The 57,385-nt window shown below is 59.7% G+C and carries 47 protein-coding genes, 2 tRNA genes and 1 riboswitch (1 of these 50 cut by a window edge); of the genes, 23 read left to right on the top strand and 26 right to left on the bottom strand.

Annotated elements, in window-relative coordinates; genetic code table 11:
- Positions 1 to 327, bottom strand: the beginning of a protein-coding gene (glk, locus tag BN1118_RS00570) for a glucokinase (RefSeq protein ID WP_043554086.1). Its footprint begins 642 nt before the window's first position; the window shows 327 of its 969 coding nt (coding positions 1–327); the start codon lies at positions 325 to 327; the stop codon falls past the left edge of the window.
- 349 nt (positions 328 to 676) lie between these two features.
- Here glk and BN1118_RS00565 point away from each other — a divergent pair, with 349 nt between their 5' ends.
- Both BN1118_RS00565 and pyk read left to right on the top strand, forming a co-directional pair.
- Positions 677 to 1,531, top strand: a complete 855-nt coding sequence (locus tag BN1118_RS00565) for a MurR/RpiR family transcriptional regulator (RefSeq protein WP_165576240.1) — start codon at positions 677 to 679, stop codon at positions 1,529 to 1,531.
- A gap of 162 nt (positions 1,532 to 1,693) precedes the next feature.
- The gene (gene pyk / locus BN1118_RS00560) at positions 1,694 to 3,133 is read left to right on the top strand and encodes a pyruvate kinase (protein ID WP_043134654.1); all 1,440 of its coding nucleotides are present in this window, start codon (positions 1,694 to 1,696) and stop codon (positions 3,131 to 3,133) included.
- A 65-nt stretch (positions 3,134 to 3,198) separates the two neighbouring features.
- Here the strand turns inward: pyk and BN1118_RS00555 are convergent, their stop codons facing one another.
- The 4 genes from BN1118_RS00555 to psrA form a co-directional block, all read right to left on the bottom strand.
- Entirely contained in the window at positions 3,199 to 4,245 is a 1,047-nt protein-coding gene (locus tag BN1118_RS00555; protein WP_043554085.1) for an efflux RND transporter periplasmic adaptor subunit, read from the bottom strand.
- 15 nt (positions 4,246 to 4,260) lie between these two features.
- Positions 4,261 to 7,323: an efflux RND transporter permease subunit gene (locus BN1118_RS00550; protein ID WP_043554083.1), complete on the bottom strand. Its 3,063-nt coding sequence runs from the start codon at positions 7,321 to 7,323 to the stop codon at positions 4,261 to 4,263.
- Between the two features lie 174 nt (positions 7,324 to 7,497).
- Complete coding sequence (locus BN1118_RS00545; RefSeq protein ID WP_043554080.1) at positions 7,498 to 9,822, bottom strand: acyl-CoA dehydrogenase; 2,325 nt, start codon at positions 9,820 to 9,822, stop codon at positions 7,498 to 7,500.
- Positions 9,823 to 9,870: 48 nt separating this feature from the next.
- Positions 9,871 to 10,524, bottom strand: a complete 654-nt coding sequence (gene psrA, locus BN1118_RS00540) for a TetR family transcriptional repressor PsrA (RefSeq protein ID WP_043134650.1) — start codon at positions 10,522 to 10,524, stop codon at positions 9,871 to 9,873.
- Between the two features lie 474 nt (positions 10,525 to 10,998).
- Between psrA and BN1118_RS00535 the strand changes: the two genes are divergently transcribed.
- Both BN1118_RS00535 and BN1118_RS00530 read left to right on the top strand, forming a co-directional pair.
- The gene (locus tag BN1118_RS00535) at positions 10,999 to 11,739 is read left to right on the top strand and encodes a phosphatase (protein WP_043554079.1); all 741 of its coding nucleotides are present in this window, start codon (positions 10,999 to 11,001) and stop codon (positions 11,737 to 11,739) included.
- Positions 11,740 to 11,824: 85 nt separating this feature from the next.
- Positions 11,825 to 11,900, top strand: a tRNA-Thr gene (locus tag BN1118_RS00530).
- 184 nt (positions 11,901 to 12,084) lie between these two features.
- Here the strand turns inward: BN1118_RS00530 and BN1118_RS00525 are convergent.
- Both BN1118_RS00525 and fdhD read right to left on the bottom strand, forming a co-directional pair.
- A complete protein-coding gene (locus BN1118_RS00525) occupies positions 12,085 to 14,373 on the bottom strand; it encodes an FdhF/YdeP family oxidoreductase (protein WP_043554078.1) in 2,289 nt (762 codons plus the stop codon).
- Positions 14,360 to 15,166, bottom strand: a complete 807-nt coding sequence (fdhD, locus tag BN1118_RS00520; RefSeq protein ID WP_209428849.1) for a formate dehydrogenase accessory sulfurtransferase FdhD — start codon at positions 15,164 to 15,166, stop codon at positions 14,360 to 14,362. The genes BN1118_RS00525 and fdhD overlap by 14 nt, the downstream gene beginning before the upstream one ends.
- Before the next feature lie 162 nt (positions 15,167 to 15,328).
- On the opposite strand from fdhD, the gene BN1118_RS00515 reads away from it, so the two are divergent.
- Positions 15,329 to 16,240, top strand: a complete 912-nt coding sequence (locus BN1118_RS00515) for a LysR family transcriptional regulator (protein WP_043554073.1) — start codon at positions 15,329 to 15,331, stop codon at positions 16,238 to 16,240.
- Between the two features lie 284 nt (positions 16,241 to 16,524).
- On the opposite strand, the gene BN1118_RS00510 is transcribed toward BN1118_RS00515, so the two are convergent.
- Positions 16,525 to 16,614, bottom strand: a tRNA-Ser gene (locus BN1118_RS00510).
- A gap of 425 nt (positions 16,615 to 17,039) precedes the next feature.
- Between BN1118_RS00510 and BN1118_RS00505 the strand changes: the two genes are divergently transcribed.
- Positions 17,040 to 17,957, top strand: a complete 918-nt coding sequence (locus BN1118_RS00505) for a L,D-transpeptidase family protein (RefSeq protein ID WP_043554070.1) — start codon at positions 17,040 to 17,042, stop codon at positions 17,955 to 17,957.
- A 30-nt stretch (positions 17,958 to 17,987) separates the two neighbouring features.
- Positions 17,988 to 18,986, top strand: coding sequence for a DUF481 domain-containing protein (locus tag BN1118_RS00500; protein WP_043554069.1), 999 nt, complete (start codon positions 17,988 to 17,990; stop codon positions 18,984 to 18,986).
- Positions 18,987 to 19,124: 138 nt separating this feature from the next.
- Here the strand turns inward: BN1118_RS00500 and BN1118_RS00495 are convergent, their stop codons facing one another.
- The 3 genes from BN1118_RS00495 to BN1118_RS00485 all read right to left on the bottom strand — a co-directional run bounded on the left by BN1118_RS00495 (position 19,125) and on the right by BN1118_RS00485 (position 21,707).
- Positions 19,125 to 19,844: a MaoC family dehydratase gene (locus tag BN1118_RS00495; protein ID WP_043554068.1), complete on the bottom strand. Its 720-nt coding sequence runs from the start codon at positions 19,842 to 19,844 to the stop codon at positions 19,125 to 19,127.
- A gap of 267 nt (positions 19,845 to 20,111) precedes the next feature.
- Positions 20,112 to 21,068: a 23S rRNA (adenine(1618)-N(6))-methyltransferase RlmF gene (gene rlmF / locus BN1118_RS00490; RefSeq protein ID WP_043554067.1), complete on the bottom strand. Its 957-nt coding sequence runs from the start codon at positions 21,066 to 21,068 to the stop codon at positions 20,112 to 20,114.
- A gap of 150 nt (positions 21,069 to 21,218) precedes the next feature.
- Positions 21,219 to 21,707: a C40 family peptidase gene (locus tag BN1118_RS00485; protein WP_043554066.1), complete on the bottom strand. Its 489-nt coding sequence runs from the start codon at positions 21,705 to 21,707 to the stop codon at positions 21,219 to 21,221.
- A gap of 275 nt (positions 21,708 to 21,982) precedes the next feature.
- Between BN1118_RS00485 and BN1118_RS00480 the strand changes: the two genes are divergently transcribed.
- Both BN1118_RS00480 and BN1118_RS00475 read left to right on the top strand, forming a co-directional pair.
- Complete coding sequence (locus BN1118_RS00480; protein ID WP_043554063.1) at positions 21,983 to 22,705, top strand: 4'-phosphopantetheinyl transferase family protein; 723 nt, start codon at positions 21,983 to 21,985, stop codon at positions 22,703 to 22,705.
- Positions 22,702 to 23,550, top strand: a complete 849-nt coding sequence (locus BN1118_RS00475; RefSeq protein WP_043554062.1) for a tetratricopeptide repeat protein — start codon at positions 22,702 to 22,704, stop codon at positions 23,548 to 23,550. The genes BN1118_RS00480 and BN1118_RS00475 overlap by 4 nt, the downstream gene beginning before the upstream one ends.
- A gap of 141 nt (positions 23,551 to 23,691) precedes the next feature.
- Here the strand turns inward: BN1118_RS00475 and BN1118_RS00470 are convergent, their stop codons facing one another.
- Positions 23,692 to 23,934: an Lpp/OprI family alanine-zipper lipoprotein gene (locus BN1118_RS00470; protein ID WP_005334342.1), complete on the bottom strand. Its 243-nt coding sequence runs from the start codon at positions 23,932 to 23,934 to the stop codon at positions 23,692 to 23,694.
- 225 nt (positions 23,935 to 24,159) lie between these two features.
- The gene (gene ribB / locus BN1118_RS00465; protein ID WP_043134636.1) at positions 24,160 to 24,813 is read right to left on the bottom strand and encodes a 3,4-dihydroxy-2-butanone-4-phosphate synthase; all 654 of its coding nucleotides are present in this window, start codon (positions 24,811 to 24,813) and stop codon (positions 24,160 to 24,162) included.
- 104 nt (positions 24,814 to 24,917) lie between these two features.
- Positions 24,918 to 25,071: riboswitch (FMN riboswitch) on the bottom strand.
- A 209-nt stretch (positions 25,072 to 25,280) separates the two neighbouring features.
- On the opposite strand from ribB, the gene purU reads away from it, so the two are divergent.
- The gene (purU, locus tag BN1118_RS00460; protein WP_043134635.1) at positions 25,281 to 26,117 is read left to right on the top strand and encodes a formyltetrahydrofolate deformylase; all 837 of its coding nucleotides are present in this window, start codon (positions 25,281 to 25,283) and stop codon (positions 26,115 to 26,117) included.
- An 84-nt stretch (positions 26,118 to 26,201) separates the two neighbouring features.
- Here purU and BN1118_RS00455 read toward each other — a convergent pair whose 3' ends face one another.
- Both BN1118_RS00455 and cls read right to left on the bottom strand, forming a co-directional pair.
- Positions 26,202 to 27,464 carry a DUF945 family protein gene (locus BN1118_RS00455; RefSeq protein WP_043554061.1) on the bottom strand — a complete coding sequence of 421 codons (1,263 nt, stop codon included), beginning with the start codon at positions 27,462 to 27,464 and terminating at the stop codon, positions 26,202 to 26,204.
- A gap of 95 nt (positions 27,465 to 27,559) precedes the next feature.
- Positions 27,560 to 29,041, bottom strand: a complete 1,482-nt coding sequence (cls, locus tag BN1118_RS00450) for a cardiolipin synthase (protein WP_043554059.1) — start codon at positions 29,039 to 29,041, stop codon at positions 27,560 to 27,562.
- A 97-nt stretch (positions 29,042 to 29,138) separates the two neighbouring features.
- Between cls and BN1118_RS00445 the strand changes: the two genes are divergently transcribed.
- Positions 29,139 to 29,681 carry a YceB family lipoprotein gene (locus BN1118_RS00445; RefSeq protein ID WP_026080151.1) on the top strand — a complete coding sequence of 181 codons (543 nt, stop codon included), beginning with the start codon at positions 29,139 to 29,141 and terminating at the stop codon, positions 29,679 to 29,681.
- Positions 29,682 to 29,685: 4 nt separating this feature from the next.
- Here BN1118_RS00445 and BN1118_RS00440 read toward each other — a convergent pair whose 3' ends face one another.
- Complete coding sequence (locus BN1118_RS00440; RefSeq protein WP_052449139.1) at positions 29,686 to 30,126, bottom strand: GNAT family N-acetyltransferase; 441 nt, start codon at positions 30,124 to 30,126, stop codon at positions 29,686 to 29,688.
- A gap of 475 nt (positions 30,127 to 30,601) precedes the next feature.
- On the opposite strand from BN1118_RS00440, the gene BN1118_RS00435 reads away from it, so the two are divergent.
- The 3 genes from BN1118_RS00435 to BN1118_RS00425 all read left to right on the top strand — a co-directional run bounded on the left by BN1118_RS00435 (position 30,602) and on the right by BN1118_RS00425 (position 34,269).
- Positions 30,602 to 31,765: a M23 family metallopeptidase gene (locus BN1118_RS00435; protein ID WP_043554055.1), complete on the top strand. Its 1,164-nt coding sequence runs from the start codon at positions 30,602 to 30,604 to the stop codon at positions 31,763 to 31,765.
- 193 nt (positions 31,766 to 31,958) lie between these two features.
- On the top strand, positions 31,959 to 33,356 hold the full coding sequence (locus BN1118_RS00430) for an alpha-amylase family protein (protein ID WP_043554053.1): 1,398 nt from the start codon (positions 31,959 to 31,961) through the stop codon (positions 33,354 to 33,356).
- 157 nt (positions 33,357 to 33,513) lie between these two features.
- Positions 33,514 to 34,269: a lytic transglycosylase domain-containing protein gene (locus BN1118_RS00425; protein WP_043554051.1), complete on the top strand. Its 756-nt coding sequence runs from the start codon at positions 33,514 to 33,516 to the stop codon at positions 34,267 to 34,269.
- 120 nt (positions 34,270 to 34,389) lie between these two features.
- Here the strand turns inward: BN1118_RS00425 and aqpZ are convergent, their stop codons facing one another.
- The 3 genes from aqpZ to BN1118_RS00410 all read right to left on the bottom strand — a co-directional run bounded on the left by aqpZ (position 34,390) and on the right by BN1118_RS00410 (position 37,120).
- Positions 34,390 to 35,076 carry an aquaporin Z gene (gene aqpZ / locus BN1118_RS00420; protein WP_043554050.1) on the bottom strand — a complete coding sequence of 229 codons (687 nt, stop codon included), beginning with the start codon at positions 35,074 to 35,076 and terminating at the stop codon, positions 34,390 to 34,392.
- A 338-nt stretch (positions 35,077 to 35,414) separates the two neighbouring features.
- On the bottom strand, positions 35,415 to 35,936 hold the full coding sequence (ruvC, locus tag BN1118_RS00415) for a crossover junction endodeoxyribonuclease RuvC (protein ID WP_043134627.1): 522 nt from the start codon (positions 35,934 to 35,936) through the stop codon (positions 35,415 to 35,417).
- A gap of 272 nt (positions 35,937 to 36,208) precedes the next feature.
- Positions 36,209 to 37,120, bottom strand: a complete 912-nt coding sequence (locus tag BN1118_RS00410) for a Gfo/Idh/MocA family protein (protein WP_043554049.1) — start codon at positions 37,118 to 37,120, stop codon at positions 36,209 to 36,211.
- 295 nt (positions 37,121 to 37,415) lie between these two features.
- Between BN1118_RS00410 and BN1118_RS00405 the strand changes: the two genes are divergently transcribed.
- A complete protein-coding gene (locus BN1118_RS00405) occupies positions 37,416 to 37,949 on the top strand; it encodes a DinB family protein (RefSeq protein ID WP_043554048.1) in 534 nt (177 codons plus the stop codon).
- Positions 37,946 to 38,380, top strand: coding sequence for a hypothetical protein (locus tag BN1118_RS00400; RefSeq protein ID WP_043554047.1), 435 nt, complete (start codon positions 37,946 to 37,948; stop codon positions 38,378 to 38,380). The genes BN1118_RS00405 and BN1118_RS00400 overlap by 4 nt, the downstream gene beginning before the upstream one ends.
- Positions 38,381 to 38,455: 75 nt before the next feature.
- Here the strand turns inward: BN1118_RS00400 and BN1118_RS00395 are convergent, their stop codons facing one another.
- The gene (locus BN1118_RS00395) at positions 38,456 to 38,671 is read right to left on the bottom strand and encodes a hypothetical protein (protein WP_016349952.1); all 216 of its coding nucleotides are present in this window, start codon (positions 38,669 to 38,671) and stop codon (positions 38,456 to 38,458) included.
- Positions 38,672 to 39,277: 606 nt separating this feature from the next.
- On the opposite strand from BN1118_RS00395, the gene BN1118_RS20880 reads away from it, so the two are divergent.
- Complete coding sequence (locus BN1118_RS20880; protein ID WP_167336098.1) at positions 39,278 to 40,612, top strand: SNIPE associated domain-containing protein; 1,335 nt, start codon at positions 39,278 to 39,280, stop codon at positions 40,610 to 40,612.
- A gap of 10 nt (positions 40,613 to 40,622) precedes the next feature.
- Positions 40,623 to 41,843 carry an SNIPE associated domain-containing protein gene (locus tag BN1118_RS20875; protein WP_084213955.1) on the top strand — a complete coding sequence of 407 codons (1,221 nt, stop codon included), beginning with the start codon at positions 40,623 to 40,625 and terminating at the stop codon, positions 41,841 to 41,843.
- A gap of 83 nt (positions 41,844 to 41,926) precedes the next feature.
- Here BN1118_RS20875 and BN1118_RS00380 read toward each other — a convergent pair whose 3' ends face one another.
- The 4 genes from BN1118_RS00380 to BN1118_RS00365 all read right to left on the bottom strand — a co-directional run bounded on the left by BN1118_RS00380 (position 41,927) and on the right by BN1118_RS00365 (position 49,131).
- The gene (locus BN1118_RS00380) at positions 41,927 to 44,362 is read right to left on the bottom strand and encodes a YgiQ family radical SAM protein (protein ID WP_043554095.1); all 2,436 of its coding nucleotides are present in this window, start codon (positions 44,360 to 44,362) and stop codon (positions 41,927 to 41,929) included.
- A 137-nt stretch (positions 44,363 to 44,499) separates the two neighbouring features.
- Positions 44,500 to 44,868, bottom strand: coding sequence for a hypothetical protein (locus BN1118_RS00375; RefSeq protein ID WP_043134620.1), 369 nt, complete (start codon positions 44,866 to 44,868; stop codon positions 44,500 to 44,502).
- 94 nt (positions 44,869 to 44,962) lie between these two features.
- On the bottom strand, positions 44,963 to 48,082 hold the full coding sequence (locus tag BN1118_RS00370) for an efflux RND transporter permease subunit (RefSeq protein WP_043554045.1): 3,120 nt from the start codon (positions 48,080 to 48,082) through the stop codon (positions 44,963 to 44,965).
- Complete coding sequence (locus tag BN1118_RS00365; protein WP_052449137.1) at positions 48,082 to 49,131, bottom strand: efflux RND transporter periplasmic adaptor subunit; 1,050 nt, start codon at positions 49,129 to 49,131, stop codon at positions 48,082 to 48,084. Before BN1118_RS00365 ends, BN1118_RS00370 begins: the two co-directional genes overlap by 1 nt.
- 208 nt (positions 49,132 to 49,339) lie before the next feature.
- Between BN1118_RS00365 and BN1118_RS00360 the strand changes: the two genes are divergently transcribed.
- Positions 49,340 to 50,896 (top strand): sensor domain-containing diguanylate cyclase, encoded by a 1,557-nt coding sequence (locus BN1118_RS00360; RefSeq protein ID WP_043554041.1) that lies wholly within the window; start codon positions 49,340 to 49,342, stop codon positions 50,894 to 50,896.
- A 33-nt stretch (positions 50,897 to 50,929) separates the two neighbouring features.
- Positions 50,930 to 51,796, top strand: coding sequence for a patatin-like phospholipase RssA (rssA, locus tag BN1118_RS00355; RefSeq protein ID WP_043134615.1), 867 nt, complete (start codon positions 50,930 to 50,932; stop codon positions 51,794 to 51,796).
- Positions 51,797 to 51,875: 79 nt separating this feature from the next.
- Here rssA and BN1118_RS00350 read toward each other — a convergent pair whose 3' ends face one another.
- Positions 51,876 to 53,237 carry a sodium-dependent transporter gene (locus tag BN1118_RS00350; RefSeq protein WP_043134613.1) on the bottom strand — a complete coding sequence of 454 codons (1,362 nt, stop codon included), beginning with the start codon at positions 53,235 to 53,237 and terminating at the stop codon, positions 51,876 to 51,878.
- A 204-nt stretch (positions 53,238 to 53,441) separates the two neighbouring features.
- On the bottom strand, positions 53,442 to 53,708 hold the full coding sequence (locus BN1118_RS00345; RefSeq protein WP_005298604.1) for a helix-turn-helix domain-containing protein: 267 nt from the start codon (positions 53,706 to 53,708) through the stop codon (positions 53,442 to 53,444).
- Between the two features lie 259 nt (positions 53,709 to 53,967).
- On the opposite strand from BN1118_RS00345, the gene BN1118_RS00340 reads away from it, so the two are divergent.
- From BN1118_RS00340 to ompAII, 3 genes are all read left to right on the top strand, one after another.
- The gene (locus tag BN1118_RS00340; RefSeq protein WP_043554039.1) at positions 53,968 to 54,564 is read left to right on the top strand and encodes a hypothetical protein; all 597 of its coding nucleotides are present in this window, start codon (positions 53,968 to 53,970) and stop codon (positions 54,562 to 54,564) included.
- A gap of 309 nt (positions 54,565 to 54,873) precedes the next feature.
- Positions 54,874 to 55,893, top strand: coding sequence for a porin OmpA (gene ompA, locus BN1118_RS00335; protein WP_042873650.1), 1,020 nt, complete (start codon positions 54,874 to 54,876; stop codon positions 55,891 to 55,893).
- A 431-nt stretch (positions 55,894 to 56,324) separates the two neighbouring features.
- On the top strand, positions 56,325 to 57,326 hold the full coding sequence (ompAII, locus tag BN1118_RS00330; protein ID WP_043134609.1) for a porin OmpAII: 1,002 nt from the start codon (positions 56,325 to 56,327) through the stop codon (positions 57,324 to 57,326).
- Positions 57,327 to 57,385 lie beyond the last annotated feature (59 nt).

The following is a 57,385-nucleotide window of genomic DNA, read 5'->3' as shown; positions in this document are numbered from 1 at the left end:
CACCGCCATGGAGACGGCGGTGAAGTCGTTGATCACCTGCAAGCGGGTCAGGCCCAGATTGGCCTGCATCTCGCCGATGGAGAACTCCCAGCTGTGGTTGGTCATGGCGACCCAGTCGCCCTTGATGGGGCAGGCGATGGCGATACAGGCCTGGCTCACCTGCACCTGATGCTCATCCAGATAGAGGCGCACCACGGCCTCGAGACTGGGGTGGGCCAGCCCGGAATAGGTCTTGGCCCGGGAAATGGTGCCGGTCGCCAGCTCGCACAGGGCCAGCCGCGCATTGGTGCCGCCTACGTCGCCGACCAGCGCATGGGTATGCTGCATAAAACAACTCCTTCGTTACTTGGGTCGGGGCGGCCCTTACCGTCCCGCAATTATTATTTGGCAACAATTCTACCCGAGCCCCTCCCCCCGCTGCGCGTTTGATGAATGCAAGTGTGCGCCCGCTCACAGTGTTGTTGCTTTGCAACATTTGTAAGCGCTTTCACGGGATGGGTGGAAGTTTGTAACCAAAAATACGAAATAATTAGACATGAGTCATACTTTGCAGGGCCAAGATTAGTTTCGATAAGAGCTTGTCTTGTATAGTCATCAAGTTGATTGGAAACCTGCTTAGCCGTGAATTTAGTGCAAAGACACTGAAGCTAAATTACAAAAATGCCTGGTGGTGATGATGAATACCCTTGATAAAATTACTAATAATTTGGAAAGTTTCAGTAAATCAGAGCGTAAAGTTGCCGAGGTCATTCTGGCCTCCCCGCAGACGGCCATTCACTCCAGTATCGCCACCCTCGCCAAGATGGCCGACGTCAGTGAACCGACCGTCAACCGTTTCTGCCGCCGTCTCGATACCAAAGGCTTTCCCGACTTCAAACTGCATCTGGCCCAGAGCCTGGCCAACGGCACCCCTTATGTGAACCGCCACGTGGAAGCGGACGACGGGCCCGATACCTATACCGCCAAGATCTTCGAATCCACCATGGCCTGTCTGGATGCCGCCAAGAACAGCCTGGATATCTCCGCCATCAATCGTTGCGTCGATATTCTGACCCAGTCCAAGAAGATCAGCTTCTTTGGTCTGGGCGCCTCCTCCGCCGTCGCCCGCGACGCCCAGAACAAGTTCTTCCGCTTCAACATCCCTGTGGTGAGCTTCGATGACATCGTCATGATGCGCATGAGCTGCATCAACAGCAGCGAAGGGGACGTGGTGGTGCTCATCTCCCACACAGGCCGCACCAAGGCGCTGGTGGAGATCGCCGCGCTGGCCCGCGAGAACGACGCTACCGTCATCGGCATGACCGCCAAGGATTCCCCGCTGGCCCGCGAGTGCAACCTGGTGCTTTCCATGGATGTGCCGGAAGACACTGATGTCTACATGCCGATGGCGTCTCGCATCGCCCAGCTGGCCCTGGTAGACGTGCTGGCGACCGGTTTTACCCTGCGCCGTGGCATGAAATTTCGCGAAAACCTGAAGAAAGTCAAAGAAGGTTTGCGCGAATCCCGCTTTGATACCCCCCACTCTTCCTGACGAGCGGGGGCCCTGGCCCCCGGCTGTCTATGCCACCTTCCTTGGTGTAGTATTGTAATTTAGTAACAAAAGCCACCCAGATGGCTTGCAAGCGGGTGCAATGGGCCATGCGCTTGACGGGGCAGTATTTCAAGTCATATCAACTTCAAACTGGAGTCTTTCATGCCAAGACGTACAAAGATTGTAACCACACTCGGTCCGGCCACCGATCGCGAGGGGATCCTCGAGGGGATCATCCGTGCCGGCGCCGACATGGTGCGGATGAACTTCTCCCACGGCACCGCTGAAGACCACATACTGCGCGCCAACCAGGTGCGCGACATCGCCGCCAAGCTGGGCCGTCACGTCGCCATCATGGGTGACCTGCAGGGCCCCAAGATCCGCGTCTCCACCTTCAAGGATGGCAAGGTCTATCTGGCCATAGGCGACAAGTTCATTCTCGATGCCGCGCTCGGCAAGGGTGAAGGCTGTCAGGAACAGGTCGGCATCGACTACAAGAGCCTGCCCGATGACGTGATCGCCGGCGATATACTGCTGCTGGACGATGGTCGCGTGCAGCTGAAGGTGGAGCAGGTCGAAGGCACCCGTATTCACACCACTGTGACTGTGGCGGGCCCCCTCTCCAACAACAAGGGCATCAACAAGAAAGGCGGCGGTCTCTCCGCCCCGGCCCTGACCGAGAAGGACAAGGAAGACATCAAGACAGCCGCCCTGATGAACGTGGACTACCTGGCCGTCTCCTTCCCCCGTTGTGGCGATGACCTGCGCTACGCCCGCGAACTGGCCCGCGAGGCCGGCTCCAACGCCAAGATAGTGGCCAAGGTCGAGCGCGCCGAAACCGTCGCCACCGACGAGGCGATGGAAGACATCATCCTCGGCTCCGACGCCGTCATGGTGGCCCGTGGCGATCTCGGCGTCGAGATCGGCGATCCCGAGCTGGTCGGCGTACAGAAGAAGCTGATCCGTCACTCCCGCCGTCTGAACCGCGTGGTCATCACAGCAACCCAGATGATGGAGTCCATGATCAACGCCCCGCTGCCGACCCGCGCCGAAGTGATGGACGTGGCCAACGCAGTGCTGGACGGGACCGATGCCGTCATGCTCTCCGCCGAGACCGCCGCCGGCCAGTTCCCCATCGAGACTGTGACCTCCATGGCCAGCGTCTGCGTGGGCGCCGAGAAGCACCCGAGCCTGAACGTCTCCAACCACCGCATGAGCTACACCTTCACCTCGGTGGAAGAGGCGGTCGCCATGTCGACCATGTACGCCGCCAACCACCTGGAAGGGGTCAAGGCAATCGTGGCACTGACCGAATCAGGCACCACACCGCTGCTGATGTCCCGCATCAGCTCCGGCCTGCCGATCTTTGCCATGTCACCCCACAACAAGACCCTGGCCTGGACCAACCTCTACCGTGGTGTCACCCCTGTGCTGTTCGACGGCGACGAGACCAAGCCGGTCTATGAAGTGTGCCGCGAGGCGCTGGACGTGCTCAAGGCCAAGGGGCTGGTGCAAAGTGGCGACATGGTGTTGCTTACCCACGGCGACAAGATGGAAACCGTCGGCAGTACCAACACCTGCAAGGTGATGATGGTCGAGTAATCGCCCACCTGGCTGCAACAGAAACGGCTCCCGCGGGAGCCGTTTTTTATGGTGAAACCGCCGCCTCAACCGCGAAACAGTTCGACCTTGTCACCATGGCGCAAGCTGCCGGCACCGCGCACCACCACCCTGTCACCCAGCTTGAGCGCCCCGCTCACCGCCACCTGCTGGCTGTCGCCAAACAGCACTGTTACCGGCACCCGGTTCACTTTCAGATCCTTGCCGCTCTGCTCCACCTGATAGACAACGCTCCCCTCGGTATTGAGCACCAGCGCATCGCGCGGCAACAGCATGGTCTGCTGCTCACCCAGCGGCAGCGCCACCCGCACCGGCGATCCTATGATGAAGCAGCCCGCTTCGGGCTTGAGGCGCAGCTCGATGAGGCGCGACTTGGGATCGGCGCTCACCGCTCGCTGGTAATAGACACCGTGACCGCTGAGCTGCTCCCCTTCCACCCGCAGCCGGGTCTGGGGTGCCAGCTGACCGGCCCAGATGATGGGAGCCTGCAGGCGTATGTCGGGCTGATCCGGATTGACCAGCTCCAGTGCCTGCTCACCGGCATCCACATGCTCTCCCGGCTGGATGAAGTGGTTGTTCACCACCCCGTCGAACGGCGCGAAGATGTGGCTTCTGCGCAGCTGCTCCTCAATCTGGCGCACCTGTACCCGCGCCAGCCGCTCGGCCAGTTCTGCCTGCTCCACCTCGTAGCGCGCCTTGTCATACTGGCTCTGGGAGGTGCTCTTCTGGCGGTGCAGCGTCGCCAGCCGGTCAAACTCGGCGCGGGCGAAGTGCACGTTGCTGGCCCACTTCGCCTGCTCGGCCTGGGCCTGCTCCAGCGAGAGCCGCAGCGCAGCGCTGTCGAGGCGCAGCAGCTCATCCCCCGCCCTGACCCGGCTGCCGAACTCGGCAATCCACTCCACCCGCCCGCTCACCTCGGCACTCAAGGCCGCCTGCTGACGGCTCGCCACAGTGCCGCTGACCCAGATGCTGGCCGCCGCATCCCCCCGGGTCACATCCGCCAGGGTCACCATCTTGCCCTGCGCCAGCACGGGGAACACGCCCCCCGCCAGCAGCGCTGCGCCCACTACCATCCTTGTAAAACCGTGTGTCATCGATGAGCTCCTTGCTCAGGCCCGCTGGCGCAGGGCAAGCGGCACATCGGCACGCTCCCCCAGGCGCAGGAAGGCGGGTAACAGGATCAGGGTAAACAGGGTGCTGCAACTCATGCCGCCGACGATGACGGTGGCCAGCCCCCGGTAGATTTCGCTGCCCTCGCTCGGGCTCAGCATCAGCGGCAACATGCCGAAGATGCTGGTGAGACTGGTCATGGCGATGGGCCGCATCCGGCTTTGCAGGGCATCGGCCACCGCCAGCTGGCGACTCATGCCGTCCCTTTCGGCCATGCGGGTCTGGTGCACCAGCAGGATGGCGTTGTTGACCACCAGCCCCAGCAGGATGACGAAACCTATGATGGTCAAGAGATCCATCGGCAACGGCACCAGCAGGCCGCTCAGGTGCAGCGCCAGCACACCGCCGACGGTGGCGAGCGGCAGGGTCAGCAGCACCAGCACGGCATCCTTGAGGGAGGCAAACACGCCCCACAGCAAGATCAGCAGGATCATCACGGCAAACAGGAAGATGGCCCCCAGATTGTCCAGCGCCTGCTGCAGGCTGTCGGCATTGCCCGAGACTCTCAGCTCGCCGCCGGCGGGCAGCAGCGGCCGGATGGCGGCAAAGCTCTTGCTCTGCAGGGTATCGAGCACCTGCTCCATGCTCATCCCCTCTGGCGGCGAGATCTGCAGGCTGATGCTGCGCCTGCCGTCGGCCCGAAAGATGCTGGCCGGGCCCATGTCGTGCTCCACCCGCAGCAGTTCACCGAGCGGCACTATGCGACCGGACGGGGTCGCCAGCGGCACCGCCTTTAGCTCATCCGGGTTGGCGGAGGCCTGCCCCATCAGCATGATGTCGAGCCTGTCCTCCCCATCGAAATACTCGCCGACCCGCAGCCCGTCGCCGAAGGTCTGGATGATGGCAGGCATGGGGGTACGATCCCAGCCCACCTCGGCGAGGCGCCTGTCTTGCGGCACCAGTCGCAGCTCGGGGGCGGTGAAGTCGAGATCCGGCTGCGGCCTGACCTGAGCCCCCGGCAAGTCTTGCTTGACGATGGCCATGGCGGCCCGTGCCGCCTGGTAGAGCTCAGGCAAAGAGCCGCCCTGCAACAGCAGGGCTATGCCGTTCTCGCTGTCAAAGCCGCCGAACAGCGAACCCTGGCCGCCGAATATCTGGGTATCGGGGATGCCCACCAGCAGCTGCTTCATCAACAGGCTTTCCAGCGCCTTGATTTGGGTTTCATCCTTGGGTCGCACCCCGATCTGGGCGCCGCCCGGGTAACGCAATATGTAGTAGTTCTTGAGGGCCGGCTCCTTCTCCCCCTTCATGTAGGGGGCGAGGCGGGCGATCAGGGTGTCGATCACCTCCTCACGCTGGGCCTTGAGGTTGAAGCCCGGGGTGAAGTTCATCCACACGTCCACCGCATCGCGTTTCACATCCGGCAGGTAGTCCATCTTGGGCAACAGAGCCCAGGTGGCCAGCGCAGGCAGGCTCATCATCAGGGTGATGACGGTCCAGCGGCGGGGGGCCGTACTGGTCCCGCGGATCACATGGCGGGTGGTACGCCGCCACAGCGAGTCATAGGGATCGACCAGTCGCTCGCGCCCCATCCAGCGCGCCGCCACCGCCGGCAGCACGGTCACCGCCACCAGCATGGAGACGGTCACGGCGCAGGCGATGGTGAGCGCGAGATCGGCAAACAGCTGCCCCTCCACGTCGTTGAGCAGCAACACAGGCAGGAAGATGGCGACCGTGGTCAGGGTGGAGGCCACCAGCGCGGTCCACACCTGTCGGGTCCCCTCCAGCGCTGCCTCCGCCTTGCTCAGATCCCCGCGCTCATGGCGCCGGTAGATACTCTCCAGCACCACTATGGCGGCATCGAGCACCATGCCGACCGCAAAGGCGACCCCCGCCAGCGAGATGACATTGAGGGTTCTGCCCATCACCTTGAGCAGGCAGAAGGTGAGCATGATGCTGATGGGAATGGCGAGCGCTATCATCAGGGTCGCCTTGAGCTGGCGCAGGAAGACCCAGAGGATGGCGCAGGAGAGCAGCACGCCGAGCCCCAGATTGGCGGTCACCATGCCCACCGCCCGATTGATGTAGAGGGAGGCGTCGAACGACTGCTCCATGTGCAGCCCGACCGGCTCCAGCACCTCACGGTTTAGCTCGCCCACCTTGAGCTTGATCGCCTCCAGCGCCGCCAGGGCGTTGGCACCGCTCTCCTTGAAGATCTGCGCCGCGATGGCTGTGTTGCCGTTCTGGATGCGCAGCACAGGGTTCTCCTCCCGGGCCAGCCTGACCTCGGCCACATCCCGCAGGTAGATGGGCAGTCCGTCGCGCCAGTCCACCACCTTGTCCCCCAGCGTCTCCACATCGTAGCGACCGGCGAAGCGCAGCTTGTACTCCCAGCGACCTATGTCGAGGGTGCCGGCGGAGACGTCCCAGCCTGTGCTGGCCCGGCTGGCGAGCACGGGGATCTCCACCCCCAGCTCGGCGGCGCGGTAAGGGTCGAAGCGGATCTGGATCTGGCGCTCGTTGATCCCCTCTATGTCGACCGTCGACACCCCGGGGATCCGCTCCAGATCCGGCTTGACCCGCGCCTCGATCAGCGCCTGATGATCGTCGATCTGCCCCTTGGCGCCGGGCAGTTGCTGGATGAAGAAGAAGGTGAGGGTGTCGTTGCTGCTGTAGTTGTTGACGTAGGGGCCGCCAATCTTGTCCGGCAGGCCGGAGACCCGGTTCAGACGGGAGATGACGTCGAGCTGGGCCCGCTGCATGTCGGTGCCGAGGGCAAACTCCAGATCTATCTCGGTGAAGCCGGGGAAGCTGTTGCTGGTGAGGTTCTTGAGCCCCTGCACCCCCTGCATCTCCTGCTCGATGGGGTCTGTGATTTCCGACTCCATCTCCTGAGGCGAGGCCGAGCGCCAGTCCACCGAGATGTTGAGGTGCGGGCGGTCTATGTCGGGGAACAGCTGGATCGGCAGCCCCCGGATGCTGAGCAGGCCCAGCAGAAAAATCAGCACGATCGAAACCGCCACCCAGATGGGGCGTTCGATCGCCGTTTTGGCGAGGTTCATTCACTCTTCCTGAGTTTGTTGTTGTCGGCCATTCCGCTGGCCTTGCTTCCTGCCCCAAGGGTGGGGGCCATTGCATTAAACTGGAATTAATCGAGGTTGTAAATGCGTGGTTAACAAACAAAAAAACCGGCCAACTCGGCCGGTTTCTCATCAGGTTCAGTGATGGCAATAGACTCAGGCGGCATGCACCACAGGGTTCGGCTGAGACAGACCTTCCAACTCGCCAGGGGCGAAGTTGTCCACCTGGATCGCCTCATAGCGCAGGGCATCGGCGGCCAGCAGCTTGTCGGCCTCGTCCTTGCTCAGGATGGACTGGGACAGGGCAGCCGCGACCAGCTCGGGCAGGGCCATCTTGCGGGGCAACTTGCCCTCTTTCTGGGCCTGCACCAGCTTCTTCTCGTAAGGCTGTACCGCCACCATGGCCAGGAAGGCGCGATCCATCAGACCGACCGGATCCGCATCATCCTTGCCCACGTAGCAGAGCGCCGTCAGACGGTCGCGGAACTCGCCCGGCGTCATCATGGCCAGACAGATGGCGTGGCAGCGATCGTCCGCCGGCATCTGGTAACCCACACCGAACGGGAACACCACCCGCTTGAGCACGGCACCCGCCACCTTGTTCGGGAAGTTCTGGAAGAAGCCCTCGAACGCCTTGCCGATCAGGTAGAGGTTGCGCTCCACCGCATACTGCACGAACGGCAGATCGGAGACCATGCGGCCCTGATCCTCGTAGTGCTTGAGGGTGGAGGACGCGAGGTAGAGGTGGCTCAGCACGTCACCCAGACGAGCGGAGATCATCTCCTTGCGCTTGAGATCGCCACCCAGCATCAGCATGGAGACGTCGGCACAGAGTGCCAGCCCCTTGCTCATCCGTGACAGCTGCTTGTAGTAACGGGCGGTCTCGCCGCTCACCGGGGAGCCGTTGAACTGGCCCAGGGTCAGCCCCTGGAACAGGGAACCGAAGAAGTTGCCGGTACCGAAGGCGATGTGCTTCAGCAGCAGGGCGTCAAACTTCTCGAGGCCGCGCTCCACGTCCGTGTCGGCGGCAGCTTCCAGCTCGGCAAACACATAGGGATGGCAGCGAGTGGCGCCCTGCCCGAAGATCATCAGGTTGCGGGTCAGTATGTTGGCCCCTTCCACCGTGATGGCCACCGGAATGCCCATGTAGGCGTAACCCGTGTAGTTCTTCGGACCCAGCTGGATGGCTCGGCCGGCATGGATGTCCATGGAGTCATCCATGACCTGGCGCGCCATTTCGGTCATGTGGTACTTGGAGATCGCGGTGACGATAGCCGGTGCCTGCCCCAAGTCCAGCGAACCGGCCGTCATGCGACGGGCCCCTTCCAGCTGATAGGTCAGGCCGCCGATGCGGGCCAGCGCCTCTTGCACCCCTTCGAACTTGCCGATGGACATGCCGAACTGCTTGCGCACATAGGAGTAGGCACTCACGGTGCGGCTCGTCATGTGACCACAGGCGGTACCGAGCGCAGGCAGCGAGATGCCGCGACCGGCGGAGAGGCACTCCACCAGCATGCGCCAGCCGCGGCCGGCGTAATCCGGGCCACCTATGATCCAGTCCAGCGGAATGAACACATCCTTGCCGAAGGTCGGACCGTTCAGGAACGCCAGCCCCATGGGGTAGTGGCGATCACCCACGCGCACGCCGGGGTGGCTGGTCGGGATCAGGGCGCAGGTGATGCCCAGCTCTTCCTTGTCACCCAGCAGTTTTTCCGGGTCATACATCTTGAACGCCAGACCCAGCACTGTGGCACGGGGGGCCAGGGTGATGTAACGCTTGTTCCAGTTCAGGCGGATGCCAAGCACCTCTTCACCCTTGTGCATCCCCTTGCAGACGATCCCCTTGTCCGGGATGGCGCCCGCGTCCGAGCCCGCTTCCGGGCCGGTCAGGGCAAAACAGGGCACTTCCTTGCCATTGGCCAGCCCCGGCAGCCAGAAATCCTTCTGGGCCTGGGTGCCGTAGTGCATCAGCAGCTCGCCCGGGCCAAGTGAGTTCGGCACCATGACGGTGACCGCCACGCTCAGGCTCTTGGTGGCGATGCGGGTGACTATGGTGGAGTTGGCAATCGCCGAGAACTCGCGGCCCCCGTAGGATTTCGGGATGATCAGGGCGAAGAAGCCTTCCTTCTTCAGATAGTCCCACACCGGCTCCGGCAGGTCTTTGGTTTCATTGACGATCTTGAAGTCGTCGACCATGGCGAGCAGGGTCTCGACCTGATTGTCGATGAAGGCCTGCTCCTCGGCGGTCAGCTCGGCCTTGCCGTAACCGTGCAGTTTTTTCCAGTCGGGGTTGCCGCGAAACAACTCGCCATCCCACCAGACGGAGCCGGCTTCCATGGCCTCCCGTTCGGTGGCCGACAGGGGCGGCAGTATCTTCTTGAAGATGCCGAACACGGGACGGGTTACCACCTTTTTGCGGATGGAGGGCACGCCGAGCACAACGGCTATCGCCAGCACCAGCAGGATAAGCAATGTGATCATACTCAAGTTCCTTCTATTTCACTGTTTCCGTTGATTTATTGTTGGTTGTTACACGGCCAGGGAGAGCCTGGTCGACTCCACGGGCGCCCCGACACCGGACGCCAGATAAGGAATTACGTTGCGCACCAGCCCTTCCACATCGAGCTGCTGGCCAAAGTCGGCCAGGGCGATGTCGCGTAGCGCATCGGCGGAGGCCATGGTGAACACGACAGTGCCCAGGGTGAAGTGCAGCCGCCAGAACAGATCCGCCGGTGACAGAGACGGATTGGCCTTGGAGATCGCCTGGGTGATCCGCAGCAAAATGGGGCCATAGTGAGCCGTGATGAAGCGGCGCAGGTGGCCCTGGCTGTCGATGTAGCCACGCCCCAGCAGCTGCATGAAGATGGCGGGACCATTGGTGCGCACCGCCACCAGCTTCATCAGGGGATCGACGAAGCTCTCGAACACTTGCAGCAGAGTCAGCTGCTCCTGCTCCATCAGGGTATTCAGGCGCGCATCCAGCTCGGGCATGAACAGGCTCAGGTAGCGATCGAGCACCGCCTGGATCAGCTCCTTCTTGGAACCGAAGTGGTAGTTGACCGACGCCAGGTTGACGTCGGCCTCGCTGGTGATCAGACGCAAAGAGGTATCGGCGAACCCCCGTTCGGCAAACAACACCTCGGCGGCATCGAGAATACGGTTTTTGGTATCGATTTTACTCACAGGACACCTCACTTAAACGAATGTTTAAAAAGTACGTTTCACAACCTTTTATGTCAAGAGAATGTGAACAGGTGTTAGTGGAATGTTTTTGCTAAAAAATGGAGAACAAGGCGGGAACTTAGCTGACAAACAACACTCTATATCTATGCCACTGCAATTAAACATTAAGTCTCGCCCAACCTGCTCCATGCTAGTTGGGCATTTTTTTGCCCTGTTGGTGTTGGTGACGATGCGCGGGCAAAAAAGCAAAAAAAACCGTCGCAGGGAGCGACGGCGGGGAAAAGAGGTTGCACCATCCTGATCCAACCCATCGATGCGAGTTCAGGCTTTCATCGATTCATCCATCATGGCGGCCAAGCGTGTTCAAACTTTGTCAACGCCCCCGCAATTTGTGACAAAGTATGACAAGCCACAACATGGTCTCGACCCGCCGCCTTTGCTATGCTGGCGCCTCACGCCAGAAGGGGAGAGAAGATGAAGTATACGGTCGATACCCACACCCATACCGTCGCCAGCACCCACGCTTACAGCACCATTCACGACTATCTGCCCATCGCCAGGGCGAAGGGGATCAAGCTGTTTGCCACCACGGATCACGGCCCCGACATGGCCGATGCCCCCCACTTCTGGCACTTCGTCAATCTGCATGTGCTGCCACGGGTGGTCGACGGGGTCGGCATACTGCGTGGCATCGAAGCCAACATCAAAAATATCGACGGTGAAATCGACTTCCCCGAGCGCTATGAGTCTCGGCTCGACATGATAATGGCGGGCTTCCACGAACCTGTATTTCCCCCCTGCGATCAGGCAACCCATACCCAGGCCATGATCAACGCCATCAGGAGCGGTCGGGTCGACATGATAAGCCACCCGGGCAACCCAGCCTTCCCCATCGACATCCAGGCCGTGGTCAAGGCCGCCGCCGAATACCGAGTGGCGCTGGAGCTCAACAACTCCTCCTTCAGCCATTCCCGTCCGGGTAGCGAGAGCAACTGCCGCGCCATCGTCGAAGCGGCGCGCGATCTGGGTGCCTATCTCACTTTCGGCTCCGACTCCCACGTGGCCTTCAGCCTGGGGGATTTCGAGCACTGCCACCGGCTGGTAACCGAGGCCGGCTTCCCAGAAGAGCGGATCCTGGCGCGATCTCCCCGCGCCCTGCTCGATTTTCTCGAAAGCCGCGGCCGCGCCCATATTCCGGAGTTTGCCAACCTCTAACATTGCCCGTAACTCCATGAGCTCACTCATAAAATTGATGTCAGCTCATTGACTTGCCCCACTGTTTTCGGGAATCTAGTGCCACGCCGGTATAGCTCAGTTGGTAGAGCAGCGCATTCGTAATGCGAAGGTCGGGGGTTCGACTCCTCTTACCGGCACCAGATCTCGCAAACAACAACGCCGCATATCTTATGCGGCGTTGTTGTTTGTACGACTCTCAGGCTTGCATCGTACTGGTCGGTATGGACATGCCCCGCCGTACGAGCCCCTTCATTTTCCTCTATGGCCAGCAACGCGAACAGGGTTGCCTGACCGAGCAGCTGGTATGTCAAACCAGGGCCTTGTCTATATCAGCAACAGATTGTCCTGCTGACGGGTAGCGGTCACCAGCACCGGGATGGACTTGGAGGTGGGGGTAAACGAACCCTCCCCTATGCTGTCGATGGGCACCAGCGGGTTGGTTTCGGGATAGTAGGCCGCGATATTGCCCTGCGGGATCTCGTAGATCACCACGTTGAATCCGGTCACAATCCGCTCGCGCCCGTCGCTGCAGATGGCCGCCATATCGACCCTGTCCCCTTCGGCAAAGCCCAGACGGCGGGCATCTTCCCCGTTCATAAACACCACGTTGCGCTGGCCCTTGATGCCGCGATAGCGATCGTCCATGCCGTAGATGGTGGTGTTGTACTGATCGTGGGAGCGCAAGCTCTGCAGCAGCAAGACCGGCTGATCGCTCATCTGTTCGGCATGGCGGGTACACTCTGGCAACACAGAGTGCGGCAGGGAGCTGGCACGAAACTCGGCGCTGCCGCTGGCGGTATTCCACGTCAGTTGCGCCGCGGAGTTGTCCAGATGAAAGCCGCACGGCTGCTGGATGCGCGCATTGAAATCGGTAAAACCGGCGATGGTCTGCTCGATGAGATCGCGAATGCGTCCATAGTCATCGCGCAGGGCGAGCCAGTCGACAATTTTGCTACCCACAGTGGTATGGGCCATCCGCGCCACTATGTCGGTCTCTGACAAGCAGAGCGGCGACACTGGCTCGGCTGCACCGGTCGAGGCGTGCACCATGCTGAAGGTGTCCTCCACCGTGATCTTCTGGTTGCCGGTGCGCTGGATATCGAGCTCGGTGCGGCCGAGGCAGGGCAGGATCAACGCCGCCTTGCCCACCTGCAGATGGCTGCGGTTGAGCTTGGTGCTGATCTGCACATTGAGCAGCGCCTTCTTCATGGCCCCGTAGGTGAAATCAGTATCGGGGGCCGCTGCGGCCAGATTGCCGCCCAGGCAGATGAGCACCTTGCTCTTGCCTTCGTGCAGCGCCTTGAGCGCCTCATAGACATTGTGGCCACGAGCCCGCGGCAGGCTCACCCGCAGGTGACGCTCGAGCCGGTCGATAAAGGCGGCTGTGGGCTTTTCGTTGATCCCCATGGTGCGGTTGCCCTGCACGTTGCTGTGGCCTCGTACCGGACAGAGCCCAGCCCCCGGCTTGCCCATCTGGCCACGCATCAGGTGCAGGTTGACGATTTCGCGGATGGTGTCGACCGAGTGCAGATGCTGGGTCAGCCCCATGGCCCAGCAGCTGATGACGCTGCGGCTGGCGGCAAACACGCGGGCCGCCTGCACTATGTCGTCTCGGATCAGCCCGGATTGCAGCTCGATCTCGGCCCAGCCGGTGGCGCGCACCTGCGCCTCATACTCGTCAAAATGGCGGGTGTGGCGGGCGATGAAGTCGCGATCCACCACCTCTGGCGCCTCTTCCAGCATGTATTTGGCCATGCCGCGGATGGCGGCCATGTCGCCGCCCAGCTTTGGCGTCAGATATTGATGGCTGATGGTGGTGGCTGCCGGGGTCAGCAGCTCGAGCGGACTTTGCGGACTGGCAAAGCGCTCGAGAGCCACCTCTTTGAGGTTGTTGAAGCTGACAATCTTGCAGCCATTTCGCGCCGCCTGGCGCAGGGCATTCATCATGCGCGGATGGTTGGTACCCGGATTCTGGCCATAGACGAACACGGCCTCGGCACGGTCAAAATCATCCAGCACCACAGTGCCCTTGCCGATGCCGACCGACTGAGTCAGCGCCACCCCGCTCGCCTCGTGGCACATGTTGGAGCAGTCCGGGAAGTTGTTGGTGCCAAACAGGCGGCCAAACAGCTGATAGAGGTAGGAGGCCTCGTTGCTGGCGCGGCCCGAGGTATAGAACTCCACCTCGTCCGGGCTGTCGAGCCCCCTGAGGGTATCGGCGATAAACGCAAAGGCGTCGTCCCAGCTTATCGGCTCATAGTGATCGGTCGCCGGATTGTAGCGCAGCGGCTCGGTCAGCCGCCCCTGATACTCCAGCCAGTAATCGCTCTGGGTGGCCAGCTGGCGCACCGAGTGTGCCGCAAAAAACGCGGCTCCCACCGTCTTGCCGGTCGACTCCCAGGCCACCGCCTTGGCGCCGTTTTCGCAGAACTGGAAGGCGCCGTGATCGTTGTCACCCCAGGCGCAGCCCGGGCAGTCGAAGCCATCGGTCTGGTTGACCCGCAGCAGATTCTTGATGTTCTGGCGGGTCTTCTGGCTGCGCAACACCTGCTTCATGGTGGACTGCAGGGACGAAAAACCGCCTGCTTTGGCAGGCTTTTCAATATGGCTCATGGCACTCTCCGATGGGATCCGCCGGGCGATAGCTGGAGTAGCTGACCGGGGCATCAAACTTGGGAATATGGATGACGTTGAGGTTGTATTTGAGGGCCAACCTGACCGCCAACTGGCTGGGTGACGCCAGGCAGACGAGGTGACGAGCGCCGAACAGCGCCGCTTTTTGCACCAGCTCACTGCCGCAGCGGCTGGTCACCACCAGGGTGTCGCAGGGGAGTTTCTGGCGCAGCAAGAGGCCGATCAGCTTGTCGAGGGCATTGTGACGCCCTATATCTTCGCGGCAGTGGAGGATCTGCCCCTGCTCATCCAGCGCCAGCGCCGCATGCAGGGCGCCGGAGTGTTGCCCCTTGAGCTGCCACTGGGCGATTTGCGGCCGCAGTTCGGCCAACAGCGTAACATCAAGGGGCAGAGTCATCGACAATGGCCGAAGAGCGGGAAATGCCTGCTCGACCGCCTCCACCCCGCAGATGCCGCAACCGGTCGCACCGGTCAGCCTGCGCCGACGCAGCTGTAGCCGCGCCAGACAGCGGTTGGCGATGGTAACATCCAGCACAAAGCCATGTTCAGCGGGGGATACCCGAATATCGTGCACATCGTGGTTGTGCCCGATGATCGACTCGCAGAACAGAAATCCGATGGCAAAATCGTCGAGATCGTCCGGGGTCGCCATCATCACCGCATGGTTGATGCCATTGATATTGATGGAGACCGCCACCTCCTCCACCAGATGATCGAGCGAAGGCGAGGCAGGTGGATTGGCAGGGGTGCCGACTAAGCAGGGCGCAGGCATGAAGGGTTGGCCTAAAAATGCAAACTGCATTCAAGTTTAGAGAGCCCGGCAGTGCAAAACCAATGAATTAAATCTATCTCCCAATAGAATCCCTCTATTGACGATGAATTTTCAATTGATTAATTTTAACTATCACCCCGCCAGACGCCTCGCAAGATCGCGATGAACATCAAGCAACTGCACTATTTTCACGAACTGGCCAAGCATCGGCATTTTGCCAAGGCCGCCAAAGCCTGCCACATCACCCAGCCGACCCTGTCGGCCAGCATCACGGCGCTGGAGAAAAACCTGGGCACGGATCTGGTGGTGCGCACCAGCCAGTTCGTCGCTCTCACCGAAGCGGGCGAGCTGGTGCGCCAGTACGCCGAGCGGATGCTGCTGGAACAGGAGGCGCTCAAGCAGGAGCTGGCGCTGTTTCACGGCGAGTTGTCTGGCACCTTGCGCATCGGCATAGTGCCCCAATCCAATGTCGACATAATGCCGCTCATCGCCAGGTGCAAGCAGCGCTACCCCGATATCGTCATCCGTCTGTCGGTGCTGAGCAATGAGGCCCTGCTGTCACAGCTGGCGCTGCACCAGTGCGACATAGGTCTGGGGTTTGACGAGCCCCCGGGCGAACCTGGCAGGCGCGCCTTTCACGTTTACCCTCAGGGTCACAACCGGATGGCAGTGTTGATGAACCGCGGCGCGGCAGAGCCCCTCCCCTCCTCCGAGCCCATGACCCTGGCCAGCCTGCAACACAGACCCCTGGTACTGCCAAGCCGCTCCATGCAGTTTCGCAGATACCTGGATCTTGCCGCCGAGCGAGCGGGGATCCCGCTCAAGGTGGTGCTGGAGACAGACTCCCTGTTCCACCTGGTGAGTGCGGTGCGCCATCGGCTGGGCTGGGCCATCGTCAGCGCGGGCCTCGCCCGCTCAGCCAGCCAGCTCTCGGATCTGGTCTGCCAGCCCCTTGAGCCGCTCGAGGCCGGCAGCACCGTCTTTCTTACTCGCCAGCACAGCATCACCCCCGCCATACGCGCCTTCCTTGCACTGGTAACAGAAGCAGCAACCAGTACCAACAGTGCAGATTGACCCGCTCCGGGGCTGGCGCTATCCCCACACTCGCCAAGGTAGCTATTTGTAACAGGGGCTCGTCCATGCTCTCGTTGCCAACGATGGCGGGCCTGCCACAAACGGGCCTGGCCTGCCCCCTGCAGCTTGAGCAAGATGCCGCCTGTGTCTGGGGATCCACTCCATGAAGGCGCGCTGCGGTGGGCCTGCGTGCCATAACCATTGATTTCAGGCAACAAAAAACCCGCAAGGCGGGCGCGTTGCGGGTCTTCTGCAGCTTGTCGACATGAGCCAGACAAGGAATATGGCGGAGAGACAGGGATTCGAACCCTGGGTGGTATTGCTACCACAATTGATTTCGAGTCAATCCCGTTCGGCCACTCCGGCATCTCTCCACAGGGCTTCATTCTTACCGAACCCGGTCAGGTAAATCAACCTGAATCTCTTTAAAGATCAAACGACTGCCTATAAAACAGGCAGGGAACACAGTTTTTACCGTGGGCCTGCACATGGCACGTCGACGACTCTTTGGCGCAGGCCCAAGATCCAGTCCCATAGGCAGCCTGGCGACTGTGATACCCCCCTGCAACAGGCCTGCTCGGGTTGCGGTATATCCCATCATGGGCAGTGTTCATCCAAGGTTATCCGGCACTGTACTAAAAAGGTGTGGGAAGTCGTCAAAAGGGGCTTTTTTCTAAACGAGACTCCTCTGTAGCCCTTGTGGGGCGGGCTGGTAATCAGGAGTGGATTGGTTAACAATTTCACCTCTTTTTTCAGGGCGGGCAGTGACCGGCCCTCACGCCATTTGACAGGAAGTACCATGTTCAATGCACGAATCGTCTCACTGCTGCTGATGACAGCCAGCCTCTGGAGCGCGCCAACCTGGGCCACGACCTATCCCTTGCCACCGGCAGGCAGCCGTTTGATTGGCGAGCTGGAGGACTACATAGTCCAGCCGGACGAACACCTTGAACTGATCGGCAAGCACACCCAGATTGGTTTTTTGGCACTGCTCGAGGCAAATCCCGGGGTTGACCCCTATTTACCCAAACCTGGCACCAGCTTGACCCTGCCGACCCAGATGCTGCTGCCGGATGTGCCAAGAGAAGGCATTGTCATCAACCTGCCCGAACTGCGTCTCTACTACTTCCCCAAGGGAAAAAATGAGGTGATCGTCTTGCCCATCGGCATTGGCGACATAGGGCGGGAAACCCCTGAGATGACCACGACCGTGATCGCCAAGAATCCCAACCCGACCTGGGTACCCGGCCCCATGGTGCGCAAATCCTGGCTGGAGCAGAAGGGGATCACCCTGCCCGCGGTGGTGCCGCCAGGCCCGGACAATCCCCTCGGCAAGTTCGCCATGCGCCTGGGTTACGGCAAGCAGGACTACCTCATTCACGGCACCAACAAGGAGTTTGGCGTCGGCCTGCGGGTCAGCGCGGGCTGTATTCGCCTGCGCCCCGATGATATCGAGGCCCTGTTCAACATAGTTCCCCTCGGCACTCAGGTACGGGTGATCAACCAGCCGGTCAAGACCGCCAGCGAGCCCGATGGCCGCCACTGGCTGGAGGTCCACTCCCCCCTCTCTCGCACCGAACTGGAACTGGAGCAGGGCGCCCCCCTGATCCTCTCACCCGAGGTAGAGGCCTTTATCGCAGCGTCCGAGATCGACGGTGACAAGGTGGCTGCCGTGCTGAACAATAAGAACGGCATTCCACGCCCCGTCAGCGGCTAACGGCAACCCTGTGTGCATGAAGGACTTTCCATGAGATACCGCTTCTGGTGCTTGCTCTCCCTGTTGCTCAGCCCGATGGCGCTGGCCGACATCCTCTGGATGGACAACGGTGACCGGCTGACCGGCACCATAGAGGAGATCACGGATGAACAGGTACGCATAGCGCTGCCCTACAGCTCGCCGGTGACGGTCAAGCGCAAGGCGGTCAAACGCTGGCGTATCGAGAAGCAGGACAAGCCAAGACCGACGGTGAAGACCGGCATTACCCTGCTCGCCCTCACGCCGGATGACAAGAAAGCCTGGCTGTGGACCGGCAGCAGCGACCTGAACGTGAAGCTGAAACACAACGACAAGCAGACCAACAACGTCAATCTGAAGGCCTCTACCGAAGTGGCCAACCTCGACTGGCGCTATACGCTGGATGGGGAGTACATCTACGAGACGGCCAACAACGTCACCAACAGCCATGAGTATCGGCTCAAGCCCATGCTGGACTTCTTCTTCGACCAGCGCTGGTTTCTGCGCTCAGCCGTCGACTTTGAATACCAGATGCTGGACCCCGAATACATGGATATGGGCTATGTGACCGGACCTGGTTACCGGTTCTGGAACGACAAGCGGCGACGGCTGGAGCTGATCAGCCAGGCCGGACTGGAGCGTTCCTACTTCCGGCCGGGTTATTGGGACGACTTCATCATCCCCGATATTTTCAACGACAGGATCATCAACTATCCCATGATGGGCCTTGGTTGGGACTACCGCCAACCCGTTGCGCTCTGGTCAGAGCAACTGGAGCTGTTCAGCAAGGGCACCTACAAGCGCTATCTGGACCAGCCCTCACCCTACATCACCCGGGAGCAGGCCGTAAAAGGTAGCCTGGGGATGCGCTACTACTTCAACGATCACCTGCGCCTCTCCTGGTCGAGCGAGCTCGATTGGGAAGACTCCAGATTGGACTATCAAGGCGTTCAGACACCCTTATCAGACAAAGAGTGGCGTCATCTGATAAGCCTGGGGGCCAGCTTCTAGTCAGCAGGGCAAGCCATTCACGGGCGAATGACTGAGCCACAAACAAGCACCATAACGCCATAAACAAAACAGGCTCACCGAGGTGAGCCTGTTTTGTTTCAATGCGATTTATGCCACAGGGTGACGGCCGTCACGACATCAGAAGTAGATCCGGGTGACTGATTCAATGACGCAGCCGGGACGACGAATGCCTTCGATCTCGACCTTGATCTCCTTGAGCAGCTCAAGACCGCCCTTGATGGGGGTCACCCGCAGCAGCTTGGTGCGCGCGCGAATGTTGCTGTCCACCTTGATAGGATACGGGAAACGCACCTGGTCCAGCCCGAAGTTCACCACCATGCGGGCGTTCGGAAACTCGGGCGTCGCCTCGTTGATGCTGCCCGTCAGCCGTGGCAGCAGCGCCAGGGTCAGAAAACCATGGGCTATGGTGGTCTTGAACGGCGACTCGGCAGCGGCACGCTCAGGGTTGGTGTGGATCCACTGATTGTCACCGGTCACGGCGGCAAACTCATTGATCATCTGCTGGCTCACCAGCAGCCATTCACCCACGTGGGTCTCGGCGCCTATGCTGGGCTGCAGAGTGGCAAACAGGGCCGCAGCCTCACCATTGAGCTCAACCGCCGGCTCATCAGCCTGCAGAGGCTGGCCGTTGGCAACCTGCGCCGAGCCCGCTTGCCGCTGCACGGACTGGCTGTCAGCTTGCAGGTCCAGCACACGACCCAGCAGAGGGTGGAGGTGTGCCTTTTGCTGAAACTCACGCCAGTAGTCGCGGATCGCCGGAGAGAGCCAATCCTTGAGCTCAAAGGGGTGCTGCGCCAGAATTTCGCGCTTGCGCTTCAGAAAATCGACAACTTTCATCTACCGATCCCTATTCGATTCAAAGCCTGTAAAGAGGTCTAACCAGTCCTATTTTATGAAAGTTTCAACTGCAAGTGCAAAAAAATCTCAGCGTACAGCTGTACCACGGGCAGAAGTGGTCACTAACCTGTCGGCTGCAAGCCTGATGGCACAAGGGGAAAAACGATTGCCGTGGCCAGCGTCAGGTGGCCACGGATGCAGCACAGACAGGGACCGAAACGGGGGGAATGCCATCCGAGTGCCTCTGTCTATACCCTGCCTGGCCCGTCAGGCGTCGTCACGCTGCGCCGGTTGCCACCACTGCCCACAGGCGGCCTCATCCAGAAAACACCAGGCCAGGATCCGGCTTGTCTTGTTGCCCTGGGCCATGTCGATCACCCGCACCTGACGGGCCCCGACCTGGGTCAACGCCTTCTTCGCGGCCGGCAGGTTCTCTTTTTTTGAGACCAGCGAACTGAACCAGAGGCACTGGCTGGCGAACTCCTTGCTCTGGACGATCATGGCGGCGAGAAATGCGGCCTCCCCCCCGTCACACCAGAGCTCGGCCTTCTGGCCGCCGAAATTGAGCAGGGGTGTCCCCTTCACGGCTTTGCCGAGATTGCGCAGCTTGCGCTCGCTGCCCTTGCTCGCCTCTTCGAGCGAGCCATGGAACGGGGGGTTGCACAGGGTCAGGGCGAAGCGTTCCTGCGGGCTTATGATGCCGCAAAAGATGTGTTTGGCATTGCCCTGATGGCGGCACTCGACCTGTCCGCCCAGCCCGTTGCTCTTGGCCAGCAGGTTTGCCGCCTTGACCGAGACAGGATCGATATCGGATCCGACGAAGCGCCAGCCATATTCGCGCGCGCCCAGCAGCGGGTAGATGCAGTTAGCCCCCACGCCTATGTCCAGCACTCGTACCCCCTTGCCAGTCGGTACGCGTCCCGCACTCTCGGCCAGCAGATCCGCCACCCTGTGCAGGTAGTCCACCCGTCCCGGGATAGGCGGGCAGAGATAACCCGCCGGCAGATCCCAGTGCGCAATGCCGTAGTGCAGTGCCAGCAAGGCCTTGTTCAGCGCCTTGACGGCGGCAGGATCGGCAAAATCCAGGGTCTGGGTACCGTGCTCGTTGACGAATACCAAGGGCCGCAGCTCGGGGGTGCGCTGGCAGAGCGCATCGAAATCATAGGGAGCCTGATGGCGATTGCGTGGATGCAATCCGGATTTGCGGTCGGAGTGGGTCTTCATGCTGGGCCTGCCGAGGGAAAACGGGCCCACACTATAGTGATTTGGCCCCGGAAAGTCTAAATTGCGGGCACAAAAAACCGGGCTTCAGGAGCCCGGTTCAAGTGAGGTTGGAAAAACAGTCCGTACTGCGAGCCGTTTGTCCAGCCTGACTCAGATGTCGATCCGGCGTGCTTGCCAGAACTTGCTGCGCCAATAGGAGCTATCCAGCTTGGAGCGCGTCACACCGGCACGGGTCGAGGCGTGAATGAATTCACCATTGCCTACATAGATACCGACATGATTGAGACGACGATTGATCTTGAAGAACACCAGGTCACCCTCGACCAGATCTTGCTTGGAAACGCGGGTGCCTTCATGGACTTGGGAGCGGGTGTCACGGGGTAACTCGACACCGACGGCATTGCGGAACACTTCACGGGCAAAGGCGGAACAATCTATGCCTCGCTGGCTGCTGCCTCCCATGCGGTACGGAACGCCACGCCACTCTTTATATACTGTCAGGATTTCATTCACATCGGGTGTTTGCGAAGCTTCCGGTTCAATAATGGGTTCCATCATGGAAACTTCAATCTTGCTCGCGACCTCGGGCTGGGGTGCCGAGGCACAACCCACCATTCCGAGCGCGACCAGCAGTAGCATCAGGTGGCGCAATCCTTTATCCCCGCAAAATAGTAAAACTTGTTAAAATACGGCCCAGAAGGGCAATTTATAAGGCAACAGCACCCGACTATATCCAAGAATTCTATCGAGGCAAGCGAAAATCCCTATCGACATCACATTTTTGCAAGGAAATGCAGTATTTTTCATGATTAATGTGATCATGCCCAAACAATATACAATCTCGAAAGCGACCGTCCTTGCTCGATCAAACTGACTTTTATCGCTGTTTCATCCCTCTTTTAAAGTGAAAAATTATGATCTCCGTGGATCTCTATTTGTTAAAACCGGCAAATGTCAGCGCCGACCAGTTGGCTCTGCTGCCGGACGCACTCTCCCCGACAGAGCGGCAACAGTGGCAGGAGATCCACCATCCGGGACGCCGCCAGGAGTTCCTGATCAGCCGTGTGCTGCTCAGGCGCCTGCTGGCCGATCGCCTGCAATGCCAGGCCAGCGAGCTGCTGTTTTGCACCAATCCCCACGGCAAACCCGAGCTGAGCGACCAGCGCTGGCAGTTCAACCTCAGCCACAGCGGCGACTGGCTGGTGATCGCACTCTGTGCCAAGGGGCCGCTTGGGGTGGATATAGAGCTGGGCCAGCGTCGCCGCCAGACACTGCCGCTGGCGAGACGCTTCTATGCAACCAGCGAGTACGAGTGGCTCGCCGCCCTGCCCGCAGAAGAGCAGGAAAGCGCCTTCTATCGGCTCTGGTCACGCAAGGAGGCGGTGTTGAAAGCCCACGGTGCCGGCATTGCCGCCGGGCTCGACAAGGTATGCTTTGTGCCGCAGCAGGCGTGGCGGCTCGACAACCGGCTCGATGAGCACGATTACCGGGTGCAGGATTGGCCCCTTGGCAGCGGCTGGCTCAGCCTCGCCGCCCCGACCCTGGCCGTCAACGGCTGGCTGCTGGATGACAACTTGAAATCCTCCCCCATCAACCCCATGTTAACTCACACCATTTTCCAAGAGTCAGCCTCATGATCGTCGACATCAATCCCCAGAATTTCCAAACCGCACTGATCGATGCGTCCATGAAAAAGCCGGTCGTCATCTATTTCCACGCCCCCCAGATGCCAGAGTGTCAGGACATGACCCCGCTGGTGGAGTCACTGGTTGGCCCGGCCAACCCCCAGGTGACCCTGGCCAGGGTCGACATGAACGATCCGCAGCTGCAACCGCTGGCCAGCCAGCTCGGCCTGCGTGCCCTGCCCGCCCTGGTACTCTTCCATCAGGGTCGCCCGGACGAGCAGGCCATTCTGGAAGGGCCGCAGGACGAAGCCACCCTGCGCCACTATTTTGCCGCCTTCGCTCCCAAGGAGGAGGAACTGCTGTTCGAGCAGGCGCAGCAGGCGCTGGCAGACGGCCAGGCCGATGTGGCCTATGCCCATCTCACCAAGGCTCACCAGCTGGCTCCGGAGCGCCACGACATCAGCCTGTGGCTCATTCAGGCGGCGCTGGATCTCAATCTGCTGGACGAAGCGCAGGAGCGGCTCGGCAAGATCCCCATGATCGCGCAGGATGACCATTATCAGACCCTGAGCTCCCGGCTGGCGCTGGCACTGCAGGCCGCAGACAGCCCGGAACTGCGGGCGCTGGAGGCGCGTCACGAGCAGGATCCTGACAATTTCACCCTGACCCAGGAGCTGGCGGTGCAATACAACCAGGCGGGTCGACAGGAAGAGGCGCTGACCTTGCTGTTCACCATCCTCAAGCGCGACCTGGCTTTTGGCGATGCCAAGAAGACCTATCTAGACATCCTGACCACAATGGGAAGCAACCCGGCGGCACAGAGCTACCGTCGCAAGCTCTACAGCCTGCTCTACTGATCGATGCGGGAATGAACGACGGGGTGATGCCGAGGGATCGGCATTGCCTTGCTGAGGTGGATTTCAGGGGCGGAAAGCGGGGAATTGACGAATTTCAGGCAAAAAAAAATGGCGCATGAATGCGCCATTTTTTCGCATGGATTACTTCTTGTAGGAAGTAGCCATGTTGTCGATGCGCTGGTTAGCACGCATAGCTTCTTGCTTGGCTTCTGCAACATCAGCAGCGATCTTGGATTGATCAGCACGAACTGCGCTAACATCTTGAGCCAGTTGGTCAACTTTGTTAGACAGATTCTGAACGGAGGTTTCCAGTTCGCTGGTGTTTGCACAACCGCCCAGCAGAGCGGACAGACCAACAACACCTACCAACAACAATTTTTTCATTTTTAAAAGCTCCCTTTAACTCGCCAGACGTTTAGCAAGCGGCGTGATTATGGCACAAAAGAATCATACTTTGGATAGGCCCCATCACAGATAAATGCATTAAAACCCTCATTTTTTTTTAGTTGCACACTTTATGTGCAAACTTTAAGCAAAAATGAGTGCCTCTGGATGAGGTTCGCACAGAGCGTAACCAAATTTTGGGCTTATTACAATTTCGTATGAGGCTCAGGCTGAACGTTCTGACAGCAATTGACGATATTGCACCAGATCTTCGATGGTCAGCACAGGCATCTGATGCAGGCGGCCGAAGGCAATCAGGTCCGGCAGACGAGCCATGGAGCCATCTTCCTTGGTCAGTTCACACAAGACCCCGAACGGTTTGAGGCCAGCCAGCTGCATCAGATCGACCGTGGCTTCGGTATGGCCGCGGCGTGTCAGCACACCGCCGGTACGAGCCCGCAACGGAAAGACATGGCCGGGGCGATGCAGATCGGACGGTTTGGCACCATCGGCGATGGCCGCACGAATGGTGGTGACACGATCGGCCGCCGACACGCCCGTGGTCACCCCTTGCGCCGCCTCTATGGTGACGGTGAAGGCGGTCTGATAGTGGCTGGAGTTCGCCTCCACCATCATGGGCAGCTCCAGCTGGCGAACGCGCTCGTCGGTCAGACAGAGGCAGACGATGCCGGAGCACTCGCGGATCATCATGGCCATCTGTTCATTGGTCATGGATTGGGCGGCGAAGATGAGGTCGCCTTCGTTCTCCCGATCTTCATCGTCGGCCACCAATACGCCACGACCGGCCCGCAGGGCCGCCAACGCCGCTTCGACGCGCGCAAGGGGATCACCGAATTCACTGAGTAGAGACTGATTCATGGTAAGACTCCTAAACAAGACAAGGACCAGAATCAGGGCATGGAAAGGCAGACAGAGATAGGTATGCAGCGGCCAGCCCAAGGGGGCCATGCCTGCAATATCTGTCTTATCCTCTTTCATCCGGACTATGACCGTCGGCTCCGGCATCTCACCGGATCTGCTGACCCCGACCTGGTTGCAAGGTCGGGCGCTCGCGGGCTCCCCGAGTCAGATCGGGATACCGCCGGTGGGGAATTTCACCCCGCCCTGAGAATAAGCGCAGACAGCCTAAAGAAAAAAAACGCAGGATACCAGCCCAAAACCCATCAAAGATGAATATGGAACCGACCTGTGCCCGCCGCCAGCAACTTGACTCACGCACGCACGGGACACTGTCTTTTCTGATTTTGTTTATGGCATAGTGCCTGAAAAAACGCGCAGCCTGCGCAGACTCAGGCGCCAACACCACAAACGGAATCATGACAGAGATGGAAAAGAAAATACTGCTGACGGACTGTCCGGACGCCAAGGGCCTCATCGCCAAGATCACCAACATCTGCTACAAGCACCAGCTCAACATCAACAAGAACGATGAGTTCGTGGATCACGAAAACGGCCGCTTCTTCATGCGCACCGAGCTGGAGGGACGTTTCAACGACGAGACCCTGCTGGCGGATCTGGATGATGCCCTGCCCGCCGGTGCCCAGCGCCGTCTGGTCAAGGCCGGCAAGAAGCGCATCGTCATCCTGGTGACCAAGGAGACTCACTGCCTCGGCGACATCCTGATGAAGAACTACGCCGGCGCGCTGGACATGGACATAGTGGCGGTGATCGGCAACTACGACACGCTCGCAGAATTGACAGGCAAGTTCGACATCCCGTTCCACACCGTCAGTCACGAGGATCTGAGCCGCACCGAGCACGAAGAGCAGGTACGCGCCATCATAGACGGCTATCAGCCCGACTACGTGATCCTGGCCAAGTACATGCGGGTGCTGACGCCGAGCTTCGTCGAGGCCTATCCGCGCAAGATCCTCAACATACATCACTCCTTCCTGCCGGCCTTCATCGGTGCCCGCCCCTACCGCCAGGCGTTCGATCGCGGGGTCAAGCTGATCGGCGCCACCGCCCACTTCGTCACCGACGATCTGGATGAGGGCCCAATCGTCGAGCAGGACGTGATCCATGTCGGCCACGCCTTCAGTGCCGACGACATGGCCAGGGCCGGTCGCGACGTGGAGAAATCCGTGCTGAGCCGCGCGCTGGAGCTGGTGCTCAACGAGCGGGTGTTCGTCTACGGCAACAAGACGGTGGTGTTCAAGTAACCCGCCTGCGGCATCACGCCAGAAACAACAAAGGCTCCCATGGGAGCCTTTGTTGTTTCTGCACTGCCTGTTGTTGCACTCGGCTTACAGCGGCAGACCATTGATGGTCATGGCACCCTTGTCGAGCTTGAACTCGGCGGTCAGCTGGGCCTTGTCCGCCTTGAGGTAGCCCATGGCGGCAAACTGCTCCAGCATGGGGGCCAGTTGCGGCACTGCCTTGCCCAGCTGGCCGCTGAGGTTGGCGTGCAGCAGGCCGGACAGGGCGTGCATCCCCTCTTCACTGTTGAACAGCTGCTCCAGCGAGGTGGCCGCCAGCTTGACGTCCCCCTTCATGGAGACGGGCTCGCCGTTGAGCTGGGCGCTCAAGTCCACCAGCTCCAGGGTCGCGCCGCGCTTGAGCAGCTTGTCCAGCGCCTGCTGGATGGCTTGATCTTCCACCCCTTGGCCGCTGGCGGCCTGCAGCGCCTGATAGCCTTCCAGATCCAGCCCTTTGAGATTCAGGGCCAGCTTGCTCTGGGTCAGCGCCAGGTTGTCGGTCTCGTTCTCCAGATTGAGGGTGTTCACCTTCATCTGATAGCTGCTGGAGAGGGTCTGGGCATCGTCCCCTGCCAGCTGGGTTTCCGTGGTCAGCCCCTGCAGTGACACCTTGACGCTGTCAGGCAGTTGCACCGACAGCGCGGATAGGGTCATGTCGCTGCGAGGCGAGAGCCAGATGCCGCTGATCTCGGCCATGTCGGCGCTGCCCTTGAGTTCGGCCAGCACCATGTCCATCTTGCTCTGCTCTTCGTGCAGCGTCATGCCCTGCCAGTGGAAGGTGACGTGACCATTGCCTTCCAGATCGCCGTGATAGTCCCCCTTCATCGGCAGGAAACTGAACTCGTCGAGCCCCTGCTTGACCTTGAATTCGTTGGCCCAGAAGCGGCTGCTGTTGCTGGCGGTCCACAGGCTGCTGACCGACTCTATGCCAAATTGCCACTGCTCCAGCTTGAGCGCGCTGAACACAGGGGCCAGCGAGCCCTGTTTGGTGTCGAGCAGCATGTTGCTCTTGATATAGAGCGGCAGGATGCGGCTGTTGACGATGAACTGCGCCTCGACCGGCTCGCTCCCTTCCAGCTGACCATCCAGGCTGGCCAGGGTCTGCGGCGTGACCACCACCTTCAGCACGCCATCGCGGGTGAACAGGTTGCTGGCACCCGGCAGCCAGGTCATCTCGACGCCGCTCTCCTGCTTCACCTTGGCAATCTGCTCGGCCATGATGCGATCGAACGTATTGCCCGTGTGCCAGCAGGCACCCAGTCCACCCACTACCAGGGCCGCACCGACGGCCAGCGCTACTCGCTTCTTCATCTTTATATGATTCTCCAAAGGCTCATTGCCGCACTCTACGGGGCCATATCGGGGCTAGGCAAGTCCAATTCGGCGTCGGCCGCAATTAAGTGATGTCACAGCAAGGGACTGAACAGATAGAAGATGTTCTCCATCACCTTCTTGTACCAGGGGCGGGCGCGCCACTTGGTCAGCGACATAGGGGTCGCCTCTATCATGTAGCCCTGCACCAGCTGGGTCATCTCGGCGACAAACACCGGGTTGTCGATGAGCAGGGTCACCTCGAAGTTGAGCCAGAGGCTGCGCCTGTCCAGGTTCACAGTACCCACCAGCGCGAAGTCGTCATCCACCAGCACGCTCTTGGTGTGCAGCAGACCGGCATCGTAGCGGTAGACCTCGACCCCGGCCTCCAGCAGCTCTTCCATAAAGGCGTTGCAGGCATGATTGGCCATCAGGGAGTCGTTGCGCGCCGGCAACACCAGTTGCACCTGCACCCCGCGCGCCGCCGCCGAGGAGAGCGCCGCCGCCAGCGGATCATCCGGCACGAAATAGGGGGTGGTCAGCACCAGATGGTGACGGGCCTGATAGATGGCCAGCAGCAAGCTCTGCTGGATGCAGTCACCGCCGACGAAGGGGCCGGACGGAATGAGCTGGGCCCGGTAGTTGCTCTGGGGCCAGGCCTCAGGCTCGTGCTGCAGGCTGTCGAGCAGCCGCTCGCCGGTCTCCATCTCCCAGTCCCAGACGAAGATGGACCACATCAGCGGCACCATGGGCCCCTGTACCCGGATCATGATGTCGACCCACTGGCCGACCCCGGCGTTCTGCTTGAAGAAGCGGGGATCCACCATGTTCATGGAGCCGGTGTAACCGACCCTGTCGTCGATCACCACCAGCTTGCGGTGCATGCGCAAATCCTGGCGCTGGAACGGGATGCGCCAGGCGCCGACCGGCAACACCTCCACCAGCTTGACCCCCGCCTTGCGCAACTGCTTCGGCCAGGGCGAGCGGAAGAAGGCCTTGCTGCCCATGGAATCGAGCAGCAGACGACAATCCACGCCGCGCGCCGCTACCTCCATCAGCGCTTCGCACACCTCGTCGGCATCGCCACCCGGGTGCCAGATGTAGAACTCCAGATAGCAGGACTGGGAGGATTGGCGGATGTCGCGCACTATCTCGCGCAAGATGGATTCCGGCCTGCTCAGCAGCGTCATACGATTGCCGGAGAGCATGGGCATGGCCAGCCGGCTCTGGATCAGATCGTGCAGCGGCTGGGCCTTCTCCCCCACCTCGCAGCAGTGCTGGGGGAAGAGGCGGGCCAGCTGGCGGATCCAGATGGCGTAAGGGCGGTACATGGCCTGGGCCCGTTCGGCGCGCCGCCGGCCGAGCCGGATCTCGCCAAACAGCACGTAGAAACCGACCCCGGCAAACGGGATGGCATAGATGAGCGCCAGCCAGGCCAGCGAGACACCGATGGGGCGCCGTTTCATCACCACCCGCAGGGAGACCCCCGTCACGATCACGGTGTGAAATAACAGCAGCAGCCAGCCGAGGAACTGGGAAAACAGCAGCTGGATGTCGTGCTCCAAGCCATTGATCAAGAGAACTCCTTGTACACCAGAGTGACATGCGGTGGGCAGATCCCACGGGGCCAGGATGGTATGCTGTAAAACACACCCATTCTATCAGGTCGTTAGCATGATCCTGCAATCTATGCTGCTGAGTCTGGCCATGCTAGGCCAAGGCTCATATGACATCAATGAGCAACAGATAAACCAGTACCTGCAATCCCAGGTACAAGTGAACAAACAGCTGGAGCTGCCCGGCATCATCAAGGCCCATGTGCAGCTCGAGCAGAGCGACGTCCAGATCGGGCGCCAGAGCCCGGATACCGCCCGCGTCTATGGCAAGGGCAAGCTGAAAATCGCCCTGCCGGATCAGACCGAATACGACGCGCGCCTGAACATGACCTACGAGGCCAGGCCGCGCTATGACAAGGCCCAGAGCGCCCTCTTCCTCGACAACATGAAATTGATTGAGTACAAGCTGGAGCCAGAAGCGGCGCAGCAGAAGTTCGGCTTCATGCTCGGCATGCTGCTGCAGAGCATGGAGAAACGGCTGGAGACCCAGCCTGTCTATCGCCTCAACGACAAGGACCCGAACCAGGCCTGGCTGAAAGAGAATCTGCTGGGGCTTGAGCTGTCACCGGGCAAGATCCACCTGCTGACCAAGCCCCAGTGAGCCGTCAGTTGTAGACGGGGGCCTTGGTCTGACGCACCAGCAGCTCGATCTGGTAACCCTGTTCGCGCTGCTGGTCATAGAGGGAGAAGAGCGGGCCATCCAGCTCGTGCAGGGGCAGGTCGGCAAAACCGGCCTTGAGGTAAAACGGCTTCTCGAACGGCAATGCCTGGCACACCACCGGCTTGTCCAGCAGATCGTTGCAGGCGTGCTGCAACAGACGGGAGCCCAGTCCCAGCGACTGGTAATGGGGCAGCAGGCGAAAGCCGCACAGATGGTAGTAATCCTGTTCGTCGCGCAGACGCACGGCGCCCACCAGCCAGTGAGCGTCGCGCACCACGAAGATACGCTCGGCCAGATCCGGCACGTAATGGGAGAAAGTGGTTTCGTAGTAGTCCCTGATCAGGGAAAGATCCGCATCACAGTACTCTTCGAAGGTGAGCTCCATCGCCCGCTTGCTAATCACACCCGTTCCATCCTTGGCCACTCGGCCCAGCCCTCAATATTCAGTTGCAGATCGGCAAGAGATCCGACCAGATTAACCAGCAAGATATCACGCCTTTTAGTAACAAAAAAGCCAATAACAGCCCCTGCTTGTTCACTTTTCAACAGGCAACCGGCCTCAGAAACCAGGGGCAATCCTATCACGCTATCCCCCGCACGGGCACTGCTTGCTCGATCCGCCGGATTTTACGGCAAGGCCTCACTCACTCGTTAACAAGTGGCTGATTTAGCATCAGAAACTATTTTCGTAAACATTTGTTAACAATCACCCCTGATCATCCACCGCAAAGAAAAGCCTCATTCGAATAGCAATTCTGGCCTGTCACCCTATGGTGAAACCTTGGCATAGCATAGCGCTGTCGTTGCCTGAGCGGGATCACTCCCACGCTGACACCTCACCACTTTGCCAAGGAGATACCATGTTCAGACCCATACCTTCACTGCTGATGCTGGCCTTGCTCCCCACCGCCAGCTGGGCCGGCGACATTCACACACCGCTTGCTCCCTACCACTTCAGCCGGCAGCAGCTCATCGCCAGCGACGCCGTCACTGTGCCGCTGGATGAGGCCCACTTCGTGTTTGGCGAGGCGGCCATGGCGTTCGATCTGCACGACTTCCTGCTGCAACAGGCGCCCCACCTGCTGCCCAAGGAGGAGGTGATCCTGCACTGGAGCGGCATCACCAGCCTCAACCCCCAGCTGCTGCTGGCCCTGATGGAGGCGAGCAGCCAGCTCATCTCGGCCCCCTCGGAACAGGCCATGGCGGCGCCGTTCGCCCGGCGGGTCAAGGCCAAGGGCTTTGACAACCAGGTTGAGTCGATGGCGCGCCAGCTCTCCGAGCGCTTCTATCAGGCCCAGGCCCAGTTGCGGCTGAGCCAGCGCAGCGCCCCCGCCCTGCCCCCGCTTGCCGCGCACCAGGCCGCCCTGGCCAGCCTGCTTGGCCCGCACGAGCGGCAGCAGTTGAGCGAGCAGTGGCAAACCCTGTTTGGCAAGGAGGCCATGACGTCGTCCAAGGCCCCTGCTGCAAGGCCGCCAGCCCGGCTGGCCGGCGGTCAGTTCCAGCTGCCCTGGCGCCAGGGCTACAGCTGGAAGGTGAACGGTGCCCACTCCCATAGCGGCTCGGGCTACCCCTACTCCTCCATCGATGTCTCCTACGACTGGCCGGGCTGGGGTGGTGCCACCTACACGGTCACCGCCGCCAACAGCGGCACAGTCACCGTCTTCTCCCGCTGCCAGGTGCGGGTCACGGCCCCCAACGGCTGGGCCACCAACTATTACCACATGAGCGGCATCTCGGTACGCAGCGGCGACTACGTGGCCGCCGACACCCCCATAGGCACCTATGCCAGCAACCGCAACGAGGCGCTGTGCGAGGGCGGTTCCTCCACAGGCCCGCACCTGCACTTCTCCCTGCTCTACAACGGGGTGTTCCAGTCCCTGCAGGGGCAGCGCCTGAGCAGCTATGCCGTCAACGTCGGCGCCAGCAACTACGACGACAACTGCAACCGTTTCTGGCTGCAAAACAGCCGCAACGGCCAGCGTTTCTGTGCCTGGCAGCCGCTCTACAACAACGGCCTCGACTGAGTTGTCGGCCAGCCGTTGAAGTGATGGAAAAGTCAGTAATGACGGGGCCTAGACGGTTTTATGCAAGCCGTCACAGATCCGCATACTCCCCTTTGAAAATGCTCACAAAACAGTCAAAAGGAGATTGCCGGCCCGGCGGGCCGATGTGAGGCTCTGGGTGCCCACATGGGCACCCAAACAAGGACTGACAATAATGAAAAAAATAGCGGGGATCTGGGTGATCGCAGGCATGCTGATCGCCCCTCTGGCGCAAGCCGACGTCATACTGCACGCCTTCAACTGGAAATACAGTGAAGTCACCGCCAAGGCCGATCTCATCAAGGCCGCCGGCTACAAACAGGTGCTCATCTCGCCGCCCCTCAAGTCGTCGGGCAACGAGTGGTGGGCACGCTATCAACCACAGGATCTGCGCCTCATCGACACCCCCCTTGGCAACAAGCAGGATCTCGAGCAGCTGATCGCCGCCATGCAGGCGCGGGGCATAGCCGTCTATGCGGACGTGGTGCTCAACCACATGGCCAACGAGAGCTGGAAGCGCAGCGATCTCAACTACCCCGGCAGCGAGCTGCTCGGCCAGTATGCGGCCAACCCCGCCTACTTCGAGCGCCAGAAGCTGTTCGGCGATCTGGGCCAGAACTTGCTGGCGGGATCGGATTTTCATCCCGAAGGCTGCATCACCGACTGGAGCGATCCGGGCCACGTCCAGTACTGGCGCCTGTGCGGCGGCGCCGGTGACAAGGGGCTGCCGGATCTCGACCCCAACAACTGGGTGGTGAGCCAGCAGCAGGCTTACCTCAAGGCGCTCAAGGGGATGGGGATCAAGGGCTTTCGGGTCGATGCGGTCAAGCACATGAGCGATTACCAGATCAATGCCGTGTTCACCCCCGAGATCAAACAGGGCGTACAGGTGTTTGGCGAGGTGATCACCACGGGGGGCGCCGGCAGCACGGATTACGAACGCTTCCTCAAACCCTATCTCGACAGCAGCGGTCAGGGGGCCTATGACTTCCCGCTGTTTGCCTCCCTGCGCGGGGCGCTGGGCTATGGCGGCAGCATGAACCTGCTGGCGGATCCGGGTGCCTACGGTCAGGCCCTGCCGGGCAGCCGGGCCGTCACCTTCGCCATCACCCACGACATTCCCACCAACGATGGCTTTCGCTACCAGATCCTGAACCAGACCGACGAGAAGCTGGCCTATGCCTATCTGCTCGGCCGCGATGGCGGCTCGCCCCTGGTCTATTCCGATCACGGCGAGACCCAGGCCAAGGATGGGCTGCGCTGGCAGGATTATTACCAGCGCAGCGACCTCAAGGGGATGATCCGCTTCCACAATACGGTGCAGGGCCAGCCGATGCAGCTGGTCGGCAGCGGCGACTGCTTCGTGCTGTTCAAGCGCGGCAAGCTGGGGCTGGTCGGCATCAACAAGTGTGACTACGAGCAGGAGTACTGGCTCGATACCGCCAAGTTCGAGATGAACTGGTATCGCAACTACCGGGACGTGCTCGACAGCAGCGCCCTGATCAATGTGCAGAGCCAGTGGGTACGGGTCGCCATCCCCGCCCGCAGTGCCCGGCTCTGGCTGCAGGAATAAGGAAGAGACACCCAACAGGGGCCGCCACTGCGCGGCCCCTCTTTATTTGCCGGTTTATTTCGGGCGCTGCGCTCATCGGCAGCTTGTTCTGCAACCGCCATGATGCTTTACTCAACAAGGCTAACGAGGCTAAGGGAGCAAGCCGTTGAAAGCATGGATGTTGATGGGATTGATCCCGCTGTTTTCCCCGACCGGCTGGAGCCAGACTCCCCCGCCGGCCGAGGTGGTGATCCTGACCACAGAGGCGCAGGCCCCCCTCTCAGTTCCTCTTGCGGCGCCCAAGCCAATGCCCGCGCCCAGCGCACTGCCCGAACCCACCCGGCTGACCGCCAGCCTGCCGCCCGGCACGCGCCAGATCCAAGTCTACAAATCGGTGCAGAAAAACGGCGTGATCCGCTACTCCGACATGATGCCGGAGCAGGGGCACTATGAGCTGCTGCTGTTCAACGACTGCTACGCCTGCGACCCGGCCTCCAAGGTCAACTGGCGCACCACCGGCCTCTTCCTCTACGACTACGCCAGCACGATACAGGCGGCGGCCAAGGCCTATCAGGTGGAGCCCGCACTCATCCGGGCGCTGATCCACGCCGAATCCGCCTTCAACCCGCTGGCGGTCTCCCGCAAGGGGGCCATGGGGCTGACCCAGCTGATGCCGGCCACGGCGCGCGAGCTGGGGGTCGGCGATGCCCTGATGGCCGAGCAGAATATCTTCGGCGGGGTGAAATACCTGGCAGGCCTGCTCAAGCAATATGGCGGCAACGTGGCGCTGGCGACCGCGGCCTACAACGCGGGAGCCGGCGCGGTGCAAAAACATGGGGGCATCCCCCCTTATGCCGAGACCCGCGCCTATGTGGAGCGGGTGCAGCTGTTGCGCCAGCGCTACAAGGACATGTTGAGCGCCAAGGGGTTGTAAGACCTTCCCTCTTTCACCCAGCAACGCAACCAGCCGGGCCCTAGTGGCCCGTTCTTGCGCCCCCCTGAAACGAAAAAACACGCCCGGGGGCGTGTCGATACCACACTTTTTCGTCACGGATCACGCTTTAGGGGCGATCACGCGATAGGCCAATGCACCCAGAATGGCACCGACGATCGGAGCAACCCAGAACAGCCACAGCTGGCCGAGGGCCCAGTCACCCACGAACAGGGCAACCCCAGTGCTGCGCGCCGGGTTGACCGAGGTATTGGTCACCGGAATGCTGATGAGGTGGATGAGCGTCAGGCACAGACCGATGGCGATGGGGGCAAACCCGGCCGGGGCCCGGCTGTCGGTGGCGCCCATGATGACGAACAGGAAGAAACCGGTCATCACCACTTCGCACACCAGGGCTGCCAGCAGGCTGTAGCCGCCCGGCGAGTGCTCGCCATAGCCGTTGGAGGCAAAACCGGCGCTCACATCAAACCCGGCCTGACCGCTGGCGATCACATAGAGCACGGCCGCTGCCGCAATCCCGCCCAATACCTGAGCGACTATGTAAGGCAGCACACCGGAGGCCGGGAAGCGGCCACCGGCCCAGAGCCCGACGGTCACGGCCGGGTTCAGGTGACAACCTGAAATGTGGCCTATGGCATAGGCCATGGTCAGCACAGTCAGACCGAACGCCAACGCCACGCCCAGCAGGCCTATTCCCACGTTCGGGAAAGCGGCGGCCAGCACTGCGCTGCCACAACCCCCCAGCACCAGCCAGAAGGTGCCCATAAACTCAGCTGCAAAAGGTTTCACTCTCAACTCTCCCAATGATGGATGGAACATGAGCCTGGGCTCACGAGGTCGCCGTTCTTAAACGGCGCCACATTATGGGAGCGTGACATGACGAGGCGAAGTGAGCCTGCCTCGCCAAGAAAGTGTGATCATGATCACAAGTGATTGATTCATCGAGAGGATTGTCGTCAGTCCCGAATGGCGTCCCGCCATCTGGTACGACAACTTGTGACTCTGTTGAGGCTTTTAACAACAGGATGGCAAGCACCTGAGGACCCAGGCGCAACGGATAAACGAGGAGGGCGCCCGGGCGCCCTCCTCTCACATTGCTCCTCAGACGCAGTCAGCGTCGGCAAGGTTCAGCGATAGCGGCCGCGCACCGAGCTGGTGGCCCGCCCCGCCATCTTGATCAGGCTCTGGCGGGTATGGAAGTGGCAGAGTGCCACCCCGAGCGCATCCGCCGCATCCGCCTGGGGCGTGGCCGACAGCTTGAGCAGATGGGTCACCATGTGCTGCACCTGCTCCTTGGCCGCGCCGCCCGTGCCCACCACCGCCTGCTTGATCTGGGTTGCCGAGTATTCGCTGACCGGCAGCAGGGCATTGACCGCCGCGACTATGGCGCTGCCGCGAGCCTGACCCAGCTTCAAGGCAGAATCCGCGTTGCGGGCCATAAAGACCCGCTCTATGGCGAACTCGTCCGGCTTGAACTGGGTGATGATCTCGCTCACCCCGTCATACACCTGCTTCAAGCGCGACGGCAGCTCGCCCAGGTCGGTACGGATGCAGCCCGAGCCCAGGTACTCCGCCTTGCCTGCGACTATGCGGATGACGCCGTAGCCTGTGATGCGCGAACCTGGGTCTATCCCCAGAATAATGCTCATGGCCGCTTAGCCATGCTGGCCTGGGGGCGGCTCACAGCCTCGTCACCCGTGAGCCGGTGGCCCGGCTCCATTCCCAAAACAATGCTCATGACACTCTGTTGCTCTGAAGGCAGTTCATGGCCGCCAAGATAGCAAACAAGCGTCCGCTTGGCTCGCGCGGCGGCGCCCTCGCCGGCTGACTGCGCAGGGATCCGCCATCTTGTACAGTGGTCTGCCTGTTTCCTCACCCGTGCGGGCCCGCCCAGTCAGGCGCCACAGGCGAAGGAGAAGGATCAGGTCGCCAGCGCCACCAGCCGCTCGGCCAGTCGATGGCTCTGCAGATAGCTCTCAATCAGCGCCCCATCGGCCTTGCCCAGCTCGATCTGTCGATACCAGTGATCGAGCATGGCCACGAAGCCCCGCTGGGCCAGCACCGGCTGCCAGTCGTCCGGTGCCAGGGTCTGCAGCGTCTTGTCTCGGGCAATCGTGCCCCGGGTGCAGTTATCAAGGTGCAGGGAGAGGTTGTCGCCATAGGCATCGATACGCTCCTCCGTGATGCCGGCGCTGCGGTTCATGCTGCCGCTCACCTCCACCTGCCCGCTTTGCCAGGCGACACTGACCCCGGCCAGCAATTCGGGCTGCAGGGGGCTTCGCCGCAGCACCGCATACAGATCCCCGGTAGGCGCGCCGCCATAGAAGCAGAGGCTGTCGAGCACATGGATAAAGTCGTCGAACAGGAACGGACGCGGCAGCCCAGGCAGGGCGTGTCTGTGCTTTTGCCAGTTAAGCTCGGTGAGCAACTGATTATCTGTCCGGGCCGCGCTCATGGCGGGCAGATAGCGGCGGTTGAAACCGACAAATAGCGGGCAATCCTGCGCCATGGCCAGATTGGCGAGCGCTTCTACCTCGGCGTAATCAAAGCAGAGCGGCTTGTCGACAAAGGTGGGGATGCCCGCTTGCAGGCATTGCTCGGCCAGCTCAAAGTGTACTGCGGTGGCGGCGTGGATCATCACGGCATCCGGGCTACTCGCGAGTAGCCCATCCACCTCGGTGAAACACTCGGCAATACGGTACTGGCGGGCCAGCTTGCCCAGCACAGCTGGGCTCCGGGTACAGAGCAGCGGGGTGACCCGCTCGTCGCTGGCAATCAGCGGCAGATAGGCTTTCTGGGCGATATCACCGAGGCCAATCAAGGCAATGCGCATGGGAACTCCTTGTCACTCGATCAGTGGATAACCGGCTAAGTGCCCGCACCATCTCAGGATTTCCCCCGCAGATCCAGCCTTGCCGCAACCCGGGCTACCTCGCCCCCTCTCAGCCTCCCCCTTCGCAAGGGCGAGGAACCCTCCCTTGCCAACCGAAGATCAGGCGGGAGTGGCTTTACTCCCCCCTGCCAATAGCCAAGGTGGGCACATATGTATCGCCAGCAAAACGGGTTTCGTATTGCACCCATTTTGGCTAACATGCCCCACTTCAAGGAGACATAGGGGCAAGGAACCGATGAGCAACAAGACGCTGCAATCCCTCTTTCACTACAAGCGTTGGGCCGATGGCGAGCTGCTGGATGCAATCGCCACGCTGGACGCGCAGCAATATGCCGAAGCCCACCACACCTGCCTTAGGATCTTCAACCATATCCATGTGGTCGATGCCATCTTCAAGGCCAATCTGCTGGAGGAACGGCACGGCTTCAGTGCCACCAATACCCCGGACACGCCGACCCTGGCGGCGCTGCGCAGCTTGGTCACGGCACTGGATAACTGGCTGGTGGATTACGTCGCTACCTTGAGCCCGCAAGAAGGTGAAACCTCGCTTTCGTTTCGCTTTGTCGATGGCGACAGGGGGCAGATGAGCCGCGAGGAAATGCTGCTCCATCTGGTGACCCACGGCGGCTATCACAGGGGGGCCATCGGGCGGATTCTGGTGCAGTGCGGCATCACGCCGCCGCGCGATACCCTGACCACCTTCCTGCATCGCAGCGAACCCGGGCGGCGAGGTGATGCTGCCCTTGCAGATGGCGAGGCCCGTCCATGATGCCCGCCTGTCTGCGGTTCACACCGCTGCTGCTGATCGGGCTGCTGAGCGGTTGCGCCGCCGCCATCGATCACTACTCGGGGCGCTTTCGCAACACCCTGGTATCGGGGGAGACACGCGCGACCATTCGCGCCGAGCTGGGCGAGCCCCAGCTCTGCCAGCAGGCCGCCTTTCTGACCGAGGATAAGGTGCAGGGTTGCGATCGCTTTACCGTGCTCGGCAAGATCCACAAGCGCGCTGACGGCAATGGCCAGGCCACGGCGAGCGCCGTGACTATGGGGCTGGGGGAGCTGGTGCTGATCCCCATGACGGTGGCTGGCGTGGCGGCGGATTACACCCAGCGCCACACCCTCACCGTCTATTACGATCGGGATGATCACTATCTCTTTCACACCCTGCTCAATGCCAAGGGGCAGGAAGTGTGGCAATAAGGGGCGTGAAAGCTGAACGCTTTGCTGCCCCATGGCCAGGTGACAGCCGTTTGCCGGGTGACTCGGGAAATCCCGTCAAGATTGCTCTCTGCGATCCAGCCACTTGCCCACTCTCGCACCCAGCTCGGAGCAGAGCAGGGCGCTGACAATGGCCCCTATCATCCGGTTGGTCTCGGAAAGCGCTTTTGTCTCAACAAACTGGTAGGCAATCAGATTGAAAATAAGGATCCCGAGCAGCAGCCCTAGCCCGCTGCCCATCTTCTCTCTTCTGGATTTGGCTTTCACCGCCATTCATTGCTCCTGTGCAAGGGAGCCGGCCATTCAGCCCCCCTTATCCATAGGCCGAACAAGATAGCAAAGCCGCGCCTGCTTGCCCGCCTTTATCGCGCCTGCTTAAGCGCTTTGATGACGCAGTTCAAAAAACGATGATTTTCTGATGGTTACCTCCGTTTTGTGCTCGCTGGTCCTGCTTCGCTTGGCTTACCATAGCCATCCAGAACCTGTTGAGCTGCGATGGGTTACTACCAGCGCGGGTCAAGGGAGCATATTGGAAGCTGTAATCCACGGGCGGTAGCGTGTTTCGTAGGTTGGCTCTGAGCATAACGAAGCCCAACAAATGAATGCTATAGCTCTCACTAGAGAAAATTAAAAATGAATATAATAGTTCGGGCAGCTAACATTTAATATGCTCTATCATTACTAACACTTTTCACAACCCTATTGGAAATAGTTCCATAAATAGCTAAACATTATTAGCCATCAAGATTAACACTACAACATTAATTAATAATCATTAATTGATAAAATTTTAAAGCAACTTGTCAAGACCCCAACAATATTAATGTGTGACTAGGTGCTTTTTATTATCTCATAATAATGAACTTTAAGGGCATAATAATGGTAAGTGAACCATCAGATTTACCCATCATATTTTTTTTAGCTGCACTGGCAGTGTTGATGTTAGGGTTCTATTGGTTGCGACAGAAAAAGAAATATGAATCTCTAATTTCATATCGTCAAAAGCAAATAGATGAAAACCCTATTGAAGTAATCTTTGAGCAACTTTCAGCCCAGTATAAAGAAATTGAAGGTCATATAGAACATGGGCTAAAGGAATTCAATTCTCTTAACGAATGCATAGCACAAATAAAGAGTCTTTCAAAATTCATTGATATTGGCTTGCCACCACCTACATTTAAACTAGGTGACAGCGAGTCCTTAAAAGAGAACATTAAAAAATGTAGGGATGAACAGTATAATTGCATAGCCAGAGGAAATGCTACTGATGCAATATCAAACTGGACTTTCTTTGGTAGTAAATCAGATGGTACAAAAATGACTGGTGATTATCGCTCACTATTACTAAAAGCTTTTAATGCAGAGTTTGAAACAATACGAAAAAAAATGCGTATTAATAGTTATGACGTTGCTTTAAAAAAGCTATATAGATTAAATGAACAACTAACTAAATTAGGCGAGACAGTCGGTGCATATATTACAACTCAGTATCTTGATTTTAAAGTTAAAGAGCTTACCGTTTGGCATCAAGAGCTAGTTAGACTTGAAGAACTTAAGCAGATAAAGAAAAAACAACAGGCCGCACTCAGAGCACAAAAATCATCTGGTGATGATGTAGATGAACTGGATGAGGAGATTGGTGTAACAGAATCACAATTAAGAAAAGCACAAAGAGCGGCAGAAAAACTGGCCGGTGAAGAGCGAGCTAGAATGCAGTTACGCATTGATGAGATTGAGGAGGAAAAAAAGAGGCTGGAAGAGAAATACTGTCGCGCTATTTCACAAGCCCAATTAACCAGAGCCGGCTATGTATATGTGATTTCCAATCACGGTAGCTTTGGTGAGGATGTTGTTAAAATTGGTATGACACGACGCTTAGAACCAATGGATCGAGTCATTGAACTAGGTGATGCCAGTGTCCCATACAAGTTTGATGTTCATACCTTGGCGTTCGTTGAAAATGCACCAAATGTGGAAAAAACTCTGCATGAACTTTTTTCTGAGAACCGAGTTAATAAAGATAATCTCAGAAAAGAATTTTTCATTACCGATCCCAAAACAGTTAAAGAAGCAATGGAAAATATGGGGATTGAATCTGATTGGTACTTTGAGGCTGAAGCAAAAGAGTTTCGTGAGAGTGAGCTAATACGATCTACATTACACGCTCAAACAGGAAATATGAAACTTTCTTCCACATTACCTGCAAGTATCTAGGATAAAAATCATGTTGATTATTAGCATAATCAGTTTCACCCTAGCTGTAATATTTTCTTTTTATCTCTATAAAAATCTAAAAAAATTAAAGCCTACTTATGATGAGCTTGATCGTCATTTTGCTCCTATTGAAAAAGAAAAAGCCAAACTGGGGGAGATTGCAGCTAAATACCGATTACTTCAGCAAGACTATCAACGTGGTAGAACTATACTACAGTCTCAAGAAGACTTAATCAGCCAGTATGACATAGGTATAGGGACTGTAGATCATGTAATGTATAAAACTTCCAAGAACTCAACCAGTTTAGATACACTAAATACTAGACTCACCAAAGTTCAGGATGAAGCCAAAAAAATGGTAAAGGATAAGCAAGCTTGCATCTGTACCTTAGGAGATGACCTAGCTGTAAATAACAGCAAAGCAAAAGCGAGAACTCTGATTAATCGTGAAATAAAATTGCGTCTTAGATGCTTCGATAACGAGGTTGACGCAGCAATTTCATTAGCAGATTGGAATAATATTAATCGCTTAATCAGTCGCGTTCGACGTAGCTTTGACGAAATTAATGACTGTGGAAAAATAATAAAAACTCAGATTCAAAATCCCTACCTTTTACTAAAGCTTGAAGAGTTGATGCTTTCCTATGAGGTAGAGAAATTGACAACAGACATAAAGGAAAGCGAACGGGAAGAAACTAGGATAAGAAATGAAGCCGAGCGTGAGGAAGCAAAGATCCAGTCTGCGGCAGAAAAAGCGATAAAGAACAGGGAGTTGATGGAAAGACTAATTCAAAAAGAATTGAGTAAGCTTGATTCGGCTACTGAGGAACAGCGTGAATTGCTGGCAATGCACCAGCAGGAGCTAGAAATCCTAAAACAACGTGAGAAAAGAGCCGTATCTATGGCACAGCTTACCCGATCTGGATATGTCTATGTTATTTCTAATGAAATGTCTTTTGGCTCTGATGTAGTCAAAATAGGCATGACTAGGCGGGTAGACCCATACGACCGAGTCCGTGAGTTGGGTGATGCTTCCGTACCGGATACTTTCGATGTTCACGCGATGTTTTACTGTGACGATGCACCTGCTTTGGAAGCGTCACTACATCAGAAATTTGCGCATGCTAGGATAAATTTGGTCAATAACAGGAAAGAATTTTTTAGAGTTTCACCAGACGATGTAATTACCGCAGTTGAACAGAATGGTATTGAAGTGCTCCGAGCAGCGTAAAACTATGTAATCCCAATTTCAATCAATAAAAAGGCGATCATCTGGTCGCCTTTTTAATTTCTATCGCTTTCTAATCAGCAAACTCACCGAGCCGATCGCTTGGCACCACTCCCTTTGGCCGCAGGTTTGCCACCCTGAGTGGCGGGTTTGACACTCGGATTGGAAGAGCCGGCGCGGGTCGGGGCCTTACCCTTATGGGCGGGTTTCCCCTGCCCTGCGGGCTTGCCCTGACCTGCGCCCTGCGCGGCAGGTTTGCCGTTGCCAGCCCCTTTGCTGAGCTGGGAGCCTACTGGCTTGCCATTGCCCGCCTTGCCGCCCTTGCTGGCGGCTGGGGTGTCGTTGCGAGCCTTGCCTTGCGAGGCGGCAGCCACTGCGCCCTTACCGCCAGCAGCCTTGTTGCCAGCGCCATTGCCACGCTGATGAACGATATTGCTGTGGCGCGTCAGGGCCGGTTTCAGCCCCTTGTTGATGCTGCGCGAGGCCACCGCCTCGCCGCGACCTTCCGGCGGCACCAGGCAGTTGGGGCCGTTGCCGATCAGGTGACCCTTGCCCATTTCCAGCAGGGCCTCGCGGATCATGGGCCAGCCGGCCGGATCGTGGTAGCGCAACAGCGCCTTGTGCAGGCGACGGCGGCGTTCCCCTTTCACCACGAACACGTCCCCGCCCTGGCGGCTCACCTTGTTGAGCGGGTTTTTCTCGGTGTAATACATGGTGGTGGCGTTGGCGAGCGGCGACGGGTAGAAGTTCTGCACCTGATCCAGCTTGAAGCTGTTGGTCTTGACCCAGAGCGCCATGTTCACCATGTCTTCATCCGTGGTGCCCGGGTGGGCCGAGATGAAGTAGGGGATCAGGTACTGCTGCTTGCCCGCCTCTTTGGAATACTTGTCGAACAGCTCCTTGAAGCTGTAGTAGCTGCCCATGCCCGGCTTCATCATCTTGGAGAGCGGGCCCTCCTCGGTGTGCTCGGGGGCGATCTTGAGATAGCCGCCGACGTGGTACTTGGCCAGCTCCTTGATGTAGCGCGGATCTTCCACCGCTATGTCGTAGCGCACGCCGGAGGCGATCAAGATCTTCTTGATGCCCTTCACATCCCGCGCCTTGCGATAGAGGTCTATGGTCGGGGTATGGTCGGTGTCCATGTGCGGGCATATGGTCGGCCAGACGCAGGAGGCGCGGCGGCAGGTCTGCTCGGCCTTGGGGCTCTTGCAGCGCAGCTTGTACATGTTGGCGGTGGGGCCGCCGAGATCCGAGATGACGCCGGTAAAGCCAGGCACCTTGTCGCGGATCTCTTCGATCTCTTTGATGATCGACTCTTCCGAGCGGCTCTGGATGATGCGCCCCTCGTGCTCTGTGATGGAGCAGAAGGAGCAGCCGCCGAAGCAGCCACGCATGATGTTGACCGAGGTCTTGATCATCTCGTAGGCCGGGATCTTCTCCTTGCCATAAGCCGGGTGCGGCACCCGCTGATAAGGCAGGCCGAACACACCGTCCATCTCGTCGGTTTCCAGCGGGAAGGCAGGCGGGTTGACCCAGACGATGCGATCGCCGTGGGCCTGGGAGAGCGCGCGGGCGCAGCCCGGGTTGGTTTCGTGGTGCAGGATGCGCGACGCGTGGGCGTAGAGCACCTTGTCCTCTTTGACCCGCTCGAACGCCGGCAGCTTGACGTAGGTCTTCTCCCAGGGTTTCTGCTTGGGCGGCTGCACCAATACCGGCTTGGCCTCCTGCGCCACCGGCGCAGTGCCCTCGTCGTCACTGCAGGGCGCCCCTTCCATATAGGGGTTCATGATGGGGTCGATGCGGCCGATCTGATCCAGCTTGCTCGAATCCACCCCGCGCCACTCGGGCAGCGGTTCCTTGCGGATCACGGCGGTGCCGCGAATGTCCTGCATGGTCTCCATGGTCTCGCCGTTGGCGATGCGGTGCGCCACCTCGATCAGCGGCCGCTCGGCGTTGCCATAGATGAGGATGTCGGCCTTGGCATCCAGCAGTATGGAGCGACGTATGGTCTCGGACCAGTAGTCGTAGTGGGCGATGCGGCGCAGCGACGCCTCTATGCCACCTATGACCACCGGCACCTCTTTGAAAGCTTCTTTACAGCGCTGGGTATAGACCAGAGTCGCGCGGTCGGGCCGCTTGCCGCCTATGTCTCCCGGTGTGTAGGCATCGTCGTGGCGCAGCTTCTTGTCGGAGGTGTAGCGGTTGATCATGGAGTCCATGTTGCCCGCCGTCACCCCGTAGAAGAGGTTGGGCTTGCCCAGGCGCATAAAGTCATCCTTAGATGACCAGTCCGGCTGGGCTATGATGCCGACCCGAAAGCCCTGGGATTCGAGCATGCGGCCTATGACCGCCATGCCGAAACTCGGGTGATCCACGTAGGCGTCACCGGTCACCAGGACTATGTCGCAGCTGTCCCAGCCGAGCTTGTCCATCTCCGCTCTGGACATGGGCAGGAAGGGCGCAGTGCCGTAGCACTCGGCCCAGTAGCGGGGATAGGAGAAAAGGTGGGTAACCGGCTGCATTTTGAACACCTGGAACAATTCGGGTCGCGCATTATACCGGCAGAGCGAAGCGGGGGCGATGGCTTTTTGCCCCCACAGAGCACGAGGAAAAGGCGAGCCAGTGACGGGCTCGCCTCAATAACGCGGGTTCAGCGGGATCAGGCCAGGACGCGGGCCAGCACTATGCGGCTGTAGTGGCGCTGCAGCAGCTGATAACCACCGAGCAGGCACCAGACCAGCGCCGGCGCCAGGAAGATGGGGTGGGTCGCGAGGCGCAGCATCAGCAAACCCAGCAGGATCAGCGCGAACGGGCGGCTCTCGTAGAGCCACAGCGGCCAGCCCTGCTTTCGCACCACTGGCTTGTCGGGGCGACGGTAGGCACTGCGTCTGAACCAGGCCAGGGATCCGGCCAGATAGAATGCCAGTCCGGCCAACAGCAGGCCCGGATGATCGGCAACCCCCAACAACAGCAAACCGCTGCCCATATAAGCGAAGGGCAGCGGTTCATAGATAGCAGATGGCAACATAGCTCACCTCAGCGTTAAAACTGGCTACATATTAACCGCACGCTGGGGTGATGCCATCTGCTTTCTGCGTCTTTCACCTATATGGGTGTAGGTATCAGGCCGCCGGTTTGTCCTGACTCTTGACCGCCGACTGGGCCGCCAGCGCCTGGTCCACCAGCAGATCCCGCGCCCCCGTCATGCCCGCCCGTTTGGCCAGCAGATGATAGATGGCAGGCACCATCACCAGGGTCACCAGGGTCGCCAAGGATAGCCCGAAGAAGACCACGGTCCCCACAGCCATCCGGCTCTCATAACCCGCCCCCATGGAGACCATCAGCGGCACGGCGCCGATAATGGCGGTCAACGAGGTCATCAGTATGGGGCGCAGACGGCGCACCGAGCCGGCTATGATGGCCTCATCGAAGGCCTCGCCACGCTGGCGCAGCTGGTTGATGAACTCCACGATCAAGATGCCGTTCTTGGTCACCATGCCGATCAGCATGATCATGCCGATCTGGCTGTAGATGCTCATCTCCTGCCCCGTCAGCCAGAGGCCGAGCAGACCGCCGAAGATGCCGAGCGGTACCGTCACCATCACCACAGCCGGGGTCAGCATGCTCTCGAACTGGGCCACCAGCACCAGATAGACCACCAGCAGGGCCAGCGCGAACACCATCACCATCTCGCCCTGGTTGTCGCGATAGTCCTTGGACTCGCCGGCGTAATCCACCGTCATGCCGCTCGGCAGATTGGCGCTGGCCCAGCCGTCGAGGAAGTCCAGCGCCTCGCCCAGGGTGCGATCCGGCGCCAGATCGGCGGTCAGGGTCACCGCCTTCTGCCGCTGGTAGTGGTTGAGCCGCTGCGGGCTCGCCACCTGGGTGACGGTCGCCAGGGTGGAGAGACTCACCATCTCGCCACTGGCGGCCTTGAGATAGATGCGGCTGAGATCGGACACGCCGTTGAAGTCGCGCTGATTGGCGCGCAGATAGACGTCGTACTCCTCGCCCCTGTCCACATAGGTGGTCTGGCTGACGCCGCCGAGCAGAGCCTGCAGCGAGCTGGCCACGGTCGACACCGGAATGCCGAGCTGGCTGGCTCTGTCTCTCTCTATGGTCACCTGCAGCTCCGGGGTCTTCTCGGCATAGTCGAGGTCCGGCGTCACCATCAGGCCGCTCTGGGCCGCCGCCTCTTTCAGGGCCAGCCCCTGCAGATAGAGCTCGGCATAGTCCGAGCCCTGCAGCACGAACTGCACCGCCGCAGTGGAGCCGCCGCGAAAGCCCGGCTGGAAGGTGCGGATCATCACGTCGGGAATGCCGGCCAGCCGCCCGCTCAGGGACTGGGCAAACTCGGTGGCGGTTTCATCCCGCTCGGCCCAGTCGGTGAGCTGGATGATCGCCATCCCGGTCTGATCGCCGCCACGACCGAAGGCCGGGGTGCTGAAGCTCATGGCCTGCACCACCCCCTTGCCCAGCAGCGGCATGATGGCCGCCTCCACCTGCTGCATGTTGCGCTTCATCCGCTCTATGCTGGTGCCCTCGGCCCCTTTCACGAACACATAGAGCACGCCCCTGTCCTCAGTCGGGGTCAAACTGGTGGGCAGCTGGCCAAACAGGGCGCCGATGCCGCCGAGGCAGAGCAGCAGCACCAGCGGGGTCCAGGCCGAGCGGCGCAGCACCCAGCCCAGCAGATTGCGATAGTGCTTCTCCACCCAGCCGAGGCCGCGATCGAGCGCAGCCGTCAGCACGTTGGGCTTGTCGACCGAGCGCATCAGCCAGGAGCCCATGGCCGGGGTCAGGGTCAGCGCCACCAGGGAGGAGAAGAGCACAGCCAGGGAGAGCAGGATGGCGAACTCGGTAAAGAGCCGCCCCACCATGCCATCCATGAAGGCGATGGGCACGAACACCATCACCAGCACGGCCGTGGTTGCCACCACGGCAAAACCCACCTCGCGGGTGCCGTGCCAGGCCGCCAGCAGCGGTGGCTCGCCCCGTTGCAGGTGGTGGTGGATGTTCTCCACCACGACTATGGCGTCATCCACCACCAGACCGATGGCGAGAATAAGAGCGAGCAGTGTGATGAGGTTGATGGAAAAACCGAGATACCAGGCGCCGATGAAGGCCGAGATGAGCGACACAGGTACGGTAATGGCCGGGATCAAAGTGGTACGCCCCTGCCCCAGGAACAGGTAGAGCACGGCCACCACCAGCACGGCGCAGATGGCCAGCGTCTCGTACACCTCGTCGATGGCCTGCTTGATGAAGATGGTGGAGTCGTAGTCAATCTCCAGGGTGGCGCCCTCCGGCAGGAAGCGCTGCATCTCGGCCATCTTCTTCTCGACCCCCTGCGCCACCGCCAGCGGGTTGGCGGTGGACTGGGCCACTATGCCTATCCCCAGGCTCTCGCGGCCGTTGCGCTGATAGGCGCTGTCTTCGTTCTTGGCGCCCACCTCCACGTCGGCGATATCCGCCAGGTAGATGCTCTGGCCGTTGTCGGCGGTGCGCACCTGCAAGGCCTGAAAATCGGCGGCCGTGTGGTAGAGACGGGCGATCTGCACCGCCATCGTCATGCTGTTGTTGCGAATTTCGCCGCCCGGCAGCTCTATGTTTTCCCGCTTGAGGGCGTCCTGCACGTCCGCCACCGTGATGCCACGGGCCGCCATGTCGGCGGGGCGCAGCCGCACGTACATCACCTGGGTCAGATCGCCGGAGAGGGCCACCTCGCTCACCCCGTCCACCAGACTCAGAGGGTCGACCAGCACGCGGTTGGCGTAGTCCGTCATGGCGGTACGGTCCATCTGGGTGCTGCTGAAGTTGAGCCAGACCGCCACGTCGCCGTTGCCGTTGTCCTTGGTGACCATGGGTTCATCCACGTCATCCGGCAACCTGGGGCGGGCGCGGGAGATGGCGTCACGCACATCCGAGGTGCCCTCCACCATGTTCCAGCCAAGCTTGAACTCCACAGTGATGACGGAGCGCCCCTTGCGGGTCACAGAGTTGATGTTCTTGATGCCGCTGATGCCGGAGAGCTGATCCTCGATGGGCTTGGTGACCTGACTCTCCATGACGGCGGGCGCCGCCCCCTCATAGGTGGTGGAAATGGAGACGGACGGGATCTGCACGTCCGGCATCTCCCGCACCGTCAGCTTGCTGAAGGCCACCAGACCGAACACGGTCAGCAGGGCGCTCACTACCACCGCCACCAGCGGGCGGCGGACAGAAATATCGGAGAGCCACATCAGCCTTTTACCTCCGCCAGATCGTGCACGCTGGCACCGTCACGCAGATTGACCAGCCCCTCGACTGCGATGCGATCGCCGACCTTCAGGCCCTCGGTGACCCACACCTCCTCGCCATGGGTATCCCCCAGCACCACGGGCACCCGCGTCACCCGACCGTCCGCCTCCAGGCGATAGACGAAACGTTGCGCGCCGGCATACTCCACCGACTGGGCCGGGATCAGGGTCATCTTCTGGGGTGGCAGGGAGAGCTCGACGTTGAGCAGCATGCCGGGGCGCAGCTGACCATCGGGATTGGGAATGATGACGCGCGCCTTGATGTTCTGGGTATCGTTGGACACCCGACTGTCGAGGGTCTCCAGCACGCCGCTGAACGCTTGATCCGGCCAGGCCGAGCTGGTCGCCGTCACCGCCATGCCGGGGCGCAGCAGGGAGAGATAGCGCTCTGGCACCGCCAGATCGAGCCGCAGCCTGGCCAGCTCATCCAGATGGAGCAGGGTATCGCCGCTGTTGACCAGGGCCCCTTCACTCAGATCGATCAGGCTGACGGTACCGTCAAACGGTGCCTGCAGGGTGCGCAGCGACAACTCATACTTGGCCGCATCGGCGCGGGCCTGGGCCTGGGCCACTATGGCCTCCTGCCCTTCCAGCTCTGAGGTGGTGATGGCACCGCGCGCCACCAGCCGGCGCATGTCCCGCAGCTTGCGGGCCTCGTCGCGCACGCTGGCGTTCTGCTCCGCGAGCTCCGCCAGCTGCTTGCCCGTATCCAGGGCGATCAGGGTATCGCCCCGCTTGACCTGCTGGCCGGAGCGCACCGCTATCTTGACGATGCGGCCTGTCACCTCGGGGCTTATCACCACGGAGCGATTGGCCGCCAGCTTGCTCACCAGCTTGATGGTGGGTTCGGCCAGGCTCTGCTTGACCGTCTGCGCCCTGATATTGACCTGGCGGGGCTGGGGTTTGCTGGCAGGTTCGTTGTTACGGTAATACCAGACACCCGACATCAGCAGGGAGAGACAGGCTATCGACAGCCACATACGCATTTTCATCAAGCAATCCATGAAATTAAGAGAAAAGGGGGCACTTCATCAATGATGGGTACAATGTTACCCCCTGACTATGCCGTGACTATGTATAAATGTGACAAAACGTAACAGGAGCGGTGGAAGATCACCTAAACCGGATCCACAGGAGACGTTCCTGACAGTTCTGCCCTACACTGATGAACCGAACCGCCCAGACCCAACCCCACCGCCTATGCCTGCACCAAGTCCCTCTCTCGTCACACACAAGCTGCAATGGCTGCTTGGCGCCATCGTCACACTGCTGCTGACCCTCACGATTCATCAGACCCTGAAACATGTCACCGAACTCTATGAGCGCGACACCCTCAACACGGCCGCCCGCTTGCGATCCCAGTTTCAGCAGATGGAGACCTTTCTCGAGGCCATGCGCGGCCAGGCCGAGGAGCGACTGCGCAGCAATCCGCAATCGGCGCTGACCCGCCAGCTCTATGGCGCCCTGCAAGCCTCGCCGGAGAGGGGGTTTTCGCTGGACAAGGTGCCCGGCAACCTGCCCGAGGGGCTCAGCGGCAATCTGACCGGCCTGGGCCAGCTGCCCGCCCGGGGCAGCGAGCGGGAAGCCAGACTGCACCTGGCGCTGAGCCTCTCCCCCCTGCTCTCCACCACCAACAAGCTGCTGGGGGACAAGGTTGCCTGGATCTACTTCACCGGGGTGGATGACTTCATCTACCTCTACCCCTGGATCCCCTCCAGCCAGTTTCGCTTTCATCGCGCCATCTATCTGAAATCCTACTGGCAGGATGCCCTGAAACAGCAAAATCCCAGCCAGCGCGCCATCGTATCGCGCCCCTACGAGGACTTTGCCGGGGAGGGACAGATGATCTCACTGTCGCAACCCATAGTGAAGGATCAGGTGCTGGTGGGCGTCATCAGCATAGATGTGCTGCTCTCGCGGCTCGAACAGCTGCTGGATGAGTCCACACCCGGCATCGGCAGCCTGTTTCTGGTCAATCAGCATCAGCAGATCCTGGCCAGCAATCATCAGGGAGCTGACTTTGTCCCAAAGTTCCAGGCCGAACGGGATAGCTACCAATGGCGCCAGGGCGCCTTTCAACTGGTTCACGCCATTCCCGATACCGGGCTCACCCTGATCCATCGCATCCCGCTGCTCTCCCTGTTGCAGGCCCTGCTCTGGCAATCGGCCCCGACCCTGATCGCCATCCTCTTCATGGTGCTGGCGGCGCTCTCCAGCCTCAAGTCCCACCGCCTGAACCGGCAGCTGGACTATCTCTCCAACCACGATGCCCTGACCGGCGCCTTCAATCGTCACTACTTCGACGAATTTGAACAGGCCCGTGCCCATGCCAGGGCGCGCGGCGTCGGGGTGATCATGTTCGATTGCGATCACTTCAAGCTGGTCAACGACCACTTTGGTCACGAGGTCGGCGATCGGGTGCTTATCCAGCTGGTCAGGCTCTGCCAGGGCCAGACCAGAAAAGAGGATGCCCTGATCCGCTGGGGTGGCGAGGAATTTCTGCTGCTGGTTGCCAAGGGGTCCGAGCCGCTGGATCAGCTGGCCGAGCGGTTGCGCCTGCAGATAGCCCGCCATCCGTGGGGCGAGATTGCGCCCACCCTGGCGGTCACCGTCAGCCTGGGCTATCACCACTGCGCCCCCGAGACACAGCTGCAGGAGGCGATCCGCCGGGCGGACGTGGCCCTCTATCGGGCCAAGGCCAACGGTCGCAATCGCAGCGAACGCTGGCAGGATGACGGCGCAAAAAACACCGGGTAAGCTGAACGCCTCACTCACCTCAGGAGAGACAAAGTGTCACGAAAACCCCGCGTGGGATTGGCTCTGGGCAGTGGCGCTGCCCGAGGATGGGCGCACATCGGCATCATACGGGCGCTGGAGCGGCTCGGTGTAAAACCGGATCTGGTGGCAGGCTGCTCCATCGGCAGCTTCGTCGGCGCCGCCTATGCCGCGGGCGAGCTGGACAAACTGGAGTCCTGGGTGCGCGGCTTCAGCCGGCTGCAGGTGGTCGGCCTGCTCGATCCCGCCCTCTCCGGCGGCCTGTTTCGCGGTGAAAAGGTGTTCGGCATCGCCGCCAATCACTTAGGCGATCCCGCCATCGAGAGCCTGCCGCTGCCCTTCGCCTGCGTCGCCACAGAGCTCGATACCGGTCGCGAGATCTGGCTGCAACAGGGGCCGCTGCGCCAGTGCGTGCGCGCCTCCTGTGGCATGCCCGGCATACTGACCCCCACCCTGGTCGAGGATCGCTGGCTGGTGGATGGCGCCGTGGTCAACCCTGTGCCCATCTCGCTGGCCCGCGCCATGGGGGCCGAGGTGGTGATCGCCGTCAACCTCAACGCCGACATGCACCAGCCCTGGACCGACGAACCGGACGAGCCCGTCAGCGGCAACCGCTTCAGCCAGTGGTTCAACCGGGGTGAGGGCCCCAACACCCCCGGCATGTGGAGCGTGATGACAGGCTCCATCAACATAATGCAGGAGCGCATCACCCGCGCGCGGATGGCGGGGGATCCCCCCGAGATCCAGCTCTGCCCGCGCCTTGGCAGCTTCTCCATCATGGACTTTCACCGGGCGGGCGATGCCATCAACGAGGGGGAGGCCTGTGTCGAGCGCAACGTGGAGCAGCTCAAGGAGGAGCTCTCCCGCCTCGGTTTGATATGACGCCGGGTGCCACCCTGATGAGCCCATAAAAAAAGAGCGCCAACGGCGCTCTTTTTGCTTTCTTGCGGCAGGCAAGCCATCAGAACAGCCCCAGCCCCTTGAGCATGACGATCAGGATCAGCAGCGGCGACACATAACGAATGATGAAGAACAGCGGCTTGAGGATGGCCAGCTCCAGTTCACCGCCGTTGGTCAGCGCCTCCTTCATCCGCTCAAAGCCCCACACCCAGCCCACGAACAGGCAGAGGAAGATACCGCCAAGGGGCATCAATACGTTGGAGGAGACGAAGTCGAACAGGTCGAAGAAGGTCTTGCCGGCGATCTGCACCTCCGCCAGCGAGCTGTTGGAGAGCGCACAGGTCGAACCCACCGCCCCCAGCACCAGCAGGTTGAGCAGGGTCGCCTTGGGGCGGCTCATGTGGAAACGCTCGGACACCACAGAGACAGGCACTTCCAGGATGGAGAGCATGGCGCCCGTCGCCGCGATGGCGGAGAGCACGAAGAACAGCACCATGAACAGGTGACCGAACGGTATGCTGGCAAACACAGCCGGAATGGTGATGAACAGCAGGGAGGGGCCGGCGGAGGGCTCGAACCCGAAGGCGAACACGGCCGGGAAGATGGCGATCCCCGCCAGCATGGAGACGAACAGATCGGCGCACATCACCCGGAAGGTGGTGAGCGGAATGTTCTGATCATCCCGGAAGTAGCTGCCATAGGTCATCATGCAACCCATGCCGATGGAGAGCTTGAAGAAGGCCAGCCCCATGGCGGTCAGCACCACACCGGCGGTGATCTTGGAAAAGTCCGGCGAGAACAGAAAATGCAGACCCTGGCTAGCGCCCGGCAGGGTCAGACTGCGAATGCCGATCACCAGCAGCAGGATGAAGAGCACCGGCATCAGCTTCTTGGTGACCGCTTCGATCCCCTTGGAAACCCCCATCAGCAGTATGCCCCCCATCAGCGCCAGCACCAGCCATTGCCAGAGCAGGCTCTGCAGCGGGTTGGTGATGAGTGCATTGAAGGCCGCGCCCGTGACCGCAGGGTCGGTCGACAATATCTCGCCGCTGATGGCCTTGAAGATATAGGCAAATACCCAGGCCGCCACTTCGGAATAAAAGGACATGATGAGGAAAGCCGCGACCACTCCCATCAGGGCGATCAGCCACCAGGGCTGTCCCTTGGGACCCAGCTTGCTCAGGGTGGTCACCGCATCCGCCTTGCCCTTGCGACCCAGCATGATCTCGGAAATCATCACCGGCAGCCCCACCAGCAGGGTGGCAATCACATAGACCAGCAGAAAACCGGCGCCGCCGTTTTCACCCGTCAGGTAGGGAAATTTCCAGATATTGCCCAGCCCGACGGCTGAACCCAGGGTGGCGGCAAGGACACCGAATTTACTGGTAAAGCCATCTCTGGCCTGGGGAAGGATTTGACTCATGCTTGTCTCACTGTGCGCATCATGCGAAGGATAACCCTGATTTTAGGGCAGGAATTTTCTGAGGATTAATCCGACTTGCCAAGGTATTTTCGTGAAAAGCCTTGGTGAGAGCACACTTAGCCAAATTTAATTAAATGAAGTGGTTATTTGATGGATAAAAAAATGCCGCCTCAATGGCGGCATTTTTGTCAAAGCCCAATTAAATCAAGCCTTGGCAATATCGTCCGGACCGATCTGGCCAATTTCGGCGACTTTCTTGTCAGCCAGCAGCCAGAGGGTGAACTTGTGCAGCTCAGGGTGGTGAGCCAGTGCCACCAGGAAGGCGCCACCTACTTCACGATAACCCAGTTCATAGTTCTTCAGGGTGGTCGGGGGAACGCCCAGCAGATCGGCAAACTTGGGACGGCTCAAACCGACCGCTTCACGGATCTGACGGATCTTCTTACCAACAGTTACGATATTTGAATTCATATTGTTCCATACTCCGTACGGCGGATTGACTCCACCTTTATTTTTCGCGACGACTCGTAGTCAAGTGTATCAGTTTTGAACGGACTCGTTATGGTCGAGCCTCTATCTTTAATCAGCGTCTTTCGACGACAACCCTTGCAAACATCGGGGATGGTAATCGCTCAACCGCCTCAGGTAAACAGTCTCGAAAAGAAACCTTTATTGTTGCTGCAGGAATAACTCGTATAATCCGCCAGCTATCCCTAAAGAGTAGGAACTCATGGCGCTCCCCGGCATAATCTCCTGTTTACACCCAGTTTCAACACCTGCAGAACTCACCCGCCAGTTGATGCAAGGCCAGCAGACACGCGCCGAAGCCTTCTGGTTGCCGGCCGCCATGCATGAGCAGGCAGCAGCGGTTTTGACTGCGCTCGATGACAAAAGCAGCCTGTTTCTCGAACAGCCAGTGGCGGGGCTGACCCTGCGCAGTCACGATGGCGTCTTGCAACAAGACGGACATCTGCTGCTCGACAATGGCCACCGCCTTGCCCTTGCCAACGAGCAGGGCGACGGCGGTCTGGTACCCGAAAGCGGGCTCGCCGAGATGGCACTCTGGCTGGAAGCGGGTCACCGCCATTTTCGCTGTTCAGCTGCGGTTCAGCCCGTGGCACGGGCCATCCTCAATATCTGGCCCCTCGATCCCTACCTTGCCCGTCATTTTTTGCTCAGCTTCACACCCTTACTGTGCGAAGCAACCCAGGCCGATTATCTGGCGGTGTTCCAGGCGAGGGAATCTCCCTCCATGGCGCAACCTGACTGGGTTCAGGCCTATATGAAACTCGAAAAGAAGCTGCACAGAGCCTATTTGGATCACTAATTAATTTGGATAAACAGCCAGTTATCCACACGACACAATTTGCCATATGGCTTATGTGTGAGCTTGATCATGTTTTGAAATCGGCATAGAGTGCGCCACGTCATCGGAATGACATCGGCTGTTCGTGAAGGGTTGAAGGCATTGCTTACGCTGCCACCCGCTCGCTTTGTGCACCAGGAATGTGTGCCTCCCGGATGGAACCGGGATCCCTGCCAGACTCAACGCTGTTGTTCGGCAGAGCCTGCAGCTTACATAAATTAAAAAGTGCGAAGCACGTGAACAACGTGCCATCTCAACGAGGATTTTTTTATGATGAAAATGGCTCCTTCCCTGATCGCCATCGCTATGGCTGCCATGGGTGCAACTGCAGCTCACGCCGCTGACGACATCTACTTCGGTGCCGGTGTCGGTGCTGCCCACTTCAACGGTCTGAACAAGATCGAAGGCGTGAACACTGGCGAAGAAGACGCGGCTGCTGCCAACGCCTTCGTTGGTTACAACTTCACCGAGAACTTCGGTACCGAATTCGGCTACCAGTACGCTGGCCGTGGCAACACCGATGGCAACCGTTACGAAAACCAGGGTGCCACCCTGTCCGGTATCGCTCGTCTGCCGCTGGGCGGCGACTTCTCTGCCTTCGCTGAAGGCGGCGCCTACTGGGCTCACACCGACGGCATGGGCACCAGCGATACCAAAGTATCCCCGCTGGCTGGCCTGGGCGTGACCTACAAGGTCAACGACGCGCTGGATCTGCAAGCTCGCTACCGCTACATGTGGGACGTGGCTGACCTGCACGCCGACGACGTACGCTACAAGTCCAACCAGAGCGTTGCGACCCTGGAAGCCGTATACCACCCGTTCCGTTCTTCCTACGTAGCGCCGGCTCCGGCTCCTGTTGTTGAAGAAGCTCCGGCTCCTGCCCCGCAGGTTGTCGAGAAGAACTTCGCGCTGAACTCCGACGTGCTGTTTGCCTTTGGCAAAGACAGCCTGAAGCCGGAAGGCGTTGCAGCCCTGAACGGTCTGTATCAGCAAATCGTTGAATTCCAGCCGAAAGATGGCAACGCTGTTGTCGTTGGTTACACCGACCGCATCGGTTCCGACGCTTACAACCAGAAGCTGTCCGAAGCCCGTGCCCGTACCGTTGCCAACTTCCTGGTGAGCAAAGGTATGGCTGCCAGCAAGGTTGCAGTAGAAGGTCGTGGCGAAGCCAACCCGGTTACTGGCACCAAGTGCAACGCCGTCAAGGCTAAAGCTCAGCTGATCTCCTGCCTGGCCCCGGATCGTCGCGTAGAAGTTCGCGTCTCTGGCGTACAAGAAGTTCAGCAATAATCTGACTCTGTTCAGATGATGCGAAAAGGGGATGCCACGGCATCCCCTTTTGTTTTCCCGCTTGCCATTGATTGATGGCAAACGCAGCAAGACGCGACACTTTCTGTCAAACCCTCTCCCCCGCCGCACGGCCTGCTTTTTCGCTCCAACCCGCACTACCGCTGGATATCTGTACAGAAACTTGATCAAAGCGAGTCAAAAGAATACAGTAACCCCGCTTGTAAGGTATTGGATGAACTATTAAAAGTGCTTCTTGTCCGGTTAGTTGTCCATGAAGCCAAGACTTCATGAGTATCCAGGAACCATCTCTTTTTTCATTCAAGCCAGCCGTGGTTCACCATGGAGGTCGCAGCTGAATTGTCACTTGTGACCGGTATAACTGAAGAGTGCGCAGTACGCCCTAGCACGGCAAACTCAACGAGGATAAAACGATGAAAATGAAAATGGCACCCGCCCTGATTGCTCTGGCCATCGCGGCCATGGGAACTTCCACCGCTCAGGCAGCCAACGACTGGTACACAGGTATCGGCGCAGGTTGGGCTTATGGCCACGACCTGAACGACTTTGGCAAGGACGCTGACAAGGACGCCACCGCGCTCTCCCTGTTTGGCGGCTACAACTTCACCGAAAACTTCGGTGCCGAACTGGGCTACCTCTACGCCGGCAAGGGTGGCGTCGATGGCGTTGACTTCAAGACCCAGGGTGCCACCCTGTCCGGTCTTGCCCGTCTGCCGCTGAACGACATCTTCTCCGTGTTTGCAGAAGGCGGCGCCTACTTCAACCACGTCAACGGCAACGGCAACAGCGACAACGGCACTGCGCCGCTGGCCGGTCTGGGCCTGACCGCCAAGCTCTCCGACCTCATCGATGTGCAAGCCCGCTACCGCTACATGTGGAACCTGGGTGATGAGCAGAAGACCTGGGAAACCAACATGAGCGTGGCCACCCTGGAACTGGTGATGCACCCGAACCGCACCTCTTATGTTGCCCCTGTCCCGGCACCGGCGCCCGAGCCGGTTCCTGAGCCCGTGGTCGTCGACAAGAACTTCGCCCTGAGCTCGGACGTGCTGTTTGCCTTCGGCAAATCCACTCTGAAGCCGGAAGGGGTTGCCGCGCTTAATACCCTGTATCAGCAGATCGTCGACGTGCAGCCGAAAGATGGCAGCGCCGTGGTCGTTGGCTACACAGACCGCATCGGTTCTGACGCCTACAACCTGAAGCTGTCTGAAGCCCGCGCCCGCACCGTGGCCGACTTCCTGGTCGGCAAGGGTCTGCCTGCCGGCAAGGTCGCCATCGAAGGTCGTGGCGAAGCCAGCCCGGTCACCGGCACCCAGTGCAACGGCATCAAAGCCAAGGCACAGCTGATCGCCTGCCTGGCCCCGGATCGTCGCGTTGAAGTGCGCGTCACCGGCGTACAGGAAGTGAAACAGTAAGTCACTCAGGTGACATAGAAAGGAGGCCTGATGGCCTCCTTTTTTATGGCTCTGTCCCA

The organism is Aeromonas bestiarum, assembly GCF_000819745.1.
GTDB classification, from domain to species: Bacteria; Pseudomonadota; Gammaproteobacteria; order Enterobacterales; family Aeromonadaceae; genus Aeromonas; species Aeromonas bestiarum.
This window is presented reverse-complemented; position numbering and strand designations above follow the sequence as displayed.

What these genes read in the sequence shown, in the direction of transcription:
- BN1118_RS00565 (WP_165576240.1), top strand. Translation starts at nt 677, where the DNA reads ATGAATACCCTTGATAAAATTACTAATAATTTGGAAAGTTTCAGTAAA.
- pyk (WP_043134654.1), top strand. Translation starts at nt 1,694, where the DNA reads ATGCCAAGACGTACAAAGATTGTAACCACACTCGGTCCGGCCACCGAT.
- BN1118_RS00555 (WP_043554085.1), bottom strand. Translation starts at nt 4,245, where the DNA reads ATGACACACGGTTTTACAAGGATGGTAGTGGGCGCAGCGCTGCTGGCG.
- BN1118_RS00550 (WP_043554083.1), bottom strand. Translation starts at nt 7,323, where the DNA reads ATGAACCTCGCCAAAACGGCGATCGAACGCCCCATCTGGGTGGCGGTT.
- BN1118_RS00545 (WP_043554080.1), bottom strand. Translation starts at nt 9,822, where the DNA reads ATGATCACATTGCTTATCCTGCTGGTGCTGGCGATAGCCGTTGTGCTC.
- BN1118_RS00535 (WP_043554079.1), top strand. Translation starts at nt 10,999, where the DNA reads ATGAAGTATACGGTCGATACCCACACCCATACCGTCGCCAGCACCCAC.
- BN1118_RS00525 (WP_043554078.1), bottom strand. Translation starts at nt 14,373, where the DNA reads ATGAGCCATATTGAAAAGCCTGCCAAAGCAGGCGGTTTTTCGTCCCTG.
- fdhD (WP_209428849.1), bottom strand. Translation starts at nt 15,166, where the DNA reads ATGCCTGCGCCCTGCTTAGTCGGCACCCCTGCCAATCCACCTGCCTCG.
- BN1118_RS00515 (WP_043554073.1), top strand. Translation starts at nt 15,329, where the DNA reads ATGAACATCAAGCAACTGCACTATTTTCACGAACTGGCCAAGCATCGG.
- BN1118_RS00505 (WP_043554070.1), top strand. Translation starts at nt 17,040, where the DNA reads ATGTTCAATGCACGAATCGTCTCACTGCTGCTGATGACAGCCAGCCTC.
- BN1118_RS00500 (WP_043554069.1), top strand. Translation starts at nt 17,988, where the DNA reads ATGAGATACCGCTTCTGGTGCTTGCTCTCCCTGTTGCTCAGCCCGATG.
- BN1118_RS00495 (WP_043554068.1), bottom strand. Translation starts at nt 19,844, where the DNA reads ATGAAAGTTGTCGATTTTCTGAAGCGCAAGCGCGAAATTCTGGCGCAG.
- rlmF (WP_043554067.1), bottom strand. Translation starts at nt 21,068, where the DNA reads ATGAAGACCCACTCCGACCGCAAATCCGGATTGCATCCACGCAATCGC.
- BN1118_RS00485 (WP_043554066.1), bottom strand. Translation starts at nt 21,707, where the DNA reads ATGCTACTGCTGGTCGCGCTCGGAATGGTGGGTTGTGCCTCGGCACCC.
- BN1118_RS00480 (WP_043554063.1), top strand. Translation starts at nt 21,983, where the DNA reads ATGATCTCCGTGGATCTCTATTTGTTAAAACCGGCAAATGTCAGCGCC.
- BN1118_RS00475 (WP_043554062.1), top strand. Translation starts at nt 22,702, where the DNA reads ATGATCGTCGACATCAATCCCCAGAATTTCCAAACCGCACTGATCGAT.
- BN1118_RS00470 (WP_005334342.1), bottom strand. Translation starts at nt 23,934, where the DNA reads ATGAAAAAATTGTTGTTGGTAGGTGTTGTTGGTCTGTCCGCTCTGCTG.
- ribB (WP_043134636.1), bottom strand. Translation starts at nt 24,813, where the DNA reads ATGAATCAGTCTCTACTCAGTGAATTCGGTGATCCCCTTGCGCGCGTC.
- purU (WP_043134635.1), top strand. Translation starts at nt 25,281, where the DNA reads ATGGAAAAGAAAATACTGCTGACGGACTGTCCGGACGCCAAGGGCCTC.
- BN1118_RS00455 (WP_043554061.1), bottom strand. Translation starts at nt 27,464, where the DNA reads ATGAAGAAGCGAGTAGCGCTGGCCGTCGGTGCGGCCCTGGTAGTGGGT.
- BN1118_RS00445 (WP_026080151.1), top strand. Translation starts at nt 29,139, where the DNA reads ATGATCCTGCAATCTATGCTGCTGAGTCTGGCCATGCTAGGCCAAGGC.
- BN1118_RS00440 (WP_052449139.1), bottom strand. Translation starts at nt 30,126, where the DNA reads ATGGAGCTCACCTTCGAAGAGTACTGTGATGCGGATCTTTCCCTGATC.
- BN1118_RS00435 (WP_043554055.1), top strand. Translation starts at nt 30,602, where the DNA reads ATGTTCAGACCCATACCTTCACTGCTGATGCTGGCCTTGCTCCCCACC.
- BN1118_RS00430 (WP_043554053.1), top strand. Translation starts at nt 31,959, where the DNA reads ATGAAAAAAATAGCGGGGATCTGGGTGATCGCAGGCATGCTGATCGCC.
- BN1118_RS00425 (WP_043554051.1), top strand. Translation starts at nt 33,514, where the DNA reads ATGTTGATGGGATTGATCCCGCTGTTTTCCCCGACCGGCTGGAGCCAG.
- ruvC (WP_043134627.1), bottom strand. Translation starts at nt 35,936, where the DNA reads ATGAGCATTATTCTGGGGATAGACCCAGGTTCGCGCATCACAGGCTAC.
- BN1118_RS00410 (WP_043554049.1), bottom strand. Translation starts at nt 37,120, where the DNA reads ATGCGCATTGCCTTGATTGGCCTCGGTGATATCGCCCAGAAAGCCTAT.
- BN1118_RS00405 (WP_043554048.1), top strand. Translation starts at nt 37,416, where the DNA reads ATGAGCAACAAGACGCTGCAATCCCTCTTTCACTACAAGCGTTGGGCC.
- BN1118_RS00400 (WP_043554047.1), top strand. Translation starts at nt 37,946, where the DNA reads ATGATGCCCGCCTGTCTGCGGTTCACACCGCTGCTGCTGATCGGGCTG.
- BN1118_RS00395 (WP_016349952.1), bottom strand. Translation starts at nt 38,671, where the DNA reads ATGGCGGTGAAAGCCAAATCCAGAAGAGAGAAGATGGGCAGCGGGCTA.
- BN1118_RS20880 (WP_167336098.1), top strand. Translation starts at nt 39,278, where the DNA reads ATGGTAAGTGAACCATCAGATTTACCCATCATATTTTTTTTAGCTGCA.
- BN1118_RS20875 (WP_084213955.1), top strand. Translation starts at nt 40,623, where the DNA reads ATGTTGATTATTAGCATAATCAGTTTCACCCTAGCTGTAATATTTTCT.
- BN1118_RS00380 (WP_043554095.1), bottom strand. Translation starts at nt 44,362, where the DNA reads ATGCAGCCGGTTACCCACCTTTTCTCCTATCCCCGCTACTGGGCCGAG.
- BN1118_RS00375 (WP_043134620.1), bottom strand. Translation starts at nt 44,868, where the DNA reads ATGTTGCCATCTGCTATCTATGAACCGCTGCCCTTCGCTTATATGGGC.
- BN1118_RS00370 (WP_043554045.1), bottom strand. Translation starts at nt 48,082, where the DNA reads ATGTGGCTCTCCGATATTTCTGTCCGCCGCCCGCTGGTGGCGGTGGTA.
- BN1118_RS00365 (WP_052449137.1), bottom strand. Translation starts at nt 49,131, where the DNA reads ATGAAAATGCGTATGTGGCTGTCGATAGCCTGTCTCTCCCTGCTGATG.
- BN1118_RS00360 (WP_043554041.1), top strand. Translation starts at nt 49,340, where the DNA reads ATGCCTGCACCAAGTCCCTCTCTCGTCACACACAAGCTGCAATGGCTG.
- BN1118_RS00350 (WP_043134613.1), bottom strand. Translation starts at nt 53,237, where the DNA reads ATGAGTCAAATCCTTCCCCAGGCCAGAGATGGCTTTACCAGTAAATTC.
- BN1118_RS00345 (WP_005298604.1), bottom strand. Translation starts at nt 53,708, where the DNA reads ATGAATTCAAATATCGTAACTGTTGGTAAGAAGATCCGTCAGATCCGT.
- BN1118_RS00340 (WP_043554039.1), top strand. Translation starts at nt 53,968, where the DNA reads ATGGCGCTCCCCGGCATAATCTCCTGTTTACACCCAGTTTCAACACCT.
- ompA (WP_042873650.1), top strand. Translation starts at nt 54,874, where the DNA reads ATGATGAAAATGGCTCCTTCCCTGATCGCCATCGCTATGGCTGCCATG.
- ompAII (WP_043134609.1), top strand. Translation starts at nt 56,325, where the DNA reads ATGAAAATGAAAATGGCACCCGCCCTGATTGCTCTGGCCATCGCGGCC.